Here is a 56,085-nt window from a genome sequence, read left to right as displayed (position 1 = left end):
CCGCAATGTTGTCGAAGTGCGCATACAGCGTGTAGGTATTGGTATCCGCCGTCGGCGACAGACCGCTGACGCGCAGGGCGAGCAGCAGCAGTGCCAGCAGCCCGGCCAGAAGAAACAGGCCGACACCAATTTCGAGGGTGCGGATTTGCATCAGAAATCTCCAAACATCAAAGCGGTCAGAATAAAGTCCAGCCCGAGCACGGCCAGAGAGGCGTAGACCACGGTTCGGGTCGTCGCGCGGCCGATTCCTTCGGAGGTCGGCTCGCAGTCGTAGCCCTGGAACACGGCGATCCAGGTCACCACGAAGGCGAAAACGACGCTCTTGATCACCCCGTTGAGCACGTCCGAGGTGAAGGTGACGCTGCCCTGCATGTTCGACCAGAAGGAGCCTTCGTAGACTCCCAGCCAGTCCACGGCAACCATCGCCCCGCCCCAGATGCCGACCACGCTGAAGATCATCGCCAGCAGCGGCATGGAAATGAAACCGGCCCACAGGCGCGGCGCGATGATGTACTTGAGCGGATCGACACCGATCATTTCCAGGCTGGAAAGCTGCTCGGTGGACTTCATGTTGCCGATCTCGGCCGTCAGGGCCGACCCGGCGCGACCGGCGAACAGCAATGCGGTGACCACCGGGCCGAGCTCGCGCAGCAGGGTCAGTGCGACCATCTGGCCGACCGCCTGGTCCGAGCCGTACTTGCTGAGGATGTTGTAGCCCTGCAGCGCCAGCACCATGCCGATGAACATGCCGGACACCACGATGATCGCCAGCGACATCACGCCGACCGAATACAGCTGGCGAACCAGAAGCTGCATGCCGCCGCCCAGCTCGCTACGCCCGAACAGGGCACGCAGCAGGAACAGCGTGGAACGCCCCAATGCGGCGAGCGTGTCGATGCCGGCCTTGCCGAGCAGACGCACCCGTTCGAGGACAGACTTCTTGCGCATCAGCGCCCCCCCAGGAGTTCGTCGCGGAAGTCCGCTGCCGGATAGTGGAACGGCACCGGACCGTCCGGAGTGCCTTTCATGAACTGGCGGATGCGCGGGTTATCCGACTCGCGCAGGGACTGCGGCGTACCGTGGCCAAGGACCTGCGAATCGCCCACCACATAGATGTAGTCGGCGATGCTGGCGGTTTCGGCGAGGTCATGGGAAACCACGATGCTGGTGATGCCGAGGGCATCGTTGAGCAGCCGGATCAGGCGCACCAGGACGCCCATGGCGATCGGGTCCTGGCCTACGAAGGGCTCGTCGTACATGAGGATCTGCGGGTCCAGCGCGATGGCCCGGGCCAGCGCGACGCGGCGCTTCATGCCACCGGAGAGTTCGTCGGGCATCAGCTCGACGGCACCGCGCAGGCCGACCGCCTGCAGCTTCATCAGGACGATGTCGCGGATCATTTCTTCGGGCAGCTTGGTGTGAACGCGCAGCGGAAACGCGACGTTCTCGAACACGTCTAGGTCGGTGAACAGCGCGCCGCTCTGGAACAGCACGCCCATCTGCTTGCGCATGTCGAACAGTTCGTGGCGCGACAGGCACGGCAGGTTGTACCCGTTGACCCACACCTCGCCGCTGGAAGGCTTCAGTTGGGCGGCGATGAGCCGAAGAAGGGTGGTCTTGCCACTGCCGGACGGCCCCATGATCCCGGTGACCTTGCCACGCGGGATGCGGATGTCGACATTGTTCATGATGCTACGCGTGCCGCGCATGAAGGTGACGCCCTTCAGCTCGACCGCATAACCGTTATCGCCGCTCATTGATACTCCTTGCCACACAGCCTATGCAGCAGACGCCGTGCGCTCTCGGGAGGGCACAGGCGTTTTGCGGCCAGCCGGTTTGGGCGCGCACTATAGCACCGCCGCGACAGCGCCCAAAGACGGCGACGCATGCGGTTGCATGTTTTGCCCGCGCGCCCCGGGCGAAGGCAGGTGAGCGTCAACGGCCTTTGCCGGTATAATCGTTCCCTTTTGATCGAACCGCCGCCGCCCATGACTCCATCGAACGACCTGATCCAATCGGCCCAACGCACGATCCGCCTGGAAATCGAAGCGATCGAGGGCCTGCTGCCCCGTCTCGACGGCGAATTCACCCGAGCCTGCGAGCTGATCCTCGCCAGCAAGGGGCGCGTGGTGGTGCTCGGCATGGGCAAGTCCGGCCACATCGGCCGCAAGATCGCCGCCACCCTGGCGAGCACCGGCACCACGTCGTTCTTCGTCCACCCTGCCGAAGCCAGCCATGGCGACATGGGCATGATCACCGGCGATGACGTGGTGCTGGCGCTGTCGAACTCCGGCACCGCCGCCGAAATCGTCACCTTGCTGCCGCTGATCAAGCGCCTCGGGATCAAGCTGATCGGCATGACCGGCAATCCGCAATCGCTGCTCGCGCTCGCCTCCGACGTGCACCTGGACGCCGGCGTCGACAAGGAAGCCTGCCCGCTGAGCCTGGCACCCACCTCCTCCACCACGGCCGCGCTGGTCCTCGGCGATGCGCTGGCGATCGCCCTGATGGAAGCGCGAGGCTTCACCGCCGAACAGTTCGCCTTCTCCCATCCCGGCGGCGCGCTGGGCCGGCGCCTGCTGCTCAAGGTCGAGAACGTGATGCACAGCGGCGCTGCGCTGCCGCAGGTGGCCAAGGGCACGTCGCTGCGCCAGGCGCTACTGGAAATGAGCCAGAAAGGCCTGGGCATGACGGCGGTGACCGATCCGGAGGGTCACCTCGCCGGAATCTTCACCGACGGCGATCTGCGCCGCGCACTGGACCGTGACCTGGACATTCGCCAGGCGCTGATCGACGAGGTCATGACCGTGCATGGCAAGACCGCGCGCCCCGACATGCTCGCCGCCGAGGCGCTGAAGATCATGGAAGACAACAAGATCAGCGCGCTGGTAGTGGTCGACGAGGCCGACAAGCCGATCGGCGCGTTCAACCTGGGCGATCTGCTGCGCGCGGGGGTGATGTGATGGGCGATGCCGACCTGCTGCAACGCGCCCGGGCGATCAAGCTGGCGATCTTCGATGTCGACGGCGTGCTCACCGACGGCAAGCTGTACTTCCTCACCGATGGCAGCGAATTCAAGACGTTCAACACGCTCGACGGCCACGGCATCAAGATGCTGATCGGCTCCGGCGTGAGTACCGCGATCATCAGCGGACGCAAGACGCCGGTGGTCGAGCGCCGCGCGCAGAACCTGGGCATCCAGCACCTTTATCAGGGTCGCGAAGACAAACTGGTGGTGCTCGACGAACTGCTCGGCCAACTCAACCTGGACTACGCACAGGTCGCCTACCTGGGTGACGACCTGCCCGACCTGCCGGTGATCCGCCGGGTCGGCCTGGGCATGGCGGTGGCCAGCGCCGACGCCTTCGTTCGCCAGCATGCCCACGGCGTCACCCGTGCCCGCGGCGGCGAAGGTGCGGCGCGCGAATTCTGCGAGTTCATCATGGCCGCCCAGGGCACGCTCGACGCCGCCCAGTCAGCCTACCTCTGAGGTCCTGCGATGCTTCGTAAACTGCGCACCTTCGGCCCCCTGGCGCTGTTCGCCGCACTGCTCGTGGCGCTCGGCTACTGGAACATCCGCCCGGAGACCTTCCTCGACCGGCCAAGCGCCAAGGCCGACGACACCGAGATCGATTTCTACGCGGACAACGCCCACACCCTGCAGTACCAGCCCGACGGCAAGTTGCAGTACGAGATGACCGCGACCAAGCTGGAGCATGTCAAGGCCAGCGACATCACCCTGGTCAGCGCGCCGGACCTGATGCTCTATCGCGGCACGGACCTGCCCTGGCATGTACGCAGCGACCGCGCGGAAGTCGCGCCCGGCGGCACCCAGGCCGAACTGATCGATGCGGTGCGCGTCGAGCGAACCGACGCCAAGGGCCGCCCGACGGTCCTCACCACCAGCCGCCTGACCGTATTCCCCAAGCAGCAATATGCGCAGACCGAGCAAGCCGTTAGAATCGACGCCGCCAACGGGGTGACCACGGCAAATGGAATGAAAGCGTATCTGAATGACAACAGGATGACCCTGAAGTCCAACGTAAGAGGCCAGTATGAGGCTCGTTAAAAGTTTCTCCCTCCGTGCTCTTCCCCTGTTGATCAGCCTGGGCGGCGCGCTAGGAAGCGCAGGCGCATGGGCCCTCCCCTCCGACCGCGACCAGCCGATCCGCGTCCAGGCGGACAGCGCCGAACTCGACGACAAGCAGGGCGTCGCGGTCTACCGCGGTGGCGTGGTGATCACCCAGGGCACCCTGAAGATCACCGGCGATACGGTGACCATCACCCAGGACAAGAACGGCGACATCAAGGTCTTCACCTCGGTCGGCCGTCCCGCCTACTACGAACAGAAGCCGGCGGCCGACAAGCCGCTGGTCAAGGCCTATGGCCTGACCATCCAGTATTTCGCCGACAACGAACGTATCGTCCTGATCGACCAGGCCAAGGTCGTGCAGCAGGGCAACACCTTCCAGGGCGAGAAGATCGTCTATGACACCCGGCGGCAGATCGTGAATGCCGGCCGCGCGACCGGCAACAACGTCACCGCGCCGCGCCCGCGGGTGGACATGGTGATCCAGCCGAAGAAAAAAGAGCAGCAGGGGCAACCCCAGTAATGGCCACACTGAAAGCCCAGCACCTGGCGAAGAGCTACAAGGGGCGCCAGGTCGTCCGTGACGTCAGCCTGTCGATCGAAAGTGGCCAGGTGGTCGGCCTGCTCGGCCCCAACGGCGCCGGCAAGACCACCTGCTTCTACATGATCGTCGGCCTGGTGCAGGCCGATCAGGGCCGCGTGCTGATCGATGATCAGGACGTCAGCCACCAGCCCATGCACGGCCGCGCCCGCGCCGGCATCGGCTACCTGCCGCAGGAAGCCTCGATCTTTCGCAAGCTCAGCGTCGCCGACAACATCATGGCGATCCTCGAGACCCGCAAGGACCTCGACGGCGCCGGCCGGCGCAAGGCGCTGGAAGACCTGCTGCAGGAGTTCCACATCAGCCACATCCGCGACAACCGCGGCATGAGCCTGTCCGGTGGCGAGCGTCGCCGCGTCGAGATCGCCCGCGCCCTGGCGACCTCGCCGAAGTTCATCCTCCTCGATGAGCCCTTCGCCGGCGTCGACCCGATCTCCGTGGGCGACATCAAGCAGATCATCCATCACCTGAAGAACAAGGGCATCGGCGTCCTGATCACCGATCACAACGTCCGCGAGACCCTCGACATCTGCGAGACCGCCTACATCGTCAACGACGGCCGGCTGATCGCCGAAGGCGACGCCGAGACGATCCTGGCCAACCAGATCGTCAAAGAGGTGTATCTGGGCCACGAGTTTCGTCTGTAGCGAAGGCTTTTCGCTGCGCAAAGGCTCCCCATCTCTGGAAAATCATTCTAAAATCGGGCATATAATTTGCTTCCGGCGGCGCTCCGGCGCTCAGCAGTGCACAGGCGTTAGACGCCGGTAATCAAGGTCTGCCATGAAACCATCGCTCGTTCTCAAGATGGGCCAGCAGCTGACGATGACTCCTCAGCTGCAACAGGCCATTCGCTTGCTCCAACTGTCCACCCTGGACCTGCAACAGGAAATCCAGGAGGCGCTGGAATCCAACCCGATGCTCGAGCGTCAGGAGGAAGGCGAGGACTTCGACAACACCGACCCGCTTGCCGACGGCGACGCGCTGCCCAATCCCGGCACCCAGGAAGTGGCGTTCCAGGAATCCACCGTACCCACCGTGGAGAACCTCGAAGAGGGCGACTGGCACGACAGCGAACGCATCCCCAGCGAACTCCCCGTCGACACCGCCTGGGAAGACGTCTACCAGACCAGCGCCAGCAGCCTGCCGAGCAATGACGACGACGAGTGGGATTTCACCTCGCGCACGTCCAGCGGCGAGAGCCTGCAGAGCCACCTGCTCTGGCAACTCAATCTGGCGCCGATGTCCGACACCGACCGGCTGATCGCCGTGACGCTGATCGACTGCATCAACGACCAGGGTTACCTGGAAGAATCCCTGGCGGACATCACCGAGGGCTTCGACCCGGAGCTCGACATCGAGCTCGACGAAGTCGAGGCCGTTCTGCACCGAATCCAGCAGTTCGAGCCGGCCGGCATCGCCGCCCGCGACCTCAGCGAATGCCTGCTCCTGCAACTGCGCCAGCTACCGCCGAAGACCCCGTGGCTGAGCGAGGCGCAACGCCTGGTCGGCGACTACCTGGAGCTGCTCGGCAGCCGCGACTACAGCCAGCTGATGCGGCGCATGAAGCTCAAGGAAGACGAGCTTCGGCAGATCATCGAACTGATCCAGAGCCTCAACCCGCGGCCCGGCTCGCAGATCGAAGCCAGCGAACCCGAATACGTGGTCCCCGACGTCATCGTGCGCAAGCACAACGAGCGCTGGCTGGTCGAGCTGAACCAGGAAGCGGTGCCGCGCCTGCGGGTAAACCCCCACTACGCCGGCTTCGTCCGCCGCGCCGACTCCAGTGCCGACAACACCTTCATGCGCAATCAGCTGCAGGAAGCGCGCTGGTTCATCAAGAGCCTGCAGAGCCGCAATGAAACGCTGATGAAGGTCGCGACCCAGATCGTCGAACACCAGCGCGGCTTCCTCGAGTACGGCGAGGAAGCGATGAAACCTCTGGTTCTGCACGACATCGCCGAAGCCGTGGGCATGCACGAATCGACGATTTCCCGCGTCACCACGCAGAAGTTCATGCATACCCCGCGTGGCATCTACGAGCTGAAATACTTTTTCTCCAGCCACGTCAGCACCTCGGAAGGGGGCGAATGCTCGTCCACCGCGATCCGCGCGATCATCAAGAAACTGGTCGCCGCGGAAAACGCGAAAAAGCCGTTGAGCGACAGCAAGATCGCTGGTTTACTGGAAGCACAGGGCATTCAGGTGGCACGTCGCACAGTCGCCAAGTACCGCGAATCGCTGGGCATAGCGCCTTCGAGCGAACGCAAGCGACTGATGTAGTCAGCCCCGAAACGAAGGCATGCGCCTTCCCCTGCTCCGGATAGCCGGAGAGCGGCAAAAGAGCCTCAAACGCCAGATTTTCGGTGGCAGGCCCGTCAGCCTGTCTCTTCTAAGCGGCAACAAGGAGAAGCGGTATGCAAGTCAACATCAGTGGCCATCAACTGGATGTGACCGACGCCCTACGCGACTATATCGAGGAGAAATTCAGTCGCCTCGAGCGACACTTCGACAAGATCACCAACGTCCAGGTGATCATGGAAGTCGAAAAGCTGAAACAGAAAATCGAAGCCACCCTGCGCATCGCCGGGGGCGAAGTGGTCGCCAATGCGGAGCATGACGACATGTACGCGGCCATCGACCTGCTGGTCGACAAACTGGATCGCCAGCTGATCAAGCACAAGGAAAAGCAACTGAACCGCCAGCAAGGTGCTGCGGCTCGCTGACCCTCCCCTATGATCCGACTTGAAAATATCCTGACCCCCGGTCGCGCCCTCGTGGGCGTGCCGGGCGGCAGCAAGAAACGTGTACTCGAGCAGATCGCCCAACTGATCGCCCGCGAGTTACCGACCCTGGAAACCCAGGACATCTTCGAAAGCCTGGTTGCCCGCGAAAAGCTCGGTTCCACCGGCTTCGGCAACGGCATCGCCATTCCCCACTGCCGCCTCGCCGGCTGCGAATCGCCGATCAGCGCGGTCATGCACCTGGAAACGGCGGTCGACTTCGACGCCATCGACGGTGCGCCGGTGGACCTGCTGTTCGTCCTGCTGGTGCCGCAGGCGGCCACCGATGAACACCTCGAATTGCTCCGCCAGATAGCCAGCATGCTCGACCGTGCCGAGGTGCGCGAGCGCCTGCGTGCGGCGGATAGCAGCGAGGCCCTGTATCAGGTCGTGGTGGACGTACAGAGCGGGCACTAAGGCCAACCTATGCGTCTGATCATCGTCAGCGGCAGATCCGGATCCGGCAAGAGCACCGCGCTCGACGTGCTGGAAGACAACGGCTTCTATTGCATCGACAACCTTCCGGCCGGCCTGCTGCCCGAGCTCGCCGAGCGGGCGCTGATCCACACCGAACTCGCGCAGCCTCTGGTCGCCGTGTCCATCGATGCGCGTAACCTGCCGAGCCACCTGCAGCGTTTTCCCGAACTGCTCGCCGAAGTCCGCGGCCGGCATATCCAGTCCGATGTGCTGTTTCTCGATGCGGACCCGGAGACACTGCTCAAGCGTTTCTCCGAGACCCGTCGGCGCCATCCGCTGACCAGCGCCACCCGCTCGCTGGCCGAAGCCATCGACGATGAAAGCCAGCTGCTCGGCCCGATCGCAGACCTCGCCGACCTGAAGATCGACACCACCCACCTCAACCTCTACCAGTTGCGCGACACCATCAAGTTGCGCCTGCTGAACAAGCCCGAACCCGGCACAGCCTTTCTCATCGAATCCTTCGGCTTCAAGCGCGGGATGCCGGTGGATGCCGACCTGGTGTTCGACGTGCGCTGCCTGCCCAACCCTTACTGGAAACCGGAGCTGCGCGAACATTCGGGCCTTGAGCAACCGGTGATCGACTACCTTTCAGCGCAACCGGATGTGCAGGAGATGTATCAGGACATCAGTACCTATCTGCAGAAATGGCTGCCGCGCTTCGCCGCCAGCAACCGCGCCTATGTCACGGTCGCCATCGGTTGCACCGGTGGCCACCATCGCTCGGTCTACCTTGCGGAACGCCTCGGCGCCGCCCTCAAAGAACAATTGAAGAACGTCCAGGTTCGCCACCGCGACCTTCATTAAGGAACCCGCGATGCCTGCGTGTGAAATCACCATCATCAACAAACTCGGCCTGCATGCACGCGCCGCCGCCAAGTTCGTCGGCGTTGCCGGCCGCTTTCCCTGCGCCGTTCGCGTGGGGCGTGGGCCGGAAAGCCTGGTCGATGGCAAGAGCATCATGGCGGTCATGATGCTGGCCGCCGGGATGGGCACTGCAATCCACCTGCATACCGAGGGCGAGCAGTGCGACGAGGCGCTGGACGCGCTGGTCGAACTGATCAACAACCGCTTCGACGAAGGCGAGTGAGGCGCCGGCTCAGGCCAGCGCGGTATCCAGCCCCCTCATCAGGCAGAACCCCAGCACTAGGCCGCTGCTCGCCTCGGCTTCGAAGTCAGCATCGCCCCCGCCGCCATCGCCAACCCCCAGGGCAATAGCAGCGTCGAAACGGCCACCAGCCAGGCACAGATCACCGCGAACAGCGGCTCGACCGACCGGCAAGCCGCACCGATCAGCAGCGCCCGCCATCTTCCCATCCCAACCCACCAGCACCAGCACCAGCACCAGCACCAGCGGGATGATCAGCCTTCCGGCAGATCCTGCAGCGCGATGCCCAACGCCACGCTGTCCGCTCCGGCCAGTCTCGCGCCGGCCAAAACGCCCACCGCCAGGCCCTCGGGGATGTTGTGCGGGGACTACGGCGATGACGAACAGCAGCACCTGCGGCGACAGCGGCCGACGACCCAGCCCGAACAACGCGTGGGTACCGATGATCACTTGCAGGGGCTTTCGAGGAAGAACGGAAACGGTCGCCTGCCCGGAAAGAGCTGGCGACCGCAAAGAAGGGAGTGGTGCTACACGTGGCTGTCGCGCTGACAGCCGGGGGAGCGAGGAGCGCGACGGAGGCTCAGGCGAGCCCCATCTCCTTGGCTTCCTGCTCGCGCTTGAGTTGCTCGTCGAGCCAGGCAAAGAGGTTTTCCGGCTGCTGCAGCTGCTTGATGTCCTCGCTCAGGTAGGCGTTGTCTTCCTCGAGGAAGGCGCTCTGCTGGCGCGACAGCCGCCGCACGATCTTCGGATTCACCGCCTGCTGCGGATCCAGGTCGAAGCAGTCGCGGAACAGCTGCTCCTCGTTCGCCACCTCGTCGCGCACCTCCTCCAACTGATCGGTGAGCACGCGGTTGAAGTGCTTGAGCTTGTCGTCTGCAAGGTCGGCGAGGTTGCTCGGCCGGATCTGCTCGATCTCCAGCTGCAACTGCAGCAGGGTCAGCAGGTTGCTGCGCTCGTAGGCCTGGTTGACCTGTTGCATCAGCACCGTCTTGCGCTCGCGTTCGGCGCTGTCGGCTTCGCGGTCCGGATGCAGGCTGCTGGCGAGCTGCCGGTAGACCTCGCGTACGCTGCGACTGGCCTGACGCCGCGCTTCTTCATCATGCCGCCCACGCAGCAGCCGCGGGCGCTCCGCGGCGGGGGGCGGCTCAGCGCTCGACAGACCACGCGACTCGCCCCCTTCCCCGGCCTCCACGGCATCGGCGGAATCCTCCGTTTCGCCCGCCAATGCGTCCTGCAGGGCCTGCGCCTGCTGCACCAGCGTGTCGAAATCCAGGGCGCTGTGGCGCTCGACCAAGCCGCGCAGTGAGTCGTCCTTCTCGCCGCTCTCGATCAGCGGCAGCACCGAATCGAGAATGATCTCGTCGACCAGCTGACGGTGCGCGGCGCTCAGCTCGACGCCGGTGGAAGCCCGATCGAGTGCCTCGGCGAGCTGTCGGTTGAGCGCCCAGTGCGCGTCCAGCAGCGGCAGGTAGGTCTCGCCGAAGAAGCGCTCGTAGTCGTCGATCACGCCCTGCCAGGCCTCCAGACGCTCGCGCTCGCCTTCGAGGGTTTCCACCAGGCCGTTGAACTTGCGCTGAGTCCCGGATATCGCCTGCCCCGGCGCCGGCTTGGCGCGCAGCAGTGTTTTCTTCTTCGCCATGTCAGCTACCCGCCACCGTCATCTTCTCGATCAGCACCGAGCCGGTGCGGATGTTGCTGCGCAGTTCGAGGTCACTGCCGACGGCGACGATCTGGCGGAACATGTCGCGCAGGTTGCCGGCGATGGTGACTTCCTGCACCGGGAACTGGATCTCGCCGTTCTCCACCCAGTAACCGCCGGCGCCGCGCGAATAGTCGCCGGTCACCAGGTTCAGCCCCTGCCCCATCAGCTCGGTGACCAGCAGCCCGCGGCCCATGCGCTTGAGCAGGGCCTTCTGGTCTTCCTCGCCGTGGCTGACGAAGAGGTTGTGCACGCCTCCGGCGTTCGCCGTGCTCGGCATGCCCAGCTTGCGCCCGGAATAGGTGCCAAGCACGTAGGAGACCAGCTCGCCATTGGCCACGAAAGGCTTGGCGTAGGTCGCCAGGCCGTCGCCGTCGAAAGAGGCGCTGGCCATGGCGCGGGGAATGTGCGGACGCTCGTCGAGCGTCAGCCACTCGGGGAACAGCCGCTCGCCCAGCGCGCCTTCGAGAAACGAGGATTTGCGGTAGAGGTTGCCGCCGGACACCGCGGCGAGGAAATGACTGAACAGCCCGGTCGCCAGCTCGGCGGCGAACAGCACCGGCACTTCGCAGGTCGGCACCGGACGCGCACCAAGGCGGCTCACCGCGCGCTCGGCAGCGCGGCGGCCGATGTAGGCCGGCGCGCCGAGCAGTTCGCCCTGGCGGTTGACGTCGTACCAGTAGTCGCGCTGCATCTGCCCGTCGGCCTCGGCGATCATCACGCAGCTGAGGCTGTGGCGGGTGCTGGCGTAACCGCCGACGAAACCGTGGCTGTTGCCGTAGACCCGGCAGCCCTGGTGGGTGCTGACGCTGGTTCCATCGGCGTTGCGAATCCGCGTATCGGTATCGAAGGCGTGCGCCTCGCAGTCCAGCGCCAGTTCGATGGCGCGCTCCGGGGTGATCGCCCAGGGATGGTAGAGGTCCAGCTCGGGCAGCTCGCGGGCCATCAGCGCGGCGTCGGCGAGGCCGGCGGCCTCGTCCTCGGAGGCATGCCGGGCGATCGCCAGGGCCGCCGCCACGGTTTCCTGGATCGCCGCGTCGCCACTCGCCGAGGTGCTCGCCGAGCCCTTGCGCTGTCCCAGGTAGAGGGTGATGCCGAAGCCTTCGTCGCGGTTGAATTCGACGGTTTCGACCTCGCGCTGGCGCACCGAGGTGGACAGCCCCTGCTCCACCGACACCGACACCTCGCTGGCGGTAGCGCCCTGGCGCCGGGCTTCGGCGATGATGCGTTCGACCTTCGCCTGCAATTCCGGCAGGGCCTGCGGCCCGACGATGTCTGTAGAACTCATGGCGACTCCTCAATCTGTTCGTTGGCAGCGCCGCAAGAACGGGCTGCAAGCGCCCGCCGTGGGGCTGCTGTTATCATGGCGGCGTTTTCCACTGGATCGCCCCCATGTCTGAATCTATCGACGATGCCTTCTCCGAGGAGAAGAGCAAATCCCAGGTCAAGCGCGAGCTGCATGCGTTGCAGGAGCTCGGCCAGCGCCTGACCCAGTTCAAGCCCGACGTGCTCGAACGCATGCCGCTGTCCGATGCCCTGCGCCGGGCGCTGGCCGAAGCGCCGAAGCACACCGCCAACGTCGCCCGCAAACGCCACGTCCAGTTCATCGGCAAGCTGATGCGCGATCAGGACGTCGAGGCGATTCTCGCCCTGGTCGACCAGCTCGACTCGTCCACCCGCCAGTACAACGAGCGTTTTCACGCCCTGGAACGCTGGCGCGACCGGCTGATCGGCGGCGACGACACCACGCTGGAAAACTTCGTTGCCGAATACCCGGAAACCGACCGCCAGCACCTGCGCAGCCTGGTCCGTCATGCCCAGCACGAGGCGGCCCACAACAAACCGCCGGCCGCCGCGCGCAAGGTCTTCAAGTACATCCGCGAGCTCGACGAAACCCTGCGCGGGCTTCGTTGATCCGCCGCTCCGGCGCCGTCAGGCGCCGGTTCCACCCACGGTGATCCCGTCGATCTTCAGCGTCGGCTGACCGACGCCCACCGGCACCGACTGGCCGTCCTTGCCGCAGGTGCCGACGCCGCTGTCCAGCGCCAGGTCGTTGCCGACCATCGACACCTTGTTCATCACTTCCGGACCGTTGCCGATCAGCGTCGCGCCTTTCACCGGGGCGCCGAGCTTGCCGTCCTCGATCAGGTAGGCCTCGCTGGTGGAGAAAACGAACTTGCCACTGGTGATGTCCACCTGACCGCCGCCGAGGCTGGCGCAGTAGATGCCCTTCTTCACCGAGCGGATGATTTCTTCCGGGTCGCTTTCACCGGCCAGCATGTAGGTGTTGGTCATGCGCGGCATCGGCAGGTGCGCGTAGGATTCGCGACGGCCGTTGCCGGTCGGCGCCACGCCCATCAGGCGCGCGTTCAGCTTGTCCTGCATGTAGCCCTTGAGTACGCCGTTCTCGATCAGCGTGGTGCAATGGGTCGGCGTGCCTTCGTCGTCGATGCTCAGCGAGCCGCGGCGGTCGGCCAGGGTGCCGTCGTCGACGATGGTGCACAGGCTCGACGCCACGCGCTCGCCCATGCGCCCGCTGTAGGCCGAGCTGCCCTTGCGGTTGAAGTCGCCTTCCAGGCCGTGCCCGACCGCCTCGTGCAGGAGCACGCCGGACCAGCCGGACCCGAGCACCACCGGCAGCGTGCCGGCCGGCGCGGGAATCGCCTCGAGGTTCACCAGCGCCTGGCGCAGCGCCTCGCGCGCGTAGCCGGTGGCGCGGTCTTCGAGGCCCACGCTGTCGAGGAAGAAACGGTAGTCGGTACGCCCGCCGCCGCCGTGGCTGCCGCGCTCGCGACGGCCGTTCTGCTCGACGATCACGCTAACGTTGAAGCGCACCAGCGGGCGGATGTCCGCGCCCAGGCTGCCGTCCAGCGCGGCGACGAGGATGCGTTCCCAGACGCCGGCGAGGCTGACGGTGACCTGCTTGATGCGCGGATCGAGCGCGCGGGTGGCGACGTCGATGCGCTTGAGCAGCTCGACCTTCTGCGCGCGGTCGAGCACGTCCAGCGGGTTGTCCAGCGCATACAGGCGCGGCACGTCCGGGCTGGCGAAGGCCTGCACGCGGCCTTCCTGGCCGGCGCGGGCGATCGAGCGCGCGGCACGGGCAGCGGCACCCAGCGCGGCACCGGTGATCGCGTTGCTGTAGGCGAAGCCGGTCTTCTCGCCGGACAGCGCTCGCACGCCGACGCCCTGATCGAGGTTGAAGCTGCCGTCCTTGACGATGCCGTCCTCGAGGACCCAGGACTCGGAAACCTGGTCGTGGAAATACAGGTCGGCGGCGTCGATACCCGGCCCGGCGAGTTCACCGAGCAACGCCGGCAGGGCGTCCAGGCTCAGGCCGCCGGGGCTCAACAGGTGTTCGCTTACGCGGTGCAGCATGGTCGTCATAGTCACTCCAGGGTGATCGGCCGCGGGGCGGTCGACACGGAAAAACGCCGGTGGCCAGTGACCGGCATGCGCTGGCGGATGCTCGCCTGTTCCTCGGCGTCGCGCTGACCGAACAGCACGCCCTCGCCGGCCGCCTGCTCGGCGACGATGCGCCCCCAGGGGTCGACCAGCAGCGAATGGCCGTAGGTCTCGCGCGGGCCGGGGTGCATGCCGCCCTGCGCCGCCGCCAGCAGGTAGCACTGGGTTTCGATGGCGCGGGCACGCACCAGCACGTCCCAATGCGCGGCGCCGGTCACCGCGGTGAACGCCGAGGGCGCGCTGATCAGCTCGGCGCCGGCCTCGCGCAATCGCGTGTACAGCTCCGCAAAGCGCAAATCGTAACAGACGCTCAGCCCTAGCCTGCCGACCGGCGTATCCGCCACCACCAGTTGTCCGCCGTGCCGGTAATCATCGGACTCCCGGTAACGACCGCGGCTGTCGCTCACGTCGACATCGAACAGGTGCAGTTTGTCGTAACGCGCCGCGCGCTCGCCGTCCTCGTCGATCAGCAGCGAGCAGGCGTTGGGCTTGCCGTGCGGCTCGTCATCGGCCGGCAGCGGCACGGTGCCCGCCACTATCCATAACCTGAGGTCACGGGCAGTGCGTTTCAACCACGGCAGGATCGGTCCGCGCCCGGCGGCTTCCTCGTGGCCGATGCGCAAGGCGTCGCGACGGCCCATCGCGGCGAAGTTCTCCGGCAGCACGGCGAGCCGCGCGCCGCCGTCCGCGGCCTGTCGCAACAACCGCTGGGCGGCCGCGAGATTGGCCAGGACATCGTCCTGGCTGACCATCTGGATCAGCGCAATGTTCATGGGCGCTCCACGCGGACAGGGAGAGCGGCGGGTTCGCACGGGCCGCTCACTTCGGCTTCTCGAACGGCTTGTCGAAGCTGATCTTCGGGTCCTGCAGCGAGCCTTCCACGTCGTACTGTACGCTGGCCAGCCGCGCCACCTTGTCACCGAACAGCTTGTCGGCGACGAACAGCGCACCGCCGATGGCCGGCGCGCCGACGATCAGCGCGGCGATCGGCAGGTTGTTGCTCACCGGCAAGGTCACCAGCAGCTTGGCGTCGATCTGGTCATTGAGCATGTCCAGCGTGCCGTTCAGCTCGAGGTTGCTCGAGGGCCCGGTCAGGGTGATCGGTTCGCGGGTGGTGAACACGCCGTCGCTGCCGAGCAGGCGTCCCTTGACCCGGTCATAGCTGAGGCCTTTGCCGAGCAGGTCGGAGAAGTCCAGGCGCAGGCGCCGGCCGATGGAGTTGAAGTTGAGCAGGCCGAACACGCGCAGCGCCGAGGCGGAGCCCTGGGCCTCGACGAACTGCCCCTTGTGCAGGCTGGCGTCGATGTCACCGGAGAAACGCTTGAGGCTGAACCAGGCCGGCGAGCCCGGCCAGCGCCCGTCGACATCCAGGCTGAACTTCTCGCTGGTCACGCTCGGTGCGAAATCCCAGGCCAGCAACACGTTGGAGAGATCGCCGCCGCCGAGCTTCCCCTTGAACCAGCTGGCGGGCGCGCCCTGGCCTTCCCAGCCACCCTCGCCGTTGATCTGCAGGCCCTTGAGGCCCAGCTTCACGTCGCTGAAGCGCGCGCCGGTGGCGGTTGGCCGCGACTTGAACGACCAGGCGCCGAGCAGCACGTCGCCCTGGTACACCTGGTCCACATGCAGGTTGAGCGCCGGCAGCGAACGCGGATCGACATCGGCCAGCGGATCGGGTTTCTCCACCACCGGCGCCTGCGGATCGAGCGGCACGGGATCGGCGGCCGGCAGGCGCAAACGACGCAGGTCGACGTAGACCGGGCTGTCGTCGTCCGGCAGGTCGATGCGCCCGGACAGCGGGTCACTGTCGATGATCGCCTGCCAGGTGTGCTGGCCACGCTGGATCTGCGCGCTGACGTCGTTCACCTCGCGTCCGAATCCCTTGAAGGTACCGATGCGCACGTCGATGGCGCGCAGCAGTTGCTGCGCGTCCTTCGGCTGCACCGGCGCCTTGCTCTGCTCCAGCGCGGATTTCCAGGCATCCAGGTCGAATTTGGCGAGGCTCCCGCGCACCCTAAGGCCACGGTCGACCGGCGCCACCGCGGCGCCTGCGCCGAGCAGCAGCTCGCCACGCAGCTGCTTCTGGTCGTTCGCCGGCATCGCCAGCGCCAGGCTGCCGGCGTCCTGCAGGTCGGCCCACATGCGCCGCTCGGGACCGCTCAGGTTCATCCGCCAGGTGGCGTTGCGGGTCTCGTCGACGCCCTTGCCGAAGGGCGCGGGCAGTTCGATGCCGACGCCCTTGAGGTCGGAGTCGACGCGCAGCTGGCTGTCGTCGGAAATCGACACGCCGAGGCGATAGGGAATGCTGCCGGTCACGGGCAGCGTCTGGGTCACGCCGAGCCATTCGGCGAGCGTCTTCACCGCCACCTGGCCGCTGGCCTCGATGCGTGTCAGCGGCCGGGCGCTGCCTTCGGCGAACACCTTGCCCTGCACCGGCCTGCCGAACAGTTGCGCACGCACGTCCGGCGCGCTGAGGCCCTTGGCGCTGTCGAAACGGAACGCCCCGGACACCTGGCTCAGTTCAAGCAGTGGCTTGTCGATGCGCAGCGTCGCGCCCTGGGTGGCGAAATCGACCACGACCAGCGGCTGCCCGCCCTTGTTCAACGGGATGTCGAGCTGCAGACGGCCATCCAGCGGCCCCTCGCCACGCCAGCCGGCGAAGGATTCGGCGGCGCTCTTCAGCGGGGTTTCCTGGAGGATCTTCAAGCCGTCGGCCACGCTGCTGGCGACCTTGCCGTCGATCAGCAGGCGCGACACCTGCCCCGCCGGCACATGCGGCACCCGCGCCTTGACGTCGGTCACGCGGCTGTCCAGCAGCAGCCCTTCGGAGACGTCGACCCGCACGCCGCTGTCCTCGACGAACACTTCGCCCCGCGCACCGCGCACCGACGGCCAGCCGGGCTGAAAGGCCAGTTCGGCGTCGTGCACCTTGAAGAACAGGTCGATGGACCGGGCGCCGTCCTGCGCGCCGTGCATCAGCGAGCCCTGGTACTGGAACCAGCCTTCGTCGATGCGCCCGCCACGGATCGCCGTCTTCAGCCAGTCGGCCAGCGCCGGGCTGAGGGCCGGCGTCACCGTCGGCAGGTACTTCTCGGTGTAGCGCGCGTCGCCGTCGTGCAGCGTCACGCGCAGGTCCATGTAGCTTTCCCGCGACGGGTCGCGCTGCAGGCGGATCAGCATGTCGCCGGCGAGCTCGCCCTCGTCGCCACTGACCTTCATGTAGCGGCTGGCGAGGGTGAAGGCTTCCTGATCGAGGCTCCAGGTCAGGCGCGCGTTGGCCTGGCGGTATTTCCACGGCTGCGGGAAGAAATGATCGAGGTGCAGCACGAAATCCGGGGCATCCAGGCGCAGCTCGCCCTGGCCGAGGTCACCGGAGATGGCGCCACTGACGTTCTCCGCGGCGGGCGCCCCATGCACGGCGTTGAAGGCGATGCGCTCGAGGTTGGCGGCGAACTGGACGCGCTTGTCGCCCTCCGCCTGGGGTTGCCAGGCCAGCTGCACGTTGTGCAGGGAACCGCGCGGTTGCAGGCCGTCGATGATCTCGGCGAGCGTGTCCGGCAGCGGCGCCAGGGCCTCGACGGCAGGTGCCAGCGGGGTCAGGTCGAGCCGGTCGGCGGCGAGCTTCCAGACTTCGTCGGCCGCGCCACGGCGCTGCTGCCCCAGCGCCAGCTTGACCTCGCCCCAACGGGTTTCGCCGAGGCTCACGGCCAGCGAATCGACCAGCAGGTCGAAGCCATCGTCGCGACGGTCGTAGTAGGCGTTGAAGGCCAGGTCGTCCATCGTCACCGGCTTGCGCTCGGCATAACCGGCGGACACCTTAGGCGCATGCAGGCGGGCCACCGCACGGGCGACGCCGCCGTTGGCCCAGGTGGCCCAGACTTCGCCACCGGCCTGCAATGCACCGATGTGCCAGTCGCGGGTGAGCCGCGCCGGCAGCCATTGCGCCCAGTCGCTCTGCGGCAGGCTCAGGTACAACTCGGCCTCGGTGTCCTGCCAGCCGCTGGCGCTCAGCCGACTGTTGAGGTCGAACATCAGCGGCTGGCCGTCCGGCAGCATCAGCCGACCATCGAGGCGCTGGCGGGCGCCGCTGCGCAGGGTCAGGCCGACCGAGCTGATGCCGATGGGCTCGGCGCCGGAGGGTTTGAGGATCAGCTGGCTGTCCAGCACGGACAGCGTGGAAACCTTGCGCAGCTGCTCGAGTATCTGCGCCGGCTGCACGGGCGGCTGGTCGGGACGCTGCGGCAGCCCCTGCAGCGCCCACTTGCCCTCCTCGTCCTGGACCAGGCTGAGTTGCACGCCGCTCAGTTCCAGATGGGCGATGCGCACCTGCCGCGCCAGCAGGCTGGCGAGCAGGTCGGGCTTGATCCGCACCTGCTCCAGGCGCAGGTGCGCATTGGCATCGCCGACCAGCACGTCGTGGGCGAACAGCACCGGTGCGAAACCCTGCCAGCGACCTTCCAGGCTGCCGATACTGACCGGCATCTGCAACGCCTCGCCGGCCTTGGCCTGCACCTCGGCGCGGTACTCCGCCAGCAACGGCACCAGTTGCCGACCGAGGCTCACATACAGCGCCGCCAGCACCAGGAACAGCGCGCAGGCCCACAGCCCGCCACGCACGAGGGCGCCGAGCAGCCGGGCCGCACGGCCCTCGTCGAGCGGCGCGCTCAGAGCAGCACCACGTCGTACTGTTCCTGGGAGTACATGGTTTCGACCTGAAACTTGATGGTGCGCCCGATGAACGCCTCGAGATCGGCGACGTTGCCGGATTCCTCGTCGAGCAGCCGGTCGACCACCTTCTGGTTGGCCAGCACCCGGTAACCCTCGGCCTGGTAGGCACGCGCCTCGCGGAGGATTTCACGGAAGATTTCGTAGCAGGTGGTTTCCGGGGTCTTCAGCTTGCCGCGGCCGTGGCAATGGCCGCAGGGCTCGCAGAGGATCTGCTCGAGGCTCTCGCGGGTGCGCTTGCGGGTCATCTGCACCAGGCCGAGCTCGGTGATGCCGATGATGTTGGTCTTCGCATGGTCGCGTTCGAGCTGTTTTTCCAGCGTGCGCAGGACCTGGCGCTGATGCTCCTCGTCCTCCATGTCGATGAAATCGATGATGATGATGCCGCCGATGTTGCGCAGGCGCAGCTGCCGGGCAATGGCCGTGGCCGCCTCGAGGTTGGTCTTGAAGATCGTTTCTTCCAGCGTGCGATGACCGACGAACGCCCCGGTGTTGACGTCGATGGTGGTCATCGCCTCGGCCGGGTCGACCACCAGGTAGCCGCCGGACTTGAGCAGCACCTTGCGCTCCAGCGCCTTCTGGATTTCGTCCTCGACTCCGTAGAGATCGAAGATCGGCCGCTCGCCCGGATAGTGCTCCAGGCGGTCGGCGACTTCCGGCATCAGCTCGGCGACGAACTGGGTGACCTTCTGGAAGGTTTCCCGGGAGTCGATGCGAATCTTCTCGGTGCGCGGGCTGACCAGGTCGCGCAGCGTGCGCAGAGCCAGCGAAAGGTCCTCGTAGATCACCGTCGGCGCCCTGGTCTCCTGCATCTGCGCGGCGATCTGGTCCCACAGCCGGCGCAGGTAGCGGATGTCGGCGAGGATATCCTCGGCGCGCGCGCCGTCGGCAGCGGTGCGCAGGATGAAGCCACCGTTCTCCTGGATGCCTTCGGCGGCAACGCAGTCGGCGACCACCTTCTTCAGGCGTTCGCGCTCGGCCTCGTCCTCGATCTTCAGCGAGATGCCGACGTGCGCGGTGCGCGGCATGTACACCAGGTAGCGCGACGGGATCGACAGGTGCGTGGTCAACCGCGCGCCCTTGCTGCCGATCGGGTCCTTGGTCACCTGCACCACCAGCGCCTGGCCGTCGTGGACCAGCGCGCTGATGCTTTCCACCGCGCTGCCTTCGCGGGTGGAGATTTCCGAGGCATGGATGAACGCCGCGCGCTCCAGGCCGATGTCGACGAACGCCGCCTGCATGCCCGGCAGCACGCGGACCACCTTGCCCTTGTAGATGTTGCCGACGATGCCACGCCGCTGGGTGCGCTCGACGTGCACTTCCTGCAGCACACCGTTCTCCACCACGGCCACGCGCGATTCCATCGGCGTGATGTTGATCAGGATCTCTTCGCTCATATTGTTCTCGTTGGCGCAAAGCCGAAGGGCAGTGGCTGAGTTGTACAGCTTTCCCGCGCTGGCTTCCAACTCAGCACCCCGGGACAACGTCCGTGCCCCAGCAACGGATGCCAAAGCTCGCCAACAGTTCCGCCGTTTCGCACAGCGGCAGCCCTACCACGGCCGAGTAGCTGCCCTGCAGCCCGCTGACGAAAACCGCGGCCAACCCCTGGATGCCGTAGCTGCCCGCCTTGTCGCAGGGCTCGCCGGTCTCCCAGTAGGCCTCGATCTCCGCGCGTTCCAGGGCGCGGAAACGCACCCGGCTGGCGACCACGCGCGTGGCGTGGCGCTGAGCGTCGACCAGGGCGACGGCGGTGAGCACTTCATGTTCACGTGCGGACAACGCGGCCAGCGTGGCCAGCGCCTCGTCACGGTCGCGCGGCTTGCCGAGGATGCGCCCGTCGAGCACCACGGCGGTGTCGGCACCGAGCACCACGGCGCCGGCCGGCTGCTCGAGGGTCGCCTGCACGGCCCGCGCCTTGGCCAGCGCGAGGCGCTCGACGTAGGCCGCCGCGGCCTCACCAGGCAACGGCGTTTCATCGATCGGCGCGACCCGGCTGACGAAACGCACGCCGATCTGCGCCAGCAGTTCCTGGCGGCGTGGCGAAGCGGAGGCGAGATGGAGGACGGGTGTGGTCATGGAATGCTTCCTGTCGTGCGGAAGGCACGCCGACCCGCCGCTCAATTGACGTTCAGACGCAGGTGCAGGCCGCGCAGGGCCGCGCAGACCCAGGGCCAGAGCAAGGCGCTGACCAGGGCGGGGAGGACGAAGGCAAGCGTCGGCGGACGGTTGCCGGTGAGCGCGTTGAGCCACAGCTGGACCAGTTGCGCCAGGCCGAAGACCACCAGCAGCACCAGGCTCTGCTGCCACATCGGGAACATCCGCAGGCGCTGGTGCAGCGCCAGCACGAGGAACACGATGAGCGTCAGTACCAGCGCGTTCTGCCCCAGCAGCGTGCCGTTGAGCACGTCCTGAGCGATGCCGATGACCCAGGCGGTGGTCATCCCGACCTTCTGCGGCAACGCCAGCGTCCAGTAGGTCAACACCAGCGCCGGCCACAGCGGCCGACCGATTTCCATGAATGCCGGCATCGGCGCCACGCTGAGCAGCATCGCCAGGATGAAGGTCAGCCAGACCAGCCAGCCATTGTTGGAACGCCGCGCGACCATCAGCGATCTCCCTGATCGGGGTTGGGCGGGACCTGCCCGGGCGGCGCCTGGGTCGGCGGCGCGGCCGGAGCTGGCGTGCCAGGCGGCGTGGCGGGGTTCTGCCCATCGTCGCCGGCAGCCTTCTGGTCAGCGGCCACCTGCGCCTCGGCGGCGGCATTGGCGCGCTCTTCCGGCGAACGGGTGTCGGTGAACACCAGCAAGACGTAGCGACTGCGGTTCAACGCCGCGGTGGGCACCGCGCGGACGATGGCGAACGGCTGGCCGGAGTCGTGGATGACTTCCTTCACCGTCGCTACCGGATAACCGGCCGGGAAGCGCTGGCCGAGGCCGGAACTGACCAGCAGATCGCCTTCCTTTATGTCGGCGGTATCGGCGACATGGCGAAGCTCAAGGCGCTCGGGGTTGCCGGTGCCGCTGGCGATGGCGCGCAGGCCGTTGCGGTTCACCTGCACGGGAATGCTGTGGGTGGTGTCGGTGAGCAGCAACACCCGCGAGGTGTAGGGCATCACCTCGACGACCTGGCCCATCAGCCCGCGTGCATCGAGCACCGGCTGGCCGAGGAACACGCCGTCCTGGCCGCCCTTGTCGATGATGATGCGATGGGTGAAGGGGTTCGGATCGACGCCGATCAGCTCGCCGACCAGCACCTTGTCGTCCACCAGCGCGGACGAGTTCAGCAGTTCGCGCAGGCGCACGTTCTGCTCGGTCAGCGTGGCGAGCTTCTGCAGGCGACGCTGCATCAACAGGGCCTCGGCCTTGAGCTTCTCGTTCTCGGCGACCAGTTCGCCACGGCTGGCGACCTGCTGGGTGAGGCCTTCCCAGGTGCGCACCGGCAGCTCGGTGAGCCAGTAGAACGGGGTCAGCACGAGGCCCATCTGGCCGCGCGCCGGCTTGAGGAAATCGAACCGCGCGTCCACCACCATCAAGGCAGCCGAAAGCACGACGAACACCAGCAGGCGTACACCGAGCAAAGGTCCTTTGGCGAATAACGGTTTGATGGTCGGCACCTCGCAGCCGCAAGCTTCAAGCGCTTTGCCGCGGGGCGGATACCGGACCGGCCGGAGTTCCGCCCGCAGCGAGTGGCCTGCAGTTCGCCGCTTACTCCGTAGACAGCAGATCCATGGCGTGGCGATCCATCATTTCCAGGGCGCGACCGCCGCCACGGGCCACGCAGGTCAGCGGGTCCTCGGCGACGATCACCGGCAGGCCGGTTTCCTGGGACAGCAGCTTGTCCAGATCGCGCAGCAGCGCACCGCCACCGGTCAGCACCAGGCCGCGCTCGGCGATGTCCGAGGCCAGTTCGGGCGGCGACTGCTCCAGGCAGCTCTTCACCGCCTGGACGATGGTCGCCAGGGATTCCTGCAGCGCTTCGAGCACTTCGGCGGAGCTGAGGGTGAAGCTGCGCGGTACGCCTTCGGCCAGGTTGCGGCCGCGGACGTCGATCTCGCGGATTTCGGTGCTCGGGTAGGCGGTGCCGATTTCCTGCTTGATGCGCTCGGCGGTGGATTCGCCGATCAGCGAACCGTAGTTGCGGCGCACGTAGGTGACGATGGCTTCGTCGAAGCGGTCGCCGCCGACGCGCACGGACTCGGCGTAGACCACGCCGTTGAGCGAGATCAGCGCGATTTCGGTGGTGCCGCCGCCGATGTCGACGACCATCGAGCCGCGCGCTTCCTCGACCGGCAGCCCGGCGCCGATGGCAGCGGCCATCGGCTCTTCGATGAGGAACACTTCACGCGCACCGGCACCGAGGGCGGATTCGCGGATAGCCCGGCGCTCGACCTGGGTCGACTTGCACGGCACGCAGATCAGCACGCGCGGCGAGGGCTGCAGGAAGCTGTTCTCGTGAACCTTGTTGATGAAGTACTGGAGCATCTTTTCGCAGACGCTGAAGTCGGCGATGACGCCGTCCTTCATCGGACGAATGGCCGAAATGTTGCCCGGCGTACGGCCGAGCATGCGCTTGGCTTCGGTACCGACGGCAACCACACTCTTCTGATTATTGGCGCTGGTACGAATGGCGACGACAGAGGGCTCGTTCAGGACGATGCCGCGTTCACGCACGTAAATAAGGGTGTTGGCAGTTCCCAGGTCGATCGACAGATCGCTGGAAAACATGCCACGTAATTTCTTGAACATGAGGAGAGAGACCCTGGGGCGACGCGTGGGTAAAAAAGTGCGCAAACTCTAACAACGACAGGGATTTTGGGCAACCCGCGCGCTGTGGTAGATTGGCCGTTTTCCCGGGCCCTACGGACCCGCAACGCAGGCCGCGTCGAACGCGTTTCGGCAGGCCCGCGCAGCCGGAAAACGCGGCTTTCGACCGCCCCTCCGGGATTCGGTTCCTCCGCCTTTTCCGGATACCTCTCCACGTCATCCGCCCGCCCTCAGGAGACGCCCATGGCGCTTGAACGCTCCGATGTGGAAAAGATCGCTCACCTCGCCCGCCTAGGCCTGGATGAAGCCGACATTCCGCGCACCACCGACACCCTCAACAGCATTCTCGGCCTGGTCGACCGCATGCAGGCGGTCGACACCGACGGCATCGAGCCGCTGGCCCACCCGCTGGAAGCCACCCAGCGCCTGCGCGCGGACGTGGTCGGCGAAAGCAATCGCCGCGACGCCTACCAGGCGATCGCCCCGGCCGTGGCCGAGGGCCTCTACCTCGTGCCGAAAGTGATCGAGTAAGGAACCACGATGCATTCATTGACGCTTGCCGAAATCGGCCGCGCCCTGGCCGCCAAGCAGTTCTGCGCCGAAGAACTGACCCGCCACCTGCTGGACCGTATCGCCCGGCTCGACCCGCAACTCAACGCCTTCATCAGCGTCACCGAGGAGCTGGCGCTGAGCCAGGCGCAGGCCGCCGATGCGCGCCGCGCCGCGGGCGAGAACGGCGCCCTGCTCGGCGCGCCGATCGGCCACAAGGACCTGTTCTGCACCCAGGGCGTTCTCACCAGCTGCGGCTCGAAGATCCTCGGCAACTTCACCGCGCCCTACGATGCGACCGTGGTGGCGAAGCTCGCCAGCGCCGGCACCGTGACCCTCGGCAAGCTGAACATGGACGAGTTCGCCATGGGCTCGGCCAACGAATCCAGCCATTACGGCCCGGTGAAGAACCCCTGGGACGCCAGCCGCGTGCCCGGGGGCTCCTCCGGCGGTTCCGCGGCCGCCGTGGCCGCGCGCCTGCTGCCGGCCGCCACCGGCACCGACACCGGCGGCTCGATTCGCCAGCCGGCGGCCTTCACCAACCTCACCGGGATCAAGCCGACCTACGGCCGCGTTTCGCGCTGGGGCATGATCGCCTACGCCTCCAGCCTCGATCAGGGCGGCCCGCTGGCGCGCACCGCCGAAGACTGCGCGCTGATGCTCGGCGCCATGGCCGGTTTCGACGCCAAGGACTCGACCAGCGTCGACCAGCCGCTGGACGACTACCTCGCCGCCCTGCGCCAGCCGCTCGCCGGGCTGCGCATCGGCCTGCCGGTGGAGTACTTCAGCGCCGGCCTCGATGCACGCATCGCCGACGCGGTGCTCGCCTGCGTAGAGGAACTGAAGAAGCTTGGCGCCACGGTCAAGGACATCAGCCTGCCGAACATGCAGCATGCGATTCCGGCGTACTACGTGATCGCCCCGGCCGAAGCCTCCTCCAACCTGTCGCGTTTCGACGGCGTGCGCTTCGGCTATCGCTGCGAGAACCCGGCGGACCTCACCGACCTGTACAAGCGCTCGCGCGCCGAAGGCTTCGGTGCCGAGGTCAAGCGGCGGATCATGGTCGGCACCTACGCCCTCTCCGCCGGCTACTACGACGCCTACTACCTGAAGGCGCAGAAGATCCGCCGGCTGATCAAGAACGACTTCGTCAAGGCGTTCGAGGAGGAAGTCGACCTGATCCTCGGCCCGACCACGCCCAGCGCGGCCTGGAAGCTCGGCGAGAACAGCAACGACCCGGTCGCCGAGTACCTGCAGGACATCTACACCATCACCGCCAACCTGGCGGGAGTTCCCGGCCTGTCGATGCCCGCGGGCTTCGTCGATGGCCTGCCGGTGGGCGTGCAACTGCTGGCTCCGTACTTCCAGGAAGGTCGCCTGCTCAACGTTGCGCACCAGTACCAGCAAGTCAGCGACTGGCACAAGGCAACGCCCGCCGGGTTCTGAAACAGCCCTCCCCTCTCTCATTCATGGGAGTGGGGCCGGGGGAGAGGGTACGGCCCGCCACCCTCTTCCCAACCCTCACCCGCAAGCGGGAGAGGGGGCAGACCGCAAAACATTTGAGGGATATTGAACATGCAATGGGAAACCGTGATCGGGCTGGAAATCCACGCACAGCTCGCCACCCAATCGAAGATCTTCTCCGCCAGCGCCACTACCTTCGGCGCAGAGCCGAACACCCAGGCCAGCCTGGTCGACCTCGGCATGCCCGGCGTTCTGCCGGTGCTCAACGAGGAAGCGGTGCGCATGGCCTGCAAGTTCGGCCTGGCGATCGACGCCGAGATCGGCGCGCGCAACGTCTTCGCACGCAAGAACTACTTCTATCCCGACCTGCCCAAGGGCTACCAGATCAGCCAGATGGAACTGCCCATCGTCGGCAAGGGCTTCCTGGACATCACCCTCGAGGACGGCACCCTCAAGCGCGTCGGCATCACCCGCGCGCACCTCGAGGAAGACGCCGGCAAGAGCCTGCACGAAGACTTCCACGGCATGAGCGGGATCGACCTCAACCGCGCCGGCACGCCGCTGCTGGAAATCGTCTCCGAGCCCGACATCCGCTCGGCCAAGGAAGCCGTGGCCTACGCCAAGGCGATCCACGCCCTCGTGCGCTACCTGGGCATCTGCGACGGCAACATGGCCGAAGGCTCGCTGCGCTGCGACTGCAACGTCTCGGTGCGGCCCAAGGGCCAGGCCGAGTTCGGCACCCGCGCCGAGATCAAGAACGTCAACTCGTTCCGCTTCATCGAGAAGGCGATCAGTCACGAGGTGCAGCGCCAGATCGAGCTGATCGAGGACGGCGGCAAGGTGGTCCAGGAAACCCGCCTGTACGACCCGAACAAGGATCAGACCCGCTCCATGCGCAGCAAGGAGGAAGCCAACGACTACCGTTACTTCCCCGATCCGGACCTGCTGCCGGTGGTCATCGAGCCGAGCTTCCTCGCTGCCGTGCGGGCCACCCTGCCGGAACTGCCGACGCAGAAACGCGAGCGTTTCCAGGCTGCCTTCGGCCTCTCCATGTACGACGCCAGCGTGCTCTCCGCCAGCCGTGAACTGGCCGACTACTTCGAGCAGGTGCAGCAGGTCAGCGGCGACGCCAAGCTGGCCACCAACTGGGTGATGGGCGAGCTCTCCAGCCTGCTCAACAAGGAAGACCTGGAGATCGAGCAGTCGCCGGTTTCGGCCGAGCAACTGGGCGGGATGATCCTGCGGATCAAGGACAACACCCTCTCCGGCAAGCTCGCCAAGATGGTCTTCGAGGCCCTGGCGGCCGGCGAAGGCGCGACGGCCGACGAGGTCATCGAGAAGAAGGGTCTCAAGCAGGTCACCGATTCCGGTGCCATCGAGAAGATGCTCGACGAAGTACTGGCCGCCAACGCCGAACAGGTCGAGCAGTACCGCGCCAGCGACGAGGCCAAGCGCGGCAAGATGTTCGGCTTCTTCGTCGGCCAGGCGATGAAGGCGAGCAAGGGCAAGGCCAACCCCGGCCAGGTCAACGAGCTGCTAAAGAAGAAGCTGGAAGGCTGAAACGCCGCCTCTCCGGGCGAGTCGCTGCACCCGGAGAGGCTTCGTGGAATTTGTCTCATCGCGTAGCGGTCATACTGCGAAGCCCGGCGCGCCGTCGGGTATCCCAACGGATCGCGGGCAGCGCCCGCCGCATGGAGCGACCGATGCGCCGAACCGCCTGCCTGATGATCTCCGCACTGCTGCTTGCCGGCTGCTCCAGCCTCGATCGCGGCGTCACTCGCCCCGGATCATCTTCCACCACCGCCACCGGCTACAGCGAAACCGGCCAGGCCTCCTACTACGGCGCGCGCCACCACGGCAAACGCACCGCCAGCGGCGATTCCTTCGACCAGAACGCCCTCACCGCCGCACACCGCAGCCTGCCGTTCGGCACCCAGGTGCGGGTAACCAACCTGGCCAACCAGCGCCAGGTGGTGGTGACCATCAACGACCGCGGCCCGGTTTCCCGGCGACGCCTGATCGACCTCTCGAAGAAAGCCGCCGAAGCCCTCGGCATGCTCGACAGCGGCGTCGCCAAGGTCCGCGTCGAAGCCCTAGACTGAGCGCTTCATCGAGCCAACCGGAGAACCACATGAACGAACGGGACAATGGCGAACGCATTCGCCGCGAGGTGATGGGCGACGCCTACGTCGATCGCGCACTGAACAACGCCACCGAGTTCAGCCAGCCGCTGCAGGACTTTGTCAACCAGAACGCCTGGGGTTCGGTCTGGGCTCGCGACGGCCTGTCGCGGCAGACGCGAAGCCTGATCACCCTGGCCACGCTCACCGCCCTGAAATGCCCGCAGGAGCTGAAGGGCCACGTGCGCGGTGCGCTGAACAACGGCTGTACGGTGGAAGAAATCCGCGAAGCGCTGCTGCACTGCGCGGTCTACGCCGGCGTTCCGGCGGCCATCGACGCGTTCCGCGCCGCCCAGGAAGTCATCGACGACTACGTGCCCAAGGCCTGATCGGTCTCAGATCACTCCCGCCGACTGCAGGATCAGTAGCCCGACGTTGGTGGTCACCACCGCCGCCAGCGTGGTGATGACGATGATCGCCGCGGCGAGTTCATGGTTGCCGCCCATGGCGCGGGCCATGACGAAACTGGCCGCGGCGGTGGGGCTGGCGAAGTAGAGGAACAGCACGCCCAGATCGGCGCCGCGAAAGCCGCACAGGTAGGCACCCAGGGTGCTGAAGAACGGCACCCAGATCATCTTCAGCGAACTCGAACCGATCGCCAGGCGGCTGCTCGCGCGCAGCGACTCCAGCGACAGCGTGCCGCCGATGCAGATCAGCGCCAGCGGCATGGTCATCTGCGCGAAGTAGTGCCCGGACGTCATCGCCCAGGCCGGCAGGCGGATATGGAAGTAGGCGAACGGGATCGCGGCCAGTACGCCGATGATCAGCGGGTTGCGCAGGATGCTCTTGGTCAGGCTCCAGACATCGGCCTTGGCCACGGGGCTGTAGACCGCCAGCACCACCGACGAGAGGCTGTTGTAGAACAGGATCACCGCGCCGGCGAGCACGCCGCCCAGTGACAGTCCGTAGTCGCCGTACATGCTGGTGGCCAGTGCCAGGCCGATGATGCCGTTGTTGCCGCGGAACGCCCCTTGCGTGTACACGCCGCGATCCTCGCGCGGGCAGCGCAGGATCGCCCAGCCCCAGGCGAGCAGGAACCCGCCCAGCGTGGCGGCGGCGAAATAGCCGAGCAGCTTGGGCTGCATCGCCTGGCTCAGGTCGGCCTCGACGATGCCGAGGAACAGCAGGGTAGGCATCGTCGCGTTGAATACCAGGGAGGAAGCGGTGTTGACGAACGCGGCGTCGATCAATTGCACACGCCGCAGCAACACGCCGACGAAGAGCATGGCGAACACCGGTGCGGTGATGTTCAGGGTTTCATGGAGGAGTGCGAACATAGCGGCTCACGCAGGTGCTTAGGCGGCTAATGATACATGCCCGCACCCTTCTCCAGCCTTTCCCGTGCGTCGTTTCAGCCCGCCAGGGGCGTACAAATGAAAAGAGCGCCTCGCGGCGCTCTTCGGTGTTGCAGGCTGTTCAGCGTCGAACCGGACGCTTCTGCAGCTTGCGCTGCAGGGTGCGCCGGTGCATGCCCAGCGCCCGTGCGGTGGCGGAGATGTTGTTGTCGTGCTCGGCGAGCACGCGCTGGATGTGCTCCCACTGCAGGCGGTCGACCGACATCGGGTTTTCCGGCACCAGGTTTTCCAGGTCGGCATGCTCGGAGAGCATCGCGGTGAGCACGTCGTCGGCGTCCGCGGGTTTGCACAGGTAGTTGCTGGCGCCGCGCTTGATCGCCTCGACGGCGGTGGCGATGCTCGAATAGCCGGTGAGGATCAGCACCTTCATTTCCGGGTCCAGCTCGAGCATCTTCGGCAGCAGGACCAGGCCGGACTCGCCCTCCATCTTTAGGTCGAGCACCGCGTAGTCGGGCAGGTCCTGCTTGGCGATGGCCAGGCCTTCCTCGGCGGAGCCCGCAACGCTGACGCGCAGGCCGCGTCGCGTCATGGCACGCGCCATCACACGGGTGAAGGTGGCGTCATCGTCCACCAACAGCAGGTGGGGCTGCTCCTCGCCGTCGAACAGGGATTCCTCGCTCATCTTCCACTCCTCAAATGCTGGCGCCCGTTCGTCACAGGCTGTAGCGGCGCGGCAGGCGCAGCTCGGTGAGCGTGCCGCCGTCTTCATGGTTGTAAAGTTTAACCGTGCCGCCGGCACGGGTGACGCTGGCCTGGCTGAGGAACAATCCGAGGCCGAAGCCCCTGCCCTTGGTGGTGAAGAAGGGCTTGCCCAGTTGCTCGGCGATGGCCAGTGGCACGCCGGCACCATGGTCGCGAATGCTCAGCTCGATCCATTGGATGTCCCAGCCGAGCTGGATATCCAAGTCGTCCGGGCAGGCATCCGCGGCGTTGTTCAACAGGTTGAGCAGCGCCTGGGTCAGATCCGGCGGCGGCAACACCCGCGGCGCGGCGCCCTGGCCGATGCACTGGAAGCGATAGCTGGCCTCCGGGCGCATCAGGTGCCAACGACGCAGCACCGCTTCGAGCCATTCAAGCGCAGTCTGCTCCTGGACGGCTTGACGGCGGTCAGCTTCGGCGGCGCGAACCAGTTGCTGCAGGGTGTCCTTGCACAGCTGGACCTGCTCCTGGAGAACCGCCAGGTCTTCCTGCAACAGCGGGTTCTTGTGCTCGATGCGCAGCTCCTTGATCAGCACGCTCATGGTCGCCAGCGGCGTGCCCAGCTCGTGGGCCGCGCCGGCAGCCTGGGTGGCGACGGCCAGCAATTGCTCGTCGCGCATACCCTCCTCGCGTCGTTCGGCCTGCAACTGGTCCTGACGACGCAGCGCCCCCGCCATCTTGACCACGAAGAAGGTGATGAACGCCGCCGACAGCGCGAAGTTCATCCACATGCCGAACAGGTGCAGGCTGATGATCATCGCCTCGTGCTCGACATTCAGGTGCAGCGGTTCGTACCAGATCAGCAGGACCGTGTAGCAACTGAGCGCCAGCCCGCTGAGCACCATCGAGTAGGCCCACGGCAGGATCGCCGCGGCGATGGTCAGCGGCACCAGGTAATAGGACACGAAGGGGTTGGTCGAGCCGCCCGAATAGAACAGCAGCAGGCTGTGGATGATCATGTCGCAGGCCAGCTGGACGGCGTATTCCAGCTCGGTCACCGGCCAGGGCGCCCGCAGGCGCAGGGCGGCCAGGACGCAGAACGCCGCGGAAATCATCAGCGTGACGCTGAGCTCGACCCAGGGCAGCGGAAGGATGTCGGTGGCGTAGGCGAAACCCACGGAGCCGGCCTGGGCCGCCAGCACGAGGACCCGGATCAGGATCAGGCGCCAGAGGTTCTGGCGGCTGGCGGAGAGCAATTGGACAGGGGCTAGCATGGTCACTCCAGATGAGCGGCGGAGTATACCAAGCCCGACTTGATGCCCACTGCGTGCGGCAACGCACCGCAGATTTGCCGGAACCTGAGGCATTCGCTGAAACGAATCCTCCGGCGCCGCGGGTTGGAACCGACGCCGGCCTGCGGCATGCTGACGCTACCGCCGCTGCGTACAGCTAGCCAGAACATGGCGGCGCATCGATGGTCTGAACCGTCGTCAAGGTGCCGCTGGCGCCAATCCATCAAGGAGTCATGCATGTCTGCCGTTTCCTCCCCCGTGGCGCTGTTCGCCCTGCTCGGTGCACTGGTGGCGCTGCCCGCGCACGCCGACGAACTGCACTACAACCAGGTTTCCCTGCATGCCGAGGTGAGCAGCGAAGTCGCCCATGACCGCATGCTGGTGACGCTCTACAGCGAAGCCCAGGACAGCGACCCGGCCAAGCTGGCCGCCGGCATCACCACCTCGATCAACGCCTCGCTGGCCGAGGCGCGCAAGGTCAAGGCCGTGCAAACCAGCCTGGGCAGCCGCAACAGCTACCCGATCTACGACGACAAGGGCCAGCAGATCACCGGCTGGCGCGAACGTGCCGAACTGCGCCTGGAAAGCTCGGATTTCGCCGCCCTGTCCAAACTCACCGGCGAGTTGTTGAAAGACCTGAAGATGGCCGGAATGAACTTCAGCATCTCCGATCCGCTGCGCAAGAAGAACGAGGACGCGCTGCTCAAGGAATCGGTCGCCGCCTTCCGCGAGCGCGCCCAACTGACCAGCGAAGCGCTGGGCGGCTCCTCCTACAAGATCGTCAGCCTCAACCTGAGCAGCAACGGCTTCCAGGCGCCGCGGCCGATGTACGCGATGGCCATGAAAGGCGCGATGCGCGACGCCGCGCCAACGCCTGAAATCGAAGCCGGCACCAGCCAGGTGACCGTCAGCGCCGACGGCGTCATCGAAGTGCAGATGCCCTGATCCGGCATCGTCCGGCGGCCGGTGGCAGCGTCGATACGGACACACCATTCGGCACGCTGCATGATTGCGACGCAATGGGCGTCGCCAGGTAGAGTGGCCGTTCGTACAGCGCTCCGGAGAGAACCGTCCATGTCCCCACGCCGCCGCTCCCGCGCCGCCCTGTTCGTGGTTTGCCTGCTCGGTGCGGCGGCTGGGGCGGCGGCCAGTGCGGCGCCGAGCAGCCTGGTGGTGTGCAGCGAGGCCAGCCCGGAAGGCTTCGACATCGTCCAGTACACCGCCGCGGTGACCGCCGATGCCTCGGCGGAAACCCTGTTCGACCGGCTGATCCGCTTCGCGCCGGGCAGCACCGAGCTGCAACCGGGGCTCGCGCAGAGCTGGCAGGTCTCCGATGACGGCCTGAGCTACACCCTGCAGCTGCGCCGCGGGGTGAAGTTCCACAGCAGCAAGACCTTCACCCCGAGCCGCGACTTCAATGCCGACGACGTGCTCTGGAGCTTCCAACGCCAGCTCGACCCGCAGCATCCGTGGCACGCGCTGTCGCCACGCGGCTTTCCGTATTTCGAATCGATGGCCTTCGGCGACCTGATCGAGCGCATCGAAAAGCTCGACGACTACCAGGTTCGCTTCGTCCTGCGCCACCCGGAAGCGCCCTTCCTCGCCGACCTGGCGATGGGCTTCGCCTCGATCTACCCGGCCGAGTACGCCGCGCAACTGTTCGCCGCCGGCACGCCGGAGAAGCTCAACAGCGAGCCGATCGGCAGCGGACCGTTCATCTTCGAGCGCTACGCCAAGGACGCGCAGATCCGCTTTCGCGGCAACCCGGACTACTGGGACGGCGCGCCGCCGATGGACCGGCTGATCTTCGCCATCACGCCTGACCCGAACGTGCGCCTACAGAAGCTCAAGGCCGGCGACTGCCAGATCGCCGTGTACCCGCGGCCCACCGATATCGCCCAGCTGAAGAACGAGCCCGACCTGAAAGTGCTCGAGCTGGATTCGCTGATGGTCGCCTACATCGCCCTCAACGTGCGCCACCCGCCACTCGACGACCCGCGCGTGCGCCAGGCGATCAACCTGGCCTTCGACAAGCCGGCCTACCTGCGCGCGCAGTTCGGCGAGGGCAATGCCAGCCCGGCGGTGGCGCCGTACCCGCCGACGCTCTGGGGCCAGGACGAAGCGCTCACGGGCTGGCCATACGACCCGCAGCGCGCACGGCAGCTGCTGGCGGATTCCGGGCACGCCGACGGCATCAAGCTGAGCATCTGGACCCGCCCCGGCGGCGGCCCGACCAACCCCAATCCGGGCATCGGCGCGCAGATGCTGCAGGCCGACCTGGCCGCCATCGGCGTGCAGGCCGAGGTACGGGTGTTCGAGTGGGGCGAGCTGATCAAGCGCGCGAAGAACGGCGAGCACGACCTGGTGTTCATGGGCTGGAGCGGCGACAACGGCGACCCGGACAATTTCCTCACGCCGAACCTGTCGTGCGCCGCGGCGAAGTCCGGGGAGAACCAGGCCGGCTGGTGCAACGCCGAATTTGACGCGCTGATCACCCGCGCCCGCAGCCTGAGCGACCAGGCCCAGCGCGCCGCGCTGTACCGCAAGGCGCTGGGGATCTTCACCCAGCAGGCGCCCTGGCTACCGCTGGCCTACCCCAAACAGTTCGCCGTGCAGCGCCGGGATGTGCAAGGCTTCGTCCTCAGCCCGCTGGGCTCGAACAATTACGCCAGGGTGCGCTATGCACCCTAGGCAGCGCTCCCGCATCATCAACGCGATTGCAACCGGAGCGCCTGACCCGATGCCCGACCTGATGAGAGCGCCGACCTAGCATGCTGTCCTTCATCGCCCGCCGGCTGGGCTTGCTGATCCCGACGTTCTTCGGCGTCACCCTGCTGACCTTCGCGCTGATCCGCCTGATCCCCGGCGACCCGGTGGAGGTGATGATGGGCGAACGCCGCATCGACCCGCAGATGCACGCCGAAGCCATGCACCGGCTCGGCCTGGACAAGCCGCTCTATGCGCAATACCTCGATTACCTCGGCGACCTCGCGCACGGCGATCTTGGCCAGTCGCTGCGCAACCAGGAGAGCGTCTGGCACGAGTTCCTCGCGCTGTTCCCGGCGACCCTGGAGCTGGCGCTCGCCGCGCTGATCTTCGCCAGCGTGCTCGGCCTGCTCGCCGGGATGATCGCCGCGCTCAAGCGCGGATCGGCGTTCGATCACGGGGTGATGGGCCTGGCGCTCACCGGCTATTCGATGCCGATCTTCTGGTGGGGGCTGGTCCTGATCATGTTCTTCTCGGTGTACCTGGGCTGGACGCCGGTGTCGGACCGCATCGACCTGCTCTTCGACGTTCCGCCGGTCACCGGCTTCATGCTCATCGACACCCTGCTCAGCGACGAGGACGGTGCGTTCCTCGACGCGCTGCGCCACCTGATCCTGCCGGCCATCGTGCTCGGCACCATCCCGCTGGCGGTGATCGCGCGGATGACCCGCTCGGCGATGCTCGAGGTACTGCGCGAGGATTACGTGCGCACCGCGCGCGCCAAGGGCCTGTCGCCGACCCGCGTGGTGGTCGTGCATGCGCTGCGCAACGCGCTGATCCCGGTGCTCACGGTGTTCGGCCTGCAGGTCGGCGCATTGCTCGCCGGCGCGGTGCTCACCGAAACCATCTTTTCCTGGCCGGGCATCGGCAAGTGGCTGATCGAGGCGATCGGCGCGCGCGACTACCCGGTGGTGCAGAACGGCATCCTGCTGATCGCCTGCCTGGTGATCCTGGTGAACTTCGTGGTGGATATCCTCTACGGGCTGGTCAATCCGCGGATAAGGCATCAACGATGAACAGCGTTAAATGCGCAGGGCGGATGCCACCTTCTTCGTCCACCCTCGAAACGCCGCAACGGTGGATGGATGAAGCGTCATCGACCCTACGATGGGCCAGCCCTGCCGAGCGGTTGGCGAACGGGTTCGCCTCGACGGCTGAAAACGCAGGCTGGATGACGCTCTCTTTATCCGCCAACGAAACTCCGCAACGGTGGATGGGTGAAGCGTCATCCACCCTACGGGACGGGTGCTTGGCCACCTCGTTCTCCCAGGCACAAGCACTTCGCGAGGTCGCGCATGGCTGAATCGACGCCGCTGGCGGCCACCGACCCGAGCCTGCTCTACCCCTCGCCGTTCCGCGAGTTCTGCAAGGCGTTCGCCAGCAACCGGGGCGCACTGGGCGGGCTGGCGTTCCTCTTGCTGATCGTCTTCTGCGCGCTGTTCGCGCCCTGGGTCGCGCCCCACGACCCCAGCGAGCAGTACCGCGACTTCCTGCTCACCCCGCCGGCCTGGCTGGACGCCGGCCAGGCGCAGTTCCTCCTCGGCACCGACGAGCTGGGCCGCGACCTGCTTTCGCGACTGATACACGGCGCGCGCCTGTCGCTGCTGATCGGCCTGGCCTCGGTGGTGATGTCGCTGATCCCCGGCGTGCTGCTCGGCCTGCTCGCCGGCTTCTCCCCGCGCCTGCTCGGCCCGTCGATCATGCGTTTGATGGACATCATGCTGGCGCTGCCGTCGTTGCTGCTGGCGGTGGCCATCGTCGCCATCCTCGGCGCCGGACTGATCAACACGGTGATCGCGATCGCCATCGTCTCGCTGCCCGCCTACGTGCGCCTGACCCGCGCCGCGGTGATGGTCGAGGTACAGCGCGACTACGTCACCGCCGCGCGCCTGGCCGGGGCCGGGCTGCCGCGGCTGATGTTCGTCACCGTGCTGCCGAACTGCATGGCGCCGCTGATCGTGCAGGCGACGCTGAGTTTTTCCTCGGCGATCCTCGACGCCGCCGCGCTGGGCTTTCTCGGCCTCGGCGTGCAACCGCCGACGCCCGAGTGGGGCACCATGCTGGCCTCGGCGCGCGACTACATCGAGCGCGCCTGGTGGGTGGTTTCGCTGCCGGGCCTGACCATCCTGCTCAGCGTGCTGGCGATCAACCTGATGGGCGACGGGCTGCGCGACGCGCTGGACCCGAAGCTGAAGAACGCTGCCTGATGAGTGAATTCCTCTCCGGTGCGCACGGCGCACCCTACAGCGCCGATATCCGTAGGGTGCGCCGTGCGCACCGATACCCCCTCGCGAATGCCCCGCGACGGTGGACGGGTCAAGCGTCGTCCATCCCGCGAGGCCCCGGTGCGCACGGCGCACCGCGCAACACCACTCCCCGTAGGGTGCGCCACGCGCACCGATACCCCTTCGCGAATGCCCCACGACGGTGGAAGGATGAAACGTCGTCCACCCTAGGAGGGGTGCTACGCCTGATGACGGAGCACGCCCCATGAGCCTTCTGGACATCCGCAACCTGTCGGTACGCTTCGGCGCCGACGCGGCGCCGGTGGTCGATGCGCTGGACCTCACGGTGGAGGCCGGCGAGGTGCTGGCGATCGTCGGCGAGTCGGGCTCGGGCAAATCGGTGACCATGCTGGCGCTGATGGGCCTGGTCGATGCGCCCGGCATCGTCGGCGCGGATGTCCTGCGCTTCGACGGCACCGACATGCTGCGCCTCACGCCACGGCAGCGGCGGCGCATCGTCGGCAAGGACCTGGCGATGGTCTTCCAGGACCCGATGACCGCCCTCAATCCCAGCTACACGGTGGGTTTCCAGATCGAGGAAGTGCTGCGCCAGCACCTCGGCCTCAAGGGCCGCGCCGCCCGCCAGCGCGCGCTGGAGCTGCTCGAACGGGTGGAAATCCCGGCCGCGGCGAGCCGCTTAGACGCCTATCCGCACCAGCTTTCCGGCGGCATGAGCCAGCGCGTGGCGATCGCCATGGCGATCGCCGGCGAACCCAAGCTGCTGATCGCCGACGAACCGACCACCGCCCTCGACGTGACCATCCAGGCGCAGATCATGCACCTGCTGCTGGACCTGCAACGCGACCGCGGCATGGCGCTGATCCTGATCACCCACGACCTCGCGGTGGTCGCCGAAACCGCCCGCCGCGTGTGCGTGATGTACGCCGGCGAAGCGGTGGAGGTCGGCCACATCCCGACGCTGTTCGAGCGTCCGGCCCATCCCTACAGCGAGGCGCTGCTGGCGGCGATTCCCGAGCACAGCCGCGGCGCGCGGCGGCTGGCGACGCTGCCGGGCATCGTCCCCGGCCGTTACGACCGCCCGCACGGCTGCCTGCTGTCGCCGCGCTGCCCCTACGTGCAGGACGATTGCCTGGCACGGCGCCCGCCGCTGGAGGCCAAGGCGCAGAGCCTGGCGCGCTGCTTCCACCCGCGCAATCAGGAGGCGGCCGTATGAGCGTGCTCGTCGCCCGCGACCTGGCTCGCCACTACGAAGTGTCCCGCGGACTGTTCAGGGAAAACGCGGTGGTCCGCGCGCTGGACGGCATTTCCTTCGCGCTGGAAGCCGGGCAGACCCTGGCGGTGGTCGGCGAATCCGGTTGCGGCAAGTCGACCCTGGCGCGCGCGCTGACGCTGATCGAGCAGCCCACCTCCGGCTCGCTGCAGATCGCCGGGCAGGAAGTCACCGGCGCCAGCAAGGCGGCGCGCAAGCAGCTGCGCCGCGACGTGCAGATGGTCTTCCAGAGCCCCTACGCCTCGCTCAATCCGCGACAGAAGATCGGCGACCAGCTGGCCGAGCCGCTGCTGATCAACACCGGGCTGTCGCGCGCCGAACGCCAGGAACGGGTGCAGGCGATGATGCGCCAGGTGGGTTTGCGCCCCGAGCACTACCCGCGCTACCCGCACATGTTTTCCGGCGGCCAGCGCCAGCGCATCGCCATCGCCCGGGCGATGATGCTGAACCCCAAGGTGCTGGTGGCCGACGAGCCGACCTCGGCGCTGGACGTGTCGATCCAGGCGCAGGTGCTTAACCTGTTCATGGACCTGCAGGAAGAGTTCGGCACCGCCTACGTGTTCATCTCGCACAACCTCTCGGTGGTGCAGCACGTCGCCGACCGGGTGCTGGTGATGTACCTCGGCCGGCCGATGGAGCTGGGGCCGAGCGAGCGGGTCCACAATCAGCCGCTGCATCCCTACACCCAGGCGCTGCTATCGGCCACGCCGACCCTGCATCCAGACCCGAGCAAGCCGAAGATCAGGCTCGGCGGCGAGCTGCCCAACCCGCTCGATCCGCCGTCCGGCTGCGTGTTCCACCCGCGCTGCCCCTACGCGACCGAACGCTGCCGCCAGGAAGTCCCGGCATTCCGCCCGCTGGACGAGCGCCTGGTCGCCTGCCATTACGCCGGAGAGGTTGGCCTCGCCTAGCGGCGTATCGCCCCTGCACGCCACCGCTCCGAGTTGTAGGGTGGGCTTCAGCCCACCATTCACTCACCCACCGTCACCCCAAACGCGCACGGTGGACCGCCACCTCAATACACATCCCGCCGATAGCGCCCGGCTTCGGTGAGGTCGGCCAGGTCCTGCTCGCCGAGCGCCTCCAGCAGCAGCGCATCGACGCCACCGGCCATGCCCACCAGGCTGCCGCAGACGTAGATCGAGGCACCCTGCTCCAGCCAGCGGCGCAGCTCGTCGAGGTTTTCCCCGAGCACATCCTGCACGTAGCGCTTGCGCTCCTGGTCGCGGGAGAACGCCAGGTCGAGCCGCTGCAGCTCGCCGCTCGCCTGCCAGGCCTGGATTTCCTCGGCGCAGTAGAAGTCGTGGGCGCGGTTGCGCTCGCCGAAGAGCAACCAGTTGCGCCGCTGCCCGGCGGCGATGCGCGCCTTGAGCAGGCTGCGCAGACCGGCCAGGCCGCTGCCGTTGCCGATCAGGATCAGCGGACGGTCATCCTCAGGAACATGGAAGGCGCTATTGCGGCGCACCCGTGCGCGCACCCCGGCGTCCAGCGGCGCGTGTTCGCTGAGCCAGCCGGAGCCGAGGCCAAGGCTGCCGTCGGGGTGGAACTCCTGGCGCACGATCAGCTCGAGCACACCGTCCGAAGGCAGCGAGGCGATCGAGTATTCGCGCACGCCCAGCGGCACCAGCGCGTCCAGCAGCGCCTGCGGGTGCAGCCCGACCAGATGGACGAAGCTGTCCGGCAGTTGCCGCGTGCACAACGCGTCGAGCAGCGGCAGGCCGAGCCCGTCCAGCGTCACCGGCGCATCCGCGACCAGGCCGTGGCCGTCGAGCCAGCGTCGCACCTTCTCCAGCGGATGCCGCGGCATCACTTCGAGGATGTCGCCGGCGCACCAGTCCGCGCGCGGCGTTAGGCCGACGAGGAAGGTCGGCGCGCCCTGGCTGCCAGGGTTGAGGCAGACGCGGCGCTGCAGCGGCCAGCTGTCGAACGGCACCGGCGCGACCTCCAGCGGCCCGCGGGTGCCGGTGACTTCGTTCAGGCGCAGTTGCCAATCGGCGATGGCCGCGCTGTCGCCGTCATCCACCTCCACCGCGTCGAACAGGGCGCGGGCGCCGGCACCGCTGAGCCAGGCGTCGACGCGGCGAGCGAAACCGCAGAACTGCTGGTACTGGCGATCGCCCAGCGCCAGCACGGCGTAATGCAGGCTGCCGAGGTCGAGGCGCTGGCCGAGCATCTTGCGCTCGAAGCTACGGGCGTTGTCCGGCGCCTCGCCGTCGCCGAAGGTGCTGACCACGAACAGCGCATTGCGCGTCTGGCGCAGCGCCTGTTCGTCGATGCGCATCAGCGGTTGCACCTGCACCGGGACGCCGGCGGCCTGCAACTGCCCGGCGGCGCGCCAGGCCAGCTGTTCGGCGAAACCGCTCTGGCTGGCGAAACCGATCAGCCAGCCGTCCGCCGACGAATCGCCGGCGACGCCGACACGCGCCGCGCGAATCTCGCGTTTCTTGCGGCGGCGGTCGAGGTAGAGCAGCCAGCCGGTGACGAAGAACACCGGCATGCTCAGGCTGGCCAGCATCATCAGGATGCGGCCGGGCAGGCCGAAATACTCGCCGGTGTGCAGCGCGTAGATGCTGATCAGCAGCTGTGGGCCGAGGTTCTTGTCGGCATAGCGCTCGTGGCGCAGCACCTTGCCGGTGGCGGTATCCAGCTGGATCTGGTTCAGCGCGCGCGGGTGCGGCGAGTCGTCGAGCAGGTAGAACACCGTGGCCGGCTGGCCTGCCGCCGGCGGCAGGCGCAGGTTGTAGCCCGCCAGGTGATCGCCGGCGGTCTGCCGGATGCTGTTCCAGAGCAGGTCGAAGTCGACCACCGGGGCCGCTGTCGGCACGCTCCCCGGCGCTTGCCCGCCCGGTCGGCCGCGGCCCTCACCGCGTGTGCCCTGCTGCCCGGCCGGCGCGTCGCCGAGCAGGCGGTTGGCGCCGTCGCGGAACCAGTCGTAGGACCAGGTAAGCCCGGTCAGCGCCGCGCAGAGGTAGAACACCAGACACCAGGTGCCGGCCACGGCATGCAGGTCCCAGTTGAAGGCGCGGCCCTTCTTCGCCCAGTCCAGGGTCAGCCAGGCGCGCCAGTTCAGCGCCTTGCGCGGCCAGCGCAGGTAGAGGCCGGAGAGGCAGAAGAACACCAGCGCCAGAGTGCTGGCGGCGGTGATCTGCTTGCCGACCTCGCCTGCCGCGAGAAAGCGGTGCAACTGCAGGACGAAGGCGAAGAAGCCCATGCCGCGCGGCTCACCCATCGCATCGCCGGTGTAGGGATCGAGAAAACGCATGGCGCCCCGCCGCTCGCCCGGCGGCGGGGTGAAGAACACCCGCGCCGGATCGCCGTCGCCGAGGATCAGGTAGACGCCCGACACCGTCTTGCCTTCCAGCGCCTGCGCCCTGGCCGCCAGCTCGCCCAGCGGCAGCACCTGCGCATCGCGGCGCTCGACCTGCATCTGCGGGTTGATCAGCTCGAGAATCTCGTCCTGGAACTCGTAGATCGCCCCGGTCAGCCCCATCAGCGCCAGCACGAGGCCGGCGCTGATGCCGAAGAACCAGTGCAGCTGGAAGATCGTTTTCTTGAACACCTGGGTCACCTTCGCGCGGCTGGGCAGTGCGACGCGCGCATCCCTGCGTGGAATTGAATGATTCGTCCGGCAGCGCCAAACGGGAGGAAATTCTATTTGAGAAAAACTTTCAAAGGCAGGTTTTCTCGCGCTATTTACCTGTTGCTTACCTATCCGTCATTACCGTCCGGGTACGACGAAGCCCCGGTGCAGCGAACTGCAGCGGGGCTTGGCGTGGAGCGTTCTAGAAGCTGTAGTTGGCGGTCAGGATCGCGGCGCGACCATCACCCGGGGTTGCCCAGCCGTTGTTGCGGATGCGCGTGAGGTAGTGCTTGTCGAACAGGTTGTTGACGTTCAGCCGCAGGTCGAGATTGCGGTTGACCTTGTAGCCGAGCATCGCGCGGTGGACGGTATACCCGGAGGCCGTCGGAGCGTTGTCGGTGCTGGCCAGGTACTGCTTGCTCTGGGTGGTCAGACCGTAGCCGAGCTGCAGGTTGTACGGCAGATCGTAGGTCGTCCAGATGCTCGCGGCATGCTTGGGCGTGAAGGTCAGCGGGTTGCCTTTCTGGGCGTCGATGCCGGTGGTTTCCTGGGTGTAATCGCTGACGCTCTGCAGCACTTCGGTGTCCAGGTAGGTGTAGTTGGCGAAGACTTTCCACTTCTCGGTGATCAAGCCCGATACGCCCAACGCGATGCCGTCGACGCGTGCCTGGCCATCGAGCGCCTGCTCGCCGGACAGGTTGCTCGGATCGTTGCTGGCCACCTTGTAGTTGGTCCGATCGTTACGGAACACCGAGGCGGTCAGCGACAGCGCGTCCTGGAAGAAGTCCCACTTGGTGCCGATTTCGTAGCTGATGGATTTTTCCGGATCGGCGTCGCAGTTGTTGCTGGACGGGTTGGTGCCACGCCCGGCGCTGAAGCAACCGCCGTTGACCGAGGATTGCGACGGCGTCTTGGTGTTGCCGTAAGCCACGTAGATGCTGCCGTTTTCGGCCGGTTTGTAGACCAGGCCGAGACGATAGGAGGTCAGGTCGTCGCTGTTGTGGTAGCGGGTGCCCGGCGTGACCGCACCGGTGGTGGCATTGATGGCGTCCGACTTCGAACTGCCCTCGTTGCGCTCGTAGCGCACGCCACCGTTCAGTTCCCACTGCTCGTTGAACTTCAGCGTGTCGAAGGCGTAGGCCGCGCGGTTGTCCAGCTCGCCGTCGATCTTCGCGGTGCGGGTGAAGTTGATCGGGCCGCCCCAGTAGGATTCGGGATCGCTGATGCTGACGGGCGGAATCACGATTCCGGTCGAGCTGCCATCGGCGTTGCGCATCCAGTTGCCGGTTTTCGCGTCGTATTCCTCGCGGGTGAAGGCCACCCCGGTGACCAGGGTGTGGTCGATGAAGCCGGTGGAGAAGTTGCTGGTCACGTCCGTCTGGTTGGTGAAGATCCTGTTTTCGGTGTCCCGCGCATTACCCAGCGAACCGCCGCTCGGCTGGAAGAAACCGGGCGCGAGCGTACCGGCGCAAGCGCCACCGGCAGGCGTCACGCCAGTGGCCAGACACGCCGTCGAAGCGCCTTCGGGACCGGAAACCCAGGTTTCCTGACGAACGCGCGCCGCCCGGCTGAAGTTGCGAATCGACACCGCGTCGTTGAAGTCGTGCTCGAGCTTCAGGCTGAGGGCATCGGTGCTGATTTCCTGCTTGTTGGCATTGCGATAGCCGTAGTAATTGTCCCAGTCGACGCCGGGTAGCAGCTTGCCGTTGTAGATGGGCACGCCGAACTGCGGGAGGTTGTCGTCTTTCTGGTGCTCGTAGCTGACCGTCACACGGGTGGGCGTGCCGAGCCCGAACGCGATGGACGGCGCGATGCCCCAGCGCTCGAAGTCCTCGTGGTCCCGGCCGGGGGCGTCGTTGGCATGCGCCATCAGGTTCAGGCGGAACGCGGTGGTGTCGTTCAGGTGCTGGTTGGTATCGAGCGTGGCACGCGTGTAGTTGTCGGTGCCCAGCCCGCCGCTGAGGGTGGTGAAGTCACGCTGCTGAGGCGACTTGGTGACGATGTTGATCGTGCCGCCCACCGAGCCCGAGCCGGAGTACACCGAGCTGGCGCCGTTGACGACTTCGATCTGTTCCAGGTTGAAGGGGTCGGTGCGGCTGTACTGGGCGCTGTCGCGCACGCCATCGACCTGAATGTCGTTGTTCGCCGAAAACCCGCGCAGGTTGATGCTGTCGCCATAACCGCCGCCGCCCTCACCGGCGCCGAAGGTGATGCCCGGCACGGTGCTGAGGATGTCGCGCATGGTCAGCAGGTTCTGATCCTCGATGACCTGGTGGGGCACCACGGTGATCGTCTGCGGCGTATCGCGCAGCGGAGCGGTGTACTTGGGCGAGGAGACCTCGTCGACCTTGTAGCTCTGTTCCTGGTCCTGCTCGCCCACGGCAGTGGCGCTTTCCAGGGTGATCGCCTCGCCTTTCTTCGGCGTGTCGGCGGCGAACGCGTGACCTCCCGACATGGCGGTGATGGCAACTCCGATCGCGGATGCGAGAACCCGCTGCGTTGAAACGTTGGCGTCGTTGGCGCTTTGAGACTTCATTGTCTACCCCCCGTTGTTGAAGGGGCGCAATTTATTTCAGAGTTGAAACGTTTTCAATTGAAATTCTTTCCCATTTAGCAAAAAATCACATCTGCCTTCCGTTCGCGTCTGGAGCGCCATCAAAGCATGACGACATGCGGCTCCGTCTTACTCAATTTTCTGGATCGGCCACCATGCTGCTGCACATTCCCCAAGTCTTCACCCATGACGAAGTCACCCGCATTCGCCAGGCACTGGAAGGCGCCCAATGGATCGACGGACGTGTCACGGCCGGTTACCAGTCGGTCAAGGCGAAATCCAACGAACAGTTGGCCGAAGACGATCCGCTGGCCCGGGAGATCGCCGAGGCGATGCTGCAACGGCTTTGGCAGCACCCGCTGTTCTTCTCCGCAGCGCTGCCGAACAAGGCCTACCCGCCGATGTTCAACCGCTACCGCGACGGCGGCACCTTCGGTTTCCACATCGACAACGCCATTCGCAAGGTTCGCGGCAGCGCGGAACAGGTGCGCACCGACGTGTCCTCCACGCTGTTCTTCAGCGATCCGGACGAGTACGAGGGTGGCGAGCTGGTCATCGAGGACACCTACGGCGTGCGCCAGGTGAAGTTCGCCGCCGGCGACCTGGTGGTCTACCCCGGCACCAGCCGGCACAAGGTCATGCCGGTGACCCGCGGCACGCGCTACGCCTCGTTCTTCTGGACCCAGAGCATGATTCGCGAGGACAGCCAGCGAACCCTGCTGTTCGAGATGGACCAGGCGATCCAGCGACTGACCGCGGACATGCCCGATCATCCGTCATTGCTGGCCCTCACCGGCACCTACCACAACCTGCTGCGCCGCTGGGCCGAAGTATGAGTGCCGACCTGCGCCGCCGTGCACGGCTGCTGCTGCTGGCCGCCGAACAGGGCGATGCCGACGCGCAGGCGCACCTGGGGCAGATCCTTCTCGATGGCAGCGGCATCGCCCGTGACCAGAAGCTGGCGCTGACCTGGTTCCGCATCGCCGCCGCGCAGAACAATCCGATGGCCCTGAACATGGTCGGCCGCTGCCTGGAAAACGGCTGGGGTTGCGATATCGACCTCGTCGAAGCGGCGCGGCACTTCCAGCGGGCCGCCGCGCTCGGCCTGGATTGGGGCCTCTACAACTACGCGCAGCTGCTGACCCGTGGCCGTGGCGTTGCGCAAGACATGGCGCAGGCCTTCCGCCTGTTCGTCCAGGCGGCGGAGATGGGCCACGCGAAGTCGATGAACCTGCTCGGGCGCTTCTACGCCGAAGGCGTCGTGGTGCCGGCCGACCAGGCCAAGGCGCGCGAACTCTACGAGCGCGCCGCCCTGGGGGGCGATTTCCGCGGCCAGTACAACCATGCCACCGCCCTGGCCGAGGACGGCCGGCTGGATGAAGCCATCGCCTGGCTGCGCAAGGCGCTGACCACGGCCACGCCGGGGTTCATCGAGCGCGCCGGGCAGGTTCTTCTGGGCTCGACGCTGCCGGGCATCCGCGAAGTCGCCGGGGAATACCAGGCCATGCAGCGGCAGATGGAAAACGCCTGAAACCGCGTGGTTACGCAACGCCGCCTGGGGACCGGCGGTGCTCGCGGCGCACCCTACGCCGGATGAGCAGCTTCCGTAGGGTGCGCCATGCGCACCGCACCCGCGCCCAACAAAAAGCCACGCCGAGGCGGGGCTTTTGCGTCAGTACCCGCGCTGCCGGGCATCCGCGAAGTCGCCGAGGAATACCAGGCCGTGCAGCGGCAGATGGAAAACGCCTGAAACCGCGTGGTTACGCAACGCCGCCTGGGGACCGGCGGTGCGCGCGGCGCACCCTACGCCGGATGAGCGGCTTCGTAGGGTGCGCCATGCGCATCGCACCACGCCGAACAAAAGCCCCGCCAAGGCGGGGCTTTTGCGTCACCCGCGCTACCGGGCATCCGCGAAGTTGCCGGGGAATACCAGGCCATGCAGCGGCAGATGGAAAACGCCTGAAACCGCGTGGTTACGCAACGCCGCCGGCCTGGAGACCGACGATGCGCGCGGCGCACCCTACGCCGGATGAGCGGCTTCCGTAGGGTGCGCCATGCGCACCGCACCCACGCCCAACAAAAAGCCCCGCCGAGGCGGGGCTTTCGAGCGAGCGTCAGCGCCTTACAGGTAGAAGGCTTTCAGCGGCGGGAAGCCGTTGAATTCCACCGCGCTGTAGCTGGTGGTGTAGGCGCCGGTGGACAGCCAGTACAGGCGATCGCCAATCGCCAGGTTCAGCGGCAGGCCGTACTTGTAGTGTTCGTACATGATGTCCGCGCTGTCGCAGGTCGGGCCGGCGATCACCACTTCCTCCATCTCGCCCTTCTTCTCGGTCCAGATGGGGAACTTGATGGCTTCGTCCATGGTTTCGATCAGGCCGCTGAACTTGCCCACGTCGGTGTACACCCAGCGCTCCACGGCGGTACGCGACTTGCGTGCCACCAGCACCACTTCGCTGACCAGAATGCCGGCGTTGGCGATCAGCGAACGGCCCGGCTCGAGGATGATTTCCGGCAACTCGTCGCCGAAATCTTCCTTGAGGAAGCGGATGATTTCCTCGGCGTAGGTTTCCAGACTGTTGGTGCGGGTGATGTAGTTGGCCGGGAAGCCGCCACCCATGTTGATCATCTGCAGGGTAATGCCGTCCTCTTCCTTCAGACGCTCGAAGATCACCTTCACCTTGGCGATGGCGGCATCCCAGACGTCGATGTCGCGCTGCTGGCTGCCGACGTGGAACGACAGGCCGTAGGGCACCAAGCCCAGTTGCTTGGCGAGAATCAGCAAATCCAGCGCCATGTCCGGGTTGCAGCCGAACTTGCGCGACAGCGGCCAGTCGGCCGAGGTAGAGCCTTCGGTGAGGATGCGCACGTAGATCTTCGAGCCCGGCGCGGCCTTGGCGATGTTGCGCAGGTCGGCCTCGGAATCGGTGGCGAACAGGCGCACGCCCTTCTCGTAGAAGTAGCGCACGTCGCGGGCTTTCTTGATGGTGTTGCCGTAGCTGATGCGGTCCGGCGACACGCCGGTGGCCATCACCTTGTCCAGCTCGTAGATCGAGGCGATGTCGAAGTTCGAGCCCTTGTCGCGCAGCAGCTCGATGATCTCCACGGCCGGGTTGGCCTTGACGGCGTAGTAGACCTTGGCGAATTCGAAACCGGCGCGCAGGTCGTCGTAGGCCTTGCTGATGATCGCGGTGTCGATCACCACGAACGGGGTTTCCTGGCCGTCGGCGAACGCCTTCATCTTGTTGAAGGTTTCGCGCGGGTAATAGTCTTCGATCTGGATCGGCATGCGGAACTCCACTGGCAGAGCAACAAAAGTACGAAGGGATGGCTTCCTTAGAAGCCCGAACGCCTAATCCGTTTCCCCACTTTGGTTCGCCTACTTCCCAAGGCATGTCGCCGAGTATCGTCGGCCGGTGTTACCGGCCTGCAATCTCTCGTCGTCAGTACTTGAGCCGCATGGATCGTTTCCAGCATGGACGTTCGGGCGCGAACTTTAAGACCACGACCGGGGGAGATCAATCGGAAATTGCCCGTTTAAGAGGCCCGGCGGCAAACGTGTTTTATTCCGCACGCAGCGCCCCGAAATGCTGCACGGCGCGGGACGAGACCATGCGGCGGCGCCTGCACCGAAACGGCTCACGCGCCGCGCCCACCGATGCCGCCACGGGGCTCGCCAGGCCCCGGCGAACGCGGTCTGAGCCTGGCGCCGCAGGCCGGCAAGCCCTGGCATGCTCGCTGCTTGGGGATTGCGCCGACGTTCGTCGGCCCCAAGCCGCCTCCTGGAGATGCTCGTGGAAAAACCCTCCGTACGCCCCTGCAGTGCACCAGCGGAACAGGACGCCCTGAACAACACGATGAACCAGATCAAGAAGCTGGTCACCGATCTCGAACACAACGCCAACAAGATCAACAGCATCGTCAACGTCATCCGCGACGTCGCCAAGCACACCAACCTGCTGGCGCTCAACGCGGCCATCGAGGCGGCACGCGCCGGCGACGCCGGACGCGGCTTCGCCGTGGTCGCCGACGAGGTGCGCGCCCTGGCCTCGCGCACCACCAGCGCCACCAGCGATATCGCGTCGATGGTCAAGGCCATCAGCGACGAAACCGGCAACGCCGTGAAGGGCGTGGAGAAGGCCGAGCGCGAGTCGCTGCTGGAAACCGCGCAACTGCTGGCGGCGCAGGAAGCGGCGCGACTGGAGACGCGCTTCGCCGGTCTGAAGGCGACCCTGTACGGCCTCAAGCATTTCATCGAAAGCCTGAAGAATGCCCGCCAGGGCCCTGAGCGCCAGGCGATCAACACGGTGATGGCCGCCTACCTGCGCGCCGACAGGGACGTGCTCGCCTATTCCTGCTGCATCGAGCCCGGCGCCCTCGACGGCCGCGACGCCGAGTTCGCCAACACCCCGGGGCATGACGCCAGCGGACGCTTCATCCCCTACTGGAACCGTGGCCAGGGCAGCGTCGGCCTGGAACCGCTGGCCGACTACGACAGTGCCGGGCTCAACGACTGGTACGAACTGCCGCGGCGCACCGGCCAGGACGTGATGATGGAGCCCTACGATTACCGGGTGAACGGTCGCACGGTACGCATGACCTCGCTGATGGTGGCGCTCAAGTTCAGCGAGCGTTTCGCCGGCACGCTCGGCGCGGACTTCTCCCTCGATGCGCTGCAGCAGGACCTGTCGCAGCGCAAACCGCTTGGCGTGGGCTTCCTCGCGCTGCTCTCCAACGCGGCGTCCTACGTCACCCACCCGGACGCCGAACGCCTCGGCAAGTCCGCCGACGACCTGAACGCCGAGGCGCGCCAGGCGGTGAAGAACGGCAAGCCGTACGTCTGCCTGGAAGGCAACGACCGCGTGCGCCTGTTCGCCCCGGTGGCCACCGGCGTCGAGCGCATGCCCTGGTCGCTGATGATCGGTTTCAGCCTGGCGGCGGCGCTGGAGACGCAGTAGCCGCCCTGGCAGTCGCCCCAGGATGTTCGTCGCGGCCGGCGACAACCGGGGGGCGCGCTCCTGTATACTTCGCGCCCTCTTTTATCGCTCTGCACCCAGGTTCTTGCATGACCAACCAGGCCGCCGAAGTCGCCAAACGCCGCACGTTCGCCATCATTTCCCACCCGGACGCCGGCAAGACCACCATCACCGAGAAACTCCTGCTGATGGGCAAGGCCATCGCCGTGGCCGGCACGGTGAAGTCGCGCAAGTCCGACCGCCACGCGACCTCCGACTGGATGGAAATGGAGAAGCAGCGCGGTATCTCCATCACCACCTCGGTGATGCAGTTCCCCTACCGCGAGCACATGATCAACCTGCTCGACACCCCCGGCCACGAGGACTTCTCCGAAGACACCTACCGCACCCTGACCGCGGTGGACTCGGCGCTGATGGTGCTCGACGGCGGTAAAGGCGTCGAACCGCGGACCATCGCCCTGATGGACGTCTGCCGCCTGCGCGACACGCCCATCGTCAGCTTCGTCAACAAGCTCGACCGCGACATCCGCGACCCCATCGAACTGCTCGACGAGATCGAGGCGGTGCTCAAGATCAAGGCCGCGCCGATCACCTGGCCAATCGGTTCGTACCGCGACTTCAAGGGGGTCTACCACCTCTCCGAAGACCGCATCATCGTCTACACGCCGGGCCACGGGCACGAGCGCACCGAGACCAAGGTGATCGAACAGCTGGATTCGGCCGAGGCCCGCGCGCACCTGGGCGACGAGTACGAGCGCTTCGTCGAACAGCTGGAGCTGGTGCAGGGTGCCTGCCACGAATTCGACCAGCAGGAATTCCTCGACGGCAAGCTGACCCCGGTGTTCTTCGGCACCGCGCTGGGCAACTTCGGCGTCGACCAGGTGCTCGACGCGGTGGTCGACTGGGCGCCACGCCCGCTGCCGCGGGCCGCCCACGAGCGGGTGGTGCAGCCGACCGAGGAAAAATTCAGCGGCTTCGTGTTCAAGATCCAGGCGAACATGGACCCCAAGCACCGCGACCGCATCGCCTTCATGCGCATCTGCTCGGGCAAGTACGAGCAAGGCATGAAGCTGCGCCACGTGCGCACGAAGAAGGACCTGAAGATCGCCGATGCGCTGACCTTCTTCTCCTCCGAACGCGAGATGCTCGAAGAAGCCTATGCCGGCGACATCATCGGCCTGCACAACCACGGCACCATCCAGATCGGCGACACCTTCAGCGAAGGCGAAGCGCTGGGCTTCACCGGCATCCCGCACTTCGCCCCGGAACTGTTCCGCCGCGTGCGCCTGAAGGACCCGCTGAAATCCAAGCAATTGCGCCAGGGCCTGCAGGAACTCGCCGAAGAAGGCGCCACCCAGGTGTTCTTCCCCGAGCGCAGCAACGACATCATCCTCGGCGCGGTCGGTGTGCTGCAGTTCGACGTGGTCGCCAGCCGGCTCAAGGGCGAATACAAGGTCGAGTGCGCCTACGAGGCGATCAACGTCTGGTCGGCGCGCTGGATCGAGTGCGACGACAAGAAGAAGCTCGAGGACTTCAAGGTCAAGGCCTTCGAGAACATCGCCATCGACGGTGGCGGCCACCTCACCTACCTGGCGCCGACCCGCGTCAACCTCAGCCTGATGGAAGAGCGCTGGCCGGAGATTCGCTTCCGCGCCACCCGCGAACATCACTGAAACCCACCAAGGATCCCCGCGTGCGCCACGCGGGGATCGCCCCGCCAGCGGCGTCCCTCGCCGCACCCAGCCTCCGGCTGACCTGCGTCAATCACGTCACGCTTGAATCCCGGCCGTTCGACCTCATCTAAGCTGCATCCCGCAGGCTTTCGTTCGAGGTGCAGTTCGTCGCACCGGCCTGCGCCAACCGAGGTGATTCCATGCGTATCGATCGTTTGACCAGCAAGCTGCAACTTGCCCTTTCCGACGCCCAGTCCATCGCTGTCGGCCTCGACCATCCGGCCATCGAGCCCTTGCACCTGATGCAGGCGCTGCTCGACCAGCAGGGCGGCTCGATCAAGCCGCTGCTGCGCCAGGTCGGTTTCGACACCAACGCCTTCAAGCAGGCGATGACCAAGGAACTGGACCAACTGCCGAAAATCCAGAACCCCACCGGCGACGTCAACCTGTCCCAGGACCTGGCGCGCCTGCTCAACCAGGCCGATCGCCTCGCCCAGCAGAAGGGCGACCAGTTCATCTCCAGCGAGCTGGTGCTGCTCGCGGCGATGGACGACAACACCCGCCTGGGCAAGCTGCTGCTCAGCCAGGGCGTGTCGAAGAAGGCCCTCGAGAACGCGGTGAACAACCTGCGCGGCGGCGAGGCGGTGAATGACCCCAACGCCGAGGAATCGCGCCAGGCGCTGGACAAGTACACCGTCGACCTGACCAAGCGCGCCGAGGAAGGCAAGCTCGACCCGGTGATCGGCCGTGACGACGAAATCCGCCGGACCATCCAGGTCCTGCAGCGGCGCACCAAGAACAACCCGGTGCTGATCGGCGAGCCCGGCGTCGGCAAGACCGCCATCGCCGAGGGGCTTGCCCAGCGCATCGTCAACGGCGAAGTGCCGGACGGCCTGAAGGACAAACGCCTGCTGTCGCTGGACATGGGCTCGCTGATTGCCGGCGCCAAGTTCCGCGGCGAATTCGAGGAGCGCCTGAAGTCGCTGCTCAACGAGCTGTCGAAGCAGGAAGGCCGGGTGATCCTGTTCATCGACGAACTGCACACCATGGTCGGCGCCGGCAAGGCGGATGGCGCGATGGACGCCGGCAACATGCTCAAGCCGGCACTCGCACGCGGCGAGCTGCACTGCGTCGGCGCCACCACGCTGGACGAGTACCGCCAGTACATCGAGAAGGACGCGGCGCTGGAGCGGCGCTTCCAGAAGGTCCAGGTAGACGAGCCGAGCGAGGAAGACACCATCGCCATCCTGCGCGGCCTCAAGGAGCGCTACGAGGTGCACCATGGGGTGACCATCAGCGACGGCGCGATCATCGCCGCGGCCAAGCTGAGCCACCGCTACATCACCGACCGCCAGTTGCCGGACAAGGCCATCGACCTGATCGACGAAGCGGCCAGCCGCATCCGCATGGAGATCGACTCCAAGCCCGAGGCGCTGGACAAGCTCGACCGCCGGTTGATCCAGCTGAAGATCGAGCGCCAGGCGCTGCGCAAGGAAGAGGACGAGGCGACCCAGAAGCGCTTCGTCAAGCTCGAGGAAGAAATCGCCAAGCTGGAGAAGGAATACGCCGACCTCGAGGAAATCTGGAAGTCGGAGAAGGCCGAAGTGCAGGGTTCGGCGCAGATCCAGCAACGCATCGAGCAGTCCAAGCAGGAACTCGAGGCCGCGCGGCGCAAGGGCGACCTCAACCGCATGGCCGAACTGCAGTACGGCGTGATTCCGGACCTGGAGCGCAGCCTGCAGATGGTCGACCAGCACGGCAAATCGGAAAACCAGCTGCTGCGCAACAAGGTCACCGAGGAGGAAATCGCCGAAGTGGTTTCCAAGTGGACCGGCATCCCGGTGAGCAAGATGCTTGAAGGCGAGCGCGACAAGCTGCTGCGCATGGAAGACATGCTGCACACCCGCGTGATCGGCCAGCACGAAGCCGTGGTGGCGGTGGCGAACGCCGTGCGCCGCTCGCGCGCCGGCCTCGCCGATCCGAACCGGCCGAGCGGCTCGTTCCTCTTCCTCGGCCCGACCGGGGTCGGCAAGACCGAGCTGTGCAAGGCGCTGGCGGAGTTCCTCTTCGACACCGAGGACGCCATGGTGCGCATCGACATGTCCGAGTTCATGGAGAAACACTCCGTGGCACGGCTGATCGGCGCGCCTCCGGGCTACGTCGGCTACGAGGAAGGCGGCTACCTGACCGAGGCGGTGCGGCGCAAACCCTACTCCGTGCTGCTGCTTGACGAAGTCGAGAAGGCCCATCCAGACGTCTTCAACATCCTCCTTCAGGTGCTCGAGGACGGCCGCCTGACCGACAGCCACGGGCGCACGGTGGATTTCCGCAATACGGTGATCGTGATGACCTCGAACCTCGGTTCGGCGCAGATCCAGGAACTGGTCGGCGACCGCGAGGCGCAGCGCGCGGCGGTCATGGACGCGGTGGGCAACCACTTCCGTCCGGAATTCGTCAACCGCATCGACGAGGTGGTGGTGTTCGAGCCGCTGGGCCGCGAGCAGATCGCCGGCATCGCCGAGATCCAGCTGGGCCGGCTGCGTCAGCGCCTGGCCGAGCGCGACCTGACCTTCGAGCTCACCGACGAGGCGCTGGACAAGCTGGTGTCGGTCGGTTACGACCCGGTATACGGCGCACGTCCACTGAAACGCGCGATCCAGCGCTGGATCGAGAACCCGCTGGCGCAGCAAATCCTTGCCGGCAAGTTCGCACCGGGCGATACCGTCAAGGCGCGCGTGGAAAACGACGAGATCGTCTTTATCTGATCGGGCACAGGCCGTACGAAACCTCTCTTCCGCTTGCCGGGAGGGAGGTTTTTTTCGCTCAGAGCGCCTGCAGCAGAAGCTCCAACCGCGCCGCCTGATCCTCGGCCATGTCGATGATGTGGAACCCCGCCCAGCCGTGGTGTTCGTCGGTGCCCGGCCGGGCCCACAGGCAGTCGGCGCCGAAGCTCACCTCGCGGACCTCGCCGCTGGCCGCCGTCAGCCGGCACTCCCAGACGGAATCGACGGCCAGCAGCTGTTCGGTGACAAGCATGAAGCCATCGCGGGACAGGTCGACGATGCGTCCCAGGCGCTGGCCGCCGTGACGGTCGAAGACTTCCAGAGTGAGTGTGGGGCGGTATCGATCGTACTGGCGACGCTCGCTATCCATGGTCGTTTCCTGGGTGGGTGGAGCGTCCGCTGACACGCTGCAGGGCGCGATAGATCGCGTTCATCGCGCGATCCACCAGAGGCAGGCTGCGTTCCTCGATGACGATGCGCGCCAGGCCGCGGTCCATCTCCTCGGCGAGGTCTTCCAGCGGGCGAATCGCGGCGCGCTGGCCCAACTGGTCGACGAACATGTAGTTGTTCGTCGTCGGGCTGAACCAGGACAGCTTGAGCCGGCGCCGCTGCGTGCCCTCGACGAAGTCGAACCAGGTGCCGAACTCCAGCGCTTGCAACTGGCGGATCAGCGCTTCCAGGCGCGGCGTGCGGGGCGGCTTGGCGGCGCGGCTGTCCGCCAGCAACACCGCGTCCTCGCCGAGCATGTTCGCCAGCGGGCTTTCGATCAGCGACGGCGCGAGAGGCTCCACCCGTTCGGGGCGCTTGGCCTGCACGGCGTCCTGGCTGGCGACGATGTCCCGCAACAGCCGGGCGATACCGTCCTCGTGGTAGCCGCCGAGCAATTCGAGGCCCTTGCGCACATCGTCGAGCATGCCGGCGCGCAGGCGGTGCAACGCGTCGATGCCAGCGGCGTCCTGGGGCCTGCCGCTCCAGGCCAGTTGCCCGGCCAGTTCCAGCGAGCGGTTCCATTCGGCGCTGCCCTCGCCATGACGAAGCTGTACGAATACCAGCACGTCGGTCCAGGTCAGCTCGAGGAAATCCTGGATGATCTTCGGCAGGCTCGGCCCGCGCAGCGCCTCGGCGATCGCGGCGCCGGCCTTCTGCCGCGCATCGAGCAGGCGGTCACGGCCCTTGGCCGCCTCGATGGAGCGCTTTTCACGCAGTTCGACGCGGTGCCTGAGGGTAGCGACGAACTCGTTGAACTCCTCCAGCAGCGTTTCGAACAGCGCCAGATCGCCGGTGAAACCCTGGATCACCCGCTCGACCACCCACTGGATCTTCGCCAGCAGTTCGCGCTCCTCGCCCTCGGCGTCGTACAGCACTCCGGCGCGCGCCATGGCATTGAGCAGCAAACGGGCCGGGTGGTTGTACTGGGTGAAGAGCGCCTTGTCCTGCATCGCCACCCGCAGATAGGGCGTATGCAGGTGCGACAGCGCGGTCTTGCAGGCATCCGGCAGATCGCCGTCATCGAGGATGAAGTCGAAGAGCATGCCGACCAGATCGATCACGTCGGCTTCCTGGTCGGAAATCCGCCGCGGGTCCGCCGCAGCGCTGCGCGACTCGAGCTGACGGTGCAGGTCGGCTTTCACGCCGTCGACCTGCTGCGGCCGTTGCATGCGCCGGGCGAAATCCTCGGCGGCCTGCTTCTGCAACTGGTTCAGCGCCTCCAGCAATTCGCGCGCCTCGAAGGTGCGCGTGGCGGTGGGCGGCGCGTAACTGGCGATGCTGCGCCTGCCGCCGAGCAGGGTCGTGCCCTCACGCTTGCGCAGCGCGATGAACAGCTGGGTGAGCCCGTCGAACAGCCGCTCGGCCTGCTCGGCCGATGGAACGTGGCCGTCGGAATAGCCCGAGCGGGCATCCGGCGATCCGGCGAAGGACGGCGCGTCGGCGGCGCGCGTGGCCTCGACCCGCGGCTGCGCCTGGTATTTCATGTTGGGGAGGATGCCGGCGTCGATCAGCTCGCGATTGAGCGCCTCGTAGAGACCGTCGAGGTTCTGCATGAGATGCCGGTCGAAGAGCATGTAGAGGATGATCCGTATCCGCAGCGGCAACGGCGTCGGCTGCAAGGCCTCGCGGAACGCCTGGGCGATCGCGTGCGGACCGAAGGGGTTGCCGTCCTCGTCGAGCTTCTGGCCGTTGTTCAGCAGGGCCAGCCGACGATCCAGCGCGAACAGGCTCTGCGCGCAGCGGGCCTTCACCCGGCTGACCATGTTGATGATCTGCAGGGTCTCCTCGTAATCCTCGTTCTGCACCAGGCGCAGGTCGTCGGCCTCGAGCGCGTCGTCGTTCGTGGCGGACGGTTTTCCCTGGAGGAAATCGGAGAACTGACGGGCGATCTGCTGGTGATAGGTCCGCTCGATCAGCGGCCGCAACCGGCGGATGTCGCGCATGCTGTCGAAGAACAGCGCCTGGACCTGATTGTTCTCGGCCTTCTCGGCGCACTCGAAGAGGGTGTCGTCGACCTGCCCGAAGGTCGCGGTGAGGTGTTCGGCGAGGGCGTTCATCACCCGTCTGCGACAGCGCTGCACCAGCTCGCTGAAACGCGGCTGGATGACGCGACTGGCGAGCGTGCCGTGGGCGGAGGGGGACATGGGTGAGTCGCGTTCGTCCATCATCAAGTTGCCGGTGCCCGACTGACGAGCGCACTCCACACGGTGATCTTCAGCACAGATATAGCAGCCACCCCGCCGACTGCAAGACATTGTCTCAGGAAGAATTTTAAGGGTTGACAGGCGCTTCGGGAAACGTAAAATGGCGCGCCTCTGATACGGGATTCCGGCTCACCGGCACCGTAAAAGAGATTGGAAGCTCGTAGTTCCGCGATAGCTCAGTCGGTAGAGCAAATGACTGTTAATCATTGGGTCCCTGGTTCGAGTCCAGGTCGCGGAGCCAACTTCTTCCAGATCGGGGTATAGCGCAGCCCGGTAGCGCGCCTGCTTTGGGAGCAGGATGTCGGGAGTTCGAATCCCCCTACCCCGACCACCTTTTGGGTCGTTAGCTCAGTTGGTAGAGCA

At 66.4% G+C, this 56,085-nt stretch carries 49 protein-coding genes, 2 tRNA genes and 2 pseudogenes (1 of these 53 running past the window's edge); 31 read left to right on the top strand and 22 right to left on the bottom strand.

Annotated elements, in window-relative coordinates:
- The 3 genes in view from mlaD to B3E91_RS08630 are tightly spaced (each overlapping or abutting the next) and all read right to left on the bottom strand, a layout consistent with a single transcriptional unit that may run on beyond the window.
- Window positions 1-151, bottom strand: the 5' portion of a protein-coding gene (gene mlaD / locus B3E91_RS08640; RefSeq protein ID WP_090226465.1) for an outer membrane lipid asymmetry maintenance protein MlaD. It extends 317 nt beyond the left edge of the window; 151 of the gene's 468 nt are visible here — the first part of the coding sequence; its start codon is at window positions 149-151; the stop codon falls past the left edge of the window.
- On the bottom strand, window positions 151-948 hold the full coding sequence (mlaE, locus tag B3E91_RS08635) for a lipid asymmetry maintenance ABC transporter permease subunit MlaE (RefSeq protein WP_090226462.1): 798 nt from the start codon (window positions 946-948) through the stop codon (window positions 151-153). The genes mlaD and mlaE overlap by 1 nt, the downstream gene beginning before the upstream one ends.
- Window positions 948-1,757 (bottom strand): ATP-binding cassette domain-containing protein, encoded by an 810-nt coding sequence (locus B3E91_RS08630; protein ID WP_090226460.1) that lies wholly within the window; start codon window positions 1,755-1,757, stop codon window positions 948-950. Before B3E91_RS08630 ends, mlaE begins: the two co-directional genes overlap by 1 nt.
- Window positions 1,758-1,988: 231 nt before the next feature.
- Here B3E91_RS08630 and B3E91_RS08625 point away from each other — a divergent pair, with 231 nt between their 5' ends.
- The 10 genes from B3E91_RS08625 to B3E91_RS08580 all read left to right on the top strand — a co-directional run bounded on the left by B3E91_RS08625 (window position 1,989) and on the right by B3E91_RS08580 (window position 9,038).
- Entirely contained in the window at window positions 1,989-2,963 is a 975-nt protein-coding gene (locus B3E91_RS08625; RefSeq protein ID WP_090226457.1) for a KpsF/GutQ family sugar-phosphate isomerase, read from the top strand.
- A complete protein-coding gene (locus B3E91_RS08620; protein ID WP_287029072.1) occupies window positions 2,963-3,490 on the top strand; it encodes a KdsC family phosphatase in 528 nt (175 codons plus the stop codon). Before B3E91_RS08625 ends, B3E91_RS08620 begins: the two co-directional genes overlap by 1 nt.
- A 9-nt stretch (window positions 3,491-3,499) precedes the next feature.
- Window positions 3,500-4,069: an LPS export ABC transporter periplasmic protein LptC gene (lptC, locus tag B3E91_RS08615; RefSeq protein ID WP_273232538.1), complete on the top strand. Its 570-nt coding sequence runs from the start codon at window positions 3,500-3,502 to the stop codon at window positions 4,067-4,069.
- Window positions 4,056-4,613, top strand: a complete 558-nt coding sequence (gene lptA / locus B3E91_RS08610; protein ID WP_273232536.1) for a lipopolysaccharide transport periplasmic protein LptA — start codon at window positions 4,056-4,058, stop codon at window positions 4,611-4,613. Before lptC ends, lptA begins: the two co-directional genes overlap by 14 nt.
- Entirely contained in the window at window positions 4,613-5,338 is a 726-nt protein-coding gene (lptB, locus tag B3E91_RS08605) for an LPS export ABC transporter ATP-binding protein (protein WP_090226447.1), read from the top strand. The genes lptA and lptB overlap by 1 nt, the downstream gene beginning before the upstream one ends.
- Window positions 5,339-5,471: 133 nt before the next feature.
- A complete protein-coding gene (locus tag B3E91_RS08600) occupies window positions 5,472-6,971 on the top strand; it encodes an RNA polymerase factor sigma-54 (protein WP_273232531.1) in 1,500 nt (499 codons plus the stop codon).
- A gap of 134 nt (window positions 6,972-7,105) precedes the next feature.
- Window positions 7,106-7,414: a ribosome hibernation-promoting factor, HPF/YfiA family gene (gene hpf, locus B3E91_RS08595; protein WP_090226441.1), complete on the top strand. Its 309-nt coding sequence runs from the start codon at window positions 7,106-7,108 to the stop codon at window positions 7,412-7,414.
- A gap of 9 nt (window positions 7,415-7,423) precedes the next feature.
- Window positions 7,424-7,888 carry a PTS IIA-like nitrogen regulatory protein PtsN gene (gene ptsN, locus B3E91_RS08590; RefSeq protein WP_090226437.1) on the top strand — a complete coding sequence of 155 codons (465 nt, stop codon included), beginning with the start codon at window positions 7,424-7,426 and terminating at the stop codon, window positions 7,886-7,888.
- Between the two features lie 9 nt (window positions 7,889-7,897).
- A complete protein-coding gene (gene rapZ, locus B3E91_RS08585) occupies window positions 7,898-8,755 on the top strand; it encodes an RNase adapter RapZ (protein WP_273232528.1) in 858 nt (285 codons plus the stop codon).
- 10 nt (window positions 8,756-8,765) lie between these two features.
- The gene (locus tag B3E91_RS08580) at window positions 8,766-9,038 is read left to right on the top strand and encodes an HPr family phosphocarrier protein (protein WP_273232525.1); all 273 of its coding nucleotides are present in this window, start codon (window positions 8,766-8,768) and stop codon (window positions 9,036-9,038) included.
- A 9-nt stretch (window positions 9,039-9,047) separates the two neighbouring features.
- On the opposite strand, the pseudogene B3E91_RS08575 reads toward B3E91_RS08580, so the two are convergent.
- The 3 genes and pseudogenes from B3E91_RS08575 to pmbA form a co-directional block, all read right to left on the bottom strand.
- A pseudogene (locus B3E91_RS08575) lies at window positions 9,048-9,485 on the bottom strand (ZIP family metal transporter); the annotation flags it as partial.
- A gap of 151 nt (window positions 9,486-9,636) precedes the next feature.
- Window positions 9,637-10,695 carry a J domain-containing protein gene (locus B3E91_RS08570; RefSeq protein ID WP_287029069.1) on the bottom strand — a complete coding sequence of 353 codons (1,059 nt, stop codon included), beginning with the start codon at window positions 10,693-10,695 and terminating at the stop codon, window positions 9,637-9,639.
- Window position 10,696: 1 nt separating this feature from the next.
- Window positions 10,697-12,043, bottom strand: coding sequence for a metalloprotease PmbA (gene pmbA / locus B3E91_RS08565; protein WP_090226427.1), 1,347 nt, complete (start codon window positions 12,041-12,043; stop codon window positions 10,697-10,699).
- A 104-nt stretch (window positions 12,044-12,147) separates the two neighbouring features.
- On the opposite strand from pmbA, the gene yjgA reads away from it, so the two are divergent.
- Entirely contained in the window at window positions 12,148-12,669 is a 522-nt protein-coding gene (yjgA, locus tag B3E91_RS08560; RefSeq protein WP_090226424.1) for a ribosome biogenesis factor YjgA, read from the top strand.
- Between the two features lie 18 nt (window positions 12,670-12,687).
- On the opposite strand, the gene tldD is transcribed toward yjgA, so the two are convergent.
- From tldD to mreB, 8 genes are all read right to left on the bottom strand, one after another.
- Window positions 12,688-14,142, bottom strand: coding sequence for a metalloprotease TldD (gene tldD / locus B3E91_RS08555; protein ID WP_287029068.1), 1,455 nt, complete (start codon window positions 14,140-14,142; stop codon window positions 12,688-12,690).
- A 2-nt stretch (window positions 14,143-14,144) separates the two neighbouring features.
- On the bottom strand, window positions 14,145-14,993 hold the full coding sequence (locus B3E91_RS08550) for a carbon-nitrogen hydrolase family protein (RefSeq protein ID WP_287029067.1): 849 nt from the start codon (window positions 14,991-14,993) through the stop codon (window positions 14,145-14,147).
- Window positions 14,994-15,039: 46 nt separating this feature from the next.
- The gene (locus B3E91_RS08545) at window positions 15,040-18,885 is read right to left on the bottom strand and encodes a YhdP family protein (protein WP_414708222.1); all 3,846 of its coding nucleotides are present in this window, start codon (window positions 18,883-18,885) and stop codon (window positions 15,040-15,042) included.
- Window positions 18,882-20,339: a ribonuclease G gene (gene rng, locus B3E91_RS08540; RefSeq protein ID WP_287029066.1), complete on the bottom strand. Its 1,458-nt coding sequence runs from the start codon at window positions 20,337-20,339 to the stop codon at window positions 18,882-18,884. The genes B3E91_RS08545 and rng overlap by 4 nt, the downstream gene beginning before the upstream one ends.
- A gap of 70 nt (window positions 20,340-20,409) precedes the next feature.
- Complete coding sequence (locus B3E91_RS08535) at window positions 20,410-21,018, bottom strand: Maf family protein (RefSeq protein WP_287029065.1); 609 nt, start codon at window positions 21,016-21,018, stop codon at window positions 20,410-20,412.
- Window positions 21,019-21,059: 41 nt separating this feature from the next.
- Complete coding sequence (mreD, locus tag B3E91_RS08530) at window positions 21,060-21,548, bottom strand: rod shape-determining protein MreD (RefSeq protein ID WP_090226408.1); 489 nt, start codon at window positions 21,546-21,548, stop codon at window positions 21,060-21,062.
- Complete coding sequence (gene mreC, locus B3E91_RS08525) at window positions 21,548-22,546, bottom strand: rod shape-determining protein MreC (protein WP_090227420.1); 999 nt, start codon at window positions 22,544-22,546, stop codon at window positions 21,548-21,550. The genes mreD and mreC overlap by 1 nt, the downstream gene beginning before the upstream one ends.
- A gap of 100 nt (window positions 22,547-22,646) precedes the next feature.
- Complete coding sequence (gene mreB, locus B3E91_RS08520) at window positions 22,647-23,687, bottom strand: rod shape-determining protein MreB (RefSeq protein ID WP_273232503.1); 1,041 nt, start codon at window positions 23,685-23,687, stop codon at window positions 22,647-22,649.
- A 261-nt stretch (window positions 23,688-23,948) separates the two neighbouring features.
- Between mreB and gatC the strand changes: the two genes are divergently transcribed.
- The 5 genes from gatC (at window position 23,949) to B3E91_RS08495 (ending at window position 28,227) form a co-directional block, all read left to right on the top strand.
- Entirely contained in the window at window positions 23,949-24,236 is a 288-nt protein-coding gene (gene gatC / locus B3E91_RS08515) for an Asp-tRNA(Asn)/Glu-tRNA(Gln) amidotransferase subunit GatC (RefSeq protein ID WP_282344419.1), read from the top strand.
- A gap of 9 nt (window positions 24,237-24,245) precedes the next feature.
- Window positions 24,246-25,700: an Asp-tRNA(Asn)/Glu-tRNA(Gln) amidotransferase subunit GatA gene (gatA, locus tag B3E91_RS08510; RefSeq protein ID WP_287029064.1), complete on the top strand. Its 1,455-nt coding sequence runs from the start codon at window positions 24,246-24,248 to the stop codon at window positions 25,698-25,700.
- A gap of 129 nt (window positions 25,701-25,829) precedes the next feature.
- Window positions 25,830-27,278 (top strand): Asp-tRNA(Asn)/Glu-tRNA(Gln) amidotransferase subunit GatB, encoded by a 1,449-nt coding sequence (gene gatB / locus B3E91_RS08505; protein WP_287029063.1) that lies wholly within the window; start codon window positions 25,830-25,832, stop codon window positions 27,276-27,278.
- Between the two features lie 143 nt (window positions 27,279-27,421).
- Entirely contained in the window at window positions 27,422-27,820 is a 399-nt protein-coding gene (locus B3E91_RS08500; RefSeq protein ID WP_287029061.1) for a septal ring lytic transglycosylase RlpA family protein, read from the top strand.
- A 29-nt stretch (window positions 27,821-27,849) separates the two neighbouring features.
- Window positions 27,850-28,227 carry a carboxymuconolactone decarboxylase family protein gene (locus B3E91_RS08495; RefSeq protein WP_273232493.1) on the top strand — a complete coding sequence of 126 codons (378 nt, stop codon included), beginning with the start codon at window positions 27,850-27,852 and terminating at the stop codon, window positions 28,225-28,227.
- Between the two features lie 6 nt (window positions 28,228-28,233).
- Here B3E91_RS08495 and B3E91_RS08490 read toward each other — a convergent pair whose 3' ends face one another.
- The 3 genes from B3E91_RS08490 to B3E91_RS08480 all read right to left on the bottom strand — a co-directional run bounded on the left by B3E91_RS08490 (window position 28,234) and on the right by B3E91_RS08480 (window position 31,166).
- Window positions 28,234-29,175, bottom strand: coding sequence for an AEC family transporter (locus tag B3E91_RS08490; protein WP_287029060.1), 942 nt, complete (start codon window positions 29,173-29,175; stop codon window positions 28,234-28,236).
- A gap of 139 nt (window positions 29,176-29,314) precedes the next feature.
- A complete protein-coding gene (locus tag B3E91_RS08485; RefSeq protein WP_090226390.1) occupies window positions 29,315-29,875 on the bottom strand; it encodes a response regulator transcription factor in 561 nt (186 codons plus the stop codon).
- Window positions 29,876-29,906: 31 nt separating this feature from the next.
- Entirely contained in the window at window positions 29,907-31,166 is a 1,260-nt protein-coding gene (locus B3E91_RS08480; RefSeq protein WP_273232487.1) for an ATP-binding protein, read from the bottom strand.
- Window positions 31,167-31,421: 255 nt separating this feature from the next.
- Between B3E91_RS08480 and B3E91_RS08475 the strand changes: the two genes are divergently transcribed.
- From B3E91_RS08475 to B3E91_RS08450, 6 genes are all read left to right on the top strand, one after another.
- Window positions 31,422-32,129 (top strand): SIMPL domain-containing protein, encoded by a 708-nt coding sequence (locus tag B3E91_RS08475; protein WP_287029059.1) that lies wholly within the window; start codon window positions 31,422-31,424, stop codon window positions 32,127-32,129.
- 129 nt (window positions 32,130-32,258) lie between these two features.
- Window positions 32,259-33,875, top strand: coding sequence for an ABC transporter substrate-binding protein (locus B3E91_RS08470; protein ID WP_287029058.1), 1,617 nt, complete (start codon window positions 32,259-32,261; stop codon window positions 33,873-33,875).
- Window positions 33,876-33,955: 80 nt separating this feature from the next.
- Entirely contained in the window at window positions 33,956-34,966 is a 1,011-nt protein-coding gene (locus B3E91_RS08465; RefSeq protein ID WP_287029057.1) for an ABC transporter permease subunit, read from the top strand.
- Window positions 34,967-35,245: 279 nt separating this feature from the next.
- Window positions 35,246-36,157, top strand: coding sequence for an ABC transporter permease subunit (locus B3E91_RS08460; protein WP_273232474.1), 912 nt, complete (start codon window positions 35,246-35,248; stop codon window positions 36,155-36,157).
- Window positions 36,158-36,440: 283 nt separating this feature from the next.
- Window positions 36,441-37,409, top strand: coding sequence for an ABC transporter ATP-binding protein (locus B3E91_RS08455; protein ID WP_287029055.1), 969 nt, complete (start codon window positions 36,441-36,443; stop codon window positions 37,407-37,409).
- On the top strand, window positions 37,406-38,377 hold the full coding sequence (locus B3E91_RS08450; RefSeq protein WP_287029054.1) for a peptide ABC transporter ATP-binding protein: 972 nt from the start codon (window positions 37,406-37,408) through the stop codon (window positions 38,375-38,377). Before B3E91_RS08455 ends, B3E91_RS08450 begins: the two co-directional genes overlap by 4 nt.
- A gap of 104 nt (window positions 38,378-38,481) precedes the next feature.
- On the opposite strand, the gene B3E91_RS08445 is transcribed toward B3E91_RS08450, so the two are convergent.
- Together B3E91_RS08445 and B3E91_RS08440 are read right to left on the bottom strand one after the other, a co-directional pair.
- A complete protein-coding gene (locus B3E91_RS08445; RefSeq protein ID WP_287029053.1) occupies window positions 38,482-41,025 on the bottom strand; it encodes a sulfite reductase flavoprotein subunit alpha in 2,544 nt (847 codons plus the stop codon).
- A gap of 223 nt (window positions 41,026-41,248) precedes the next feature.
- The gene (locus tag B3E91_RS08440; protein WP_287029051.1) at window positions 41,249-43,501 is read right to left on the bottom strand and encodes a TonB-dependent receptor; all 2,253 of its coding nucleotides are present in this window, start codon (window positions 43,499-43,501) and stop codon (window positions 41,249-41,251) included.
- Window positions 43,502-43,755: 254 nt separating this feature from the next.
- Here B3E91_RS08440 and B3E91_RS08435 point away from each other — a divergent pair, with 254 nt between their 5' ends.
- The 3 genes from B3E91_RS08435 (at window position 43,756) to B3E91_RS08425 (ending at window position 45,350) form a co-directional block, all read left to right on the top strand.
- Window positions 43,756-44,436 (top strand): Fe2+-dependent dioxygenase, encoded by a 681-nt coding sequence (locus B3E91_RS08435; RefSeq protein ID WP_287029050.1) that lies wholly within the window; start codon window positions 43,756-43,758, stop codon window positions 44,434-44,436.
- Complete coding sequence (locus B3E91_RS08430) at window positions 44,433-45,131, top strand: tetratricopeptide repeat protein (RefSeq protein WP_287029049.1); 699 nt, start codon at window positions 44,433-44,435, stop codon at window positions 45,129-45,131. The genes B3E91_RS08435 and B3E91_RS08430 overlap by 4 nt, the downstream gene beginning before the upstream one ends.
- 87 nt (window positions 45,132-45,218) lie before the next feature.
- Window positions 45,219-45,350 (top strand): hypothetical protein, encoded by a 132-nt coding sequence (locus tag B3E91_RS08425; protein WP_287029048.1) that lies wholly within the window; start codon window positions 45,219-45,221, stop codon window positions 45,348-45,350.
- 372 nt (window positions 45,351-45,722) lie between these two features.
- Here B3E91_RS08425 and B3E91_RS08420 read toward each other — a convergent pair whose 3' ends face one another.
- A complete protein-coding gene (locus B3E91_RS08420; protein ID WP_273232456.1) occupies window positions 45,723-46,886 on the bottom strand; it encodes a type III PLP-dependent enzyme in 1,164 nt (387 codons plus the stop codon).
- A gap of 610 nt (window positions 46,887-47,496) precedes the next feature.
- Here B3E91_RS08420 and B3E91_RS22235 point away from each other — a divergent pair.
- The 4 genes and pseudogenes from B3E91_RS22235 to clpB form a co-directional block, all read left to right on the top strand.
- Window positions 47,497-47,688: pseudogene (locus tag B3E91_RS22235) on the top strand (methyl-accepting chemotaxis protein); the annotation flags it as partial.
- A complete protein-coding gene (locus B3E91_RS22230) occupies window positions 47,683-48,555 on the top strand; it encodes a PDC sensor domain-containing protein (protein ID WP_414708221.1) in 873 nt (290 codons plus the stop codon). The pseudogene B3E91_RS22235 and the gene B3E91_RS22230, both read left to right, overlap by 6 nt.
- Before the next feature lie 107 nt (window positions 48,556-48,662).
- Window positions 48,663-50,246 (top strand): peptide chain release factor 3, encoded by a 1,584-nt coding sequence (locus B3E91_RS08410; protein WP_273232453.1) that lies wholly within the window; start codon window positions 48,663-48,665, stop codon window positions 50,244-50,246.
- A 200-nt stretch (window positions 50,247-50,446) separates the two neighbouring features.
- Window positions 50,447-53,011, top strand: coding sequence for an ATP-dependent chaperone ClpB (clpB, locus tag B3E91_RS08405; protein WP_273232451.1), 2,565 nt, complete (start codon window positions 50,447-50,449; stop codon window positions 53,009-53,011).
- Between the two features lie 58 nt (window positions 53,012-53,069).
- Here the strand turns inward: clpB and B3E91_RS08400 are convergent, their stop codons facing one another.
- Complete coding sequence (locus B3E91_RS08400) at window positions 53,070-53,399, bottom strand: PilZ domain-containing protein (RefSeq protein WP_287029047.1); 330 nt, start codon at window positions 53,397-53,399, stop codon at window positions 53,070-53,072.
- Window positions 53,392-55,683 (bottom strand): DUF1631 domain-containing protein, encoded by a 2,292-nt coding sequence (locus tag B3E91_RS08395; protein ID WP_414708220.1) that lies wholly within the window; start codon window positions 55,681-55,683, stop codon window positions 53,392-53,394. Before B3E91_RS08395 ends, B3E91_RS08400 begins: the two co-directional genes overlap by 8 nt.
- A gap of 204 nt (window positions 55,684-55,887) precedes the next feature.
- On the opposite strand from B3E91_RS08395, the gene B3E91_RS08390 reads away from it, so the two are divergent.
- Both B3E91_RS08390 and B3E91_RS08385 read left to right on the top strand, forming a co-directional pair.
- Window positions 55,888-55,963, top strand: a tRNA-Asn gene (locus tag B3E91_RS08390).
- A gap of 13 nt (window positions 55,964-55,976) precedes the next feature.
- Window positions 55,977-56,053: transfer RNA gene (locus B3E91_RS08385), tRNA-Pro, on the top strand.
- The last annotated feature ends 32 nt before the right edge of the window (window positions 56,054-56,085 follow it).

The organism is Pseudomonas sp. UBA6310 (assembly GCF_002438225.1).
GTDB lineage: Bacteria > Pseudomonadota > Gammaproteobacteria > Pseudomonadales > Pseudomonadaceae > Pseudomonas_O > Pseudomonas_O kuykendallii.
This window is presented reverse-complemented; position numbering and strand designations above follow the sequence as displayed.

Bases quoted from the DNA above. Each gene is read 5' to 3' on its own strand.
- mlaE (WP_090226462.1), bottom strand. From the start codon at position 948: ATGCGCAAGAAGTCTGTCCTCGAACGGGTGCGTCTGCTCGGCAAGGCC.
- B3E91_RS08630 (WP_090226460.1), bottom strand. From the start codon at position 1,757: ATGAGCGGCGATAACGGTTATGCGGTCGAGCTGAAGGGCGTCACCTTC.
- B3E91_RS08625 (WP_090226457.1), top strand. From the start codon at position 1,989: ATGACTCCATCGAACGACCTGATCCAATCGGCCCAACGCACGATCCGC.
- B3E91_RS08620 (WP_287029072.1), top strand. From the start codon at position 2,963: ATGGGCGATGCCGACCTGCTGCAACGCGCCCGGGCGATCAAGCTGGCG.
- lptC (WP_273232538.1), top strand. From the start codon at position 3,500: ATGCTTCGTAAACTGCGCACCTTCGGCCCCCTGGCGCTGTTCGCCGCA.
- lptA (WP_273232536.1), top strand. From the start codon at position 4,056: ATGAGGCTCGTTAAAAGTTTCTCCCTCCGTGCTCTTCCCCTGTTGATC.
- lptB (WP_090226447.1), top strand. From the start codon at position 4,613: ATGGCCACACTGAAAGCCCAGCACCTGGCGAAGAGCTACAAGGGGCGC.
- B3E91_RS08600 (WP_273232531.1), top strand. From the start codon at position 5,472: ATGAAACCATCGCTCGTTCTCAAGATGGGCCAGCAGCTGACGATGACT.
- hpf (WP_090226441.1), top strand. From the start codon at position 7,106: ATGCAAGTCAACATCAGTGGCCATCAACTGGATGTGACCGACGCCCTA.
- ptsN (WP_090226437.1), top strand. From the start codon at position 7,424: ATGATCCGACTTGAAAATATCCTGACCCCCGGTCGCGCCCTCGTGGGC.
- rapZ (WP_273232528.1), top strand. From the start codon at position 7,898: ATGCGTCTGATCATCGTCAGCGGCAGATCCGGATCCGGCAAGAGCACC.
- B3E91_RS08580 (WP_273232525.1), top strand. From the start codon at position 8,766: ATGCCTGCGTGTGAAATCACCATCATCAACAAACTCGGCCTGCATGCA.
- B3E91_RS08570 (WP_287029069.1), bottom strand. From the start codon at position 10,695: ATGGCGAAGAAGAAAACACTGCTGCGCGCCAAGCCGGCGCCGGGGCAG.
- pmbA (WP_090226427.1), bottom strand. From the start codon at position 12,043: ATGAGTTCTACAGACATCGTCGGGCCGCAGGCCCTGCCGGAATTGCAG.
- yjgA (WP_090226424.1), top strand. From the start codon at position 12,148: ATGTCTGAATCTATCGACGATGCCTTCTCCGAGGAGAAGAGCAAATCC.
- tldD (WP_287029068.1), bottom strand. From the start codon at position 14,142: ATGACGACCATGCTGCACCGCGTAAGCGAACACCTGTTGAGCCCCGGC.
- B3E91_RS08550 (WP_287029067.1), bottom strand. From the start codon at position 14,993: ATGAACATTGCGCTGATCCAGATGGTCAGCCAGGACGATGTCCTGGCC.
- rng (WP_287029066.1), bottom strand. From the start codon at position 20,339: ATGAGCGAAGAGATCCTGATCAACATCACGCCGATGGAATCGCGCGTG.
- B3E91_RS08535 (WP_287029065.1), bottom strand. From the start codon at position 21,018: ATGACCACACCCGTCCTCCATCTCGCCTCCGCTTCGCCACGCCGCCAG.
- mreD (WP_090226408.1), bottom strand. From the start codon at position 21,548: ATGGTCGCGCGGCGTTCCAACAATGGCTGGCTGGTCTGGCTGACCTTC.
- mreB (WP_273232503.1), bottom strand. From the start codon at position 23,687: ATGTTCAAGAAATTACGTGGCATGTTTTCCAGCGATCTGTCGATCGAC.
- gatC (WP_282344419.1), top strand. From the start codon at position 23,949: ATGGCGCTTGAACGCTCCGATGTGGAAAAGATCGCTCACCTCGCCCGC.
- gatA (WP_287029064.1), top strand. From the start codon at position 24,246: ATGCATTCATTGACGCTTGCCGAAATCGGCCGCGCCCTGGCCGCCAAG.
- gatB (WP_287029063.1), top strand. From the start codon at position 25,830: ATGCAATGGGAAACCGTGATCGGGCTGGAAATCCACGCACAGCTCGCC.
- B3E91_RS08500 (WP_287029061.1), top strand. From the start codon at position 27,422: ATGCGCCGAACCGCCTGCCTGATGATCTCCGCACTGCTGCTTGCCGGC.
- B3E91_RS08495 (WP_273232493.1), top strand. From the start codon at position 27,850: ATGAACGAACGGGACAATGGCGAACGCATTCGCCGCGAGGTGATGGGC.
- B3E91_RS08490 (WP_287029060.1), bottom strand. From the start codon at position 29,175: ATGTTCGCACTCCTCCATGAAACCCTGAACATCACCGCACCGGTGTTC.
- B3E91_RS08485 (WP_090226390.1), bottom strand. From the start codon at position 29,875: ATGAGCGAGGAATCCCTGTTCGACGGCGAGGAGCAGCCCCACCTGCTG.
- B3E91_RS08480 (WP_273232487.1), bottom strand. From the start codon at position 31,166: ATGCTAGCCCCTGTCCAATTGCTCTCCGCCAGCCGCCAGAACCTCTGG.
- B3E91_RS08475 (WP_287029059.1), top strand. From the start codon at position 31,422: ATGTCTGCCGTTTCCTCCCCCGTGGCGCTGTTCGCCCTGCTCGGTGCA.
- B3E91_RS08470 (WP_287029058.1), top strand. From the start codon at position 32,259: ATGTCCCCACGCCGCCGCTCCCGCGCCGCCCTGTTCGTGGTTTGCCTG.
- B3E91_RS08465 (WP_287029057.1), top strand. From the start codon at position 33,956: ATGCTGTCCTTCATCGCCCGCCGGCTGGGCTTGCTGATCCCGACGTTC.
- B3E91_RS08460 (WP_273232474.1), top strand. From the start codon at position 35,246: ATGGCTGAATCGACGCCGCTGGCGGCCACCGACCCGAGCCTGCTCTAC.
- B3E91_RS08455 (WP_287029055.1), top strand. From the start codon at position 36,441: ATGAGCCTTCTGGACATCCGCAACCTGTCGGTACGCTTCGGCGCCGAC.
- B3E91_RS08450 (WP_287029054.1), top strand. From the start codon at position 37,406: ATGAGCGTGCTCGTCGCCCGCGACCTGGCTCGCCACTACGAAGTGTCC.
- B3E91_RS08440 (WP_287029051.1), bottom strand. From the start codon at position 43,501: ATGTCGGGAGGTCACGCGTTCGCCGCCGACACGCCGAAGAAAGGCGAG.
- B3E91_RS08435 (WP_287029050.1), top strand. From the start codon at position 43,756: ATGCTGCTGCACATTCCCCAAGTCTTCACCCATGACGAAGTCACCCGC.
- B3E91_RS08430 (WP_287029049.1), top strand. From the start codon at position 44,433: ATGAGTGCCGACCTGCGCCGCCGTGCACGGCTGCTGCTGCTGGCCGCC.
- B3E91_RS08425 (WP_287029048.1), top strand. From the start codon at position 45,219: ATGCGCACCGCACCCGCGCCCAACAAAAAGCCACGCCGAGGCGGGGCT.
- B3E91_RS08420 (WP_273232456.1), bottom strand. From the start codon at position 46,886: ATGCCGATCCAGATCGAAGACTATTACCCGCGCGAAACCTTCAACAAG.
- B3E91_RS22230 (WP_414708221.1), top strand. From the start codon at position 47,683: ATGGTCAAGGCCATCAGCGACGAAACCGGCAACGCCGTGAAGGGCGTG.
- B3E91_RS08410 (WP_273232453.1), top strand. From the start codon at position 48,663: ATGACCAACCAGGCCGCCGAAGTCGCCAAACGCCGCACGTTCGCCATC.
- clpB (WP_273232451.1), top strand. From the start codon at position 50,447: ATGCGTATCGATCGTTTGACCAGCAAGCTGCAACTTGCCCTTTCCGAC.
- B3E91_RS08400 (WP_287029047.1), bottom strand. From the start codon at position 53,399: ATGGATAGCGAGCGTCGCCAGTACGATCGATACCGCCCCACACTCACT.
- B3E91_RS08395 (WP_414708220.1), bottom strand. From the start codon at position 55,683: ATGGACGAACGCGACTCACCCATGTCCCCCTCCGCCCACGGCACGCTC.